The 57671-nt window shown below is 56.7% G+C and carries 40 protein-coding genes (2 of these 40 cut by a window edge); 20 read left to right on the top strand and 20 right to left on the bottom strand.

Annotated features, from left to right (window positions below; translation table 11 throughout):
- A protein-coding gene (locus tag MRBLMR1_RS25155; RefSeq protein WP_500066905.1) for an O-antigen ligase family protein crosses the window boundary here: on the top strand, window positions 1-1143 show its 3' portion. It extends 144 nt beyond the left edge of the window; 1143 of the gene's 1287 nt are visible here — the last part of the coding sequence; its start codon lies beyond the left edge, outside the window; the stop codon is at window positions 1141-1143.
- A 29-nt stretch (window positions 1144-1172) separates the two neighbouring features.
- Here MRBLMR1_RS25155 and MRBLMR1_RS25150 read toward each other — a convergent pair whose 3' ends face one another.
- Together MRBLMR1_RS25150 and MRBLMR1_RS25145 are read right to left on the bottom strand one after the other, a co-directional pair.
- The gene (locus MRBLMR1_RS25150) at window positions 1173-2459 is read right to left on the bottom strand and encodes a flippase (RefSeq protein ID WP_500066904.1); all 1287 of its coding nucleotides are present in this window, start codon (window positions 2457-2459) and stop codon (window positions 1173-1175) included.
- A 16-nt stretch (window positions 2460-2475) separates the two neighbouring features.
- Window positions 2476-3453 (bottom strand): glycosyltransferase family 2 protein, encoded by a 978-nt coding sequence (locus tag MRBLMR1_RS25145; RefSeq protein WP_500066903.1) that lies wholly within the window; start codon window positions 3451-3453, stop codon window positions 2476-2478.
- A 400-nt stretch (window positions 3454-3853) separates the two neighbouring features.
- Between MRBLMR1_RS25145 and glf the strand changes: the two genes are divergently transcribed.
- A complete protein-coding gene (gene glf / locus MRBLMR1_RS25140) occupies window positions 3854-4972 on the top strand; it encodes a UDP-galactopyranose mutase (RefSeq protein ID WP_500066923.1) in 1119 nt (372 codons plus the stop codon).
- Window positions 4973-5181: 209 nt separating this feature from the next.
- On the opposite strand, the gene rfbA is transcribed toward glf, so the two are convergent.
- From rfbA to MRBLMR1_RS25110, 6 genes are all read right to left on the bottom strand, one after another.
- Window positions 5182-6051, bottom strand: coding sequence for a glucose-1-phosphate thymidylyltransferase RfbA (rfbA, locus tag MRBLMR1_RS25135; RefSeq protein WP_500066902.1), 870 nt, complete (start codon window positions 6049-6051; stop codon window positions 5182-5184).
- An 18-nt stretch (window positions 6052-6069) separates the two neighbouring features.
- Window positions 6070-6966, bottom strand: a complete 897-nt coding sequence (gene rfbD, locus MRBLMR1_RS25130; protein ID WP_500066901.1) for a dTDP-4-dehydrorhamnose reductase — start codon at window positions 6964-6966, stop codon at window positions 6070-6072.
- A complete protein-coding gene (gene rfbB, locus MRBLMR1_RS25125; protein ID WP_500066900.1) occupies window positions 6963-8045 on the bottom strand; it encodes a dTDP-glucose 4,6-dehydratase in 1083 nt (360 codons plus the stop codon). Before rfbB ends, rfbD begins: the two co-directional genes overlap by 4 nt.
- Before the next feature lie 101 nt (window positions 8046-8146).
- Window positions 8147-8704 (bottom strand): dTDP-4-dehydrorhamnose 3,5-epimerase, encoded by a 558-nt coding sequence (gene rfbC / locus MRBLMR1_RS25120; protein WP_500066899.1) that lies wholly within the window; start codon window positions 8702-8704, stop codon window positions 8147-8149.
- 160 nt (window positions 8705-8864) lie between these two features.
- On the bottom strand, window positions 8865-9353 hold the full coding sequence (locus MRBLMR1_RS25115; RefSeq protein ID WP_500066898.1) for a glycosyltransferase: 489 nt from the start codon (window positions 9351-9353) through the stop codon (window positions 8865-8867).
- Window positions 9350-9727 (bottom strand): glucuronosyltransferase, encoded by a 378-nt coding sequence (locus tag MRBLMR1_RS25110; protein WP_500066897.1) that lies wholly within the window; start codon window positions 9725-9727, stop codon window positions 9350-9352. Before MRBLMR1_RS25110 ends, MRBLMR1_RS25115 begins: the two co-directional genes overlap by 4 nt.
- A gap of 389 nt (window positions 9728-10116) precedes the next feature.
- Here MRBLMR1_RS25110 and MRBLMR1_RS25105 point away from each other — a divergent pair, with 389 nt between their 5' ends.
- The 3 genes from MRBLMR1_RS25105 (at window position 10117) to MRBLMR1_RS25095 (ending at window position 14447) form a co-directional block, all read left to right on the top strand.
- Complete coding sequence (locus tag MRBLMR1_RS25105; protein ID WP_500066896.1) at window positions 10117-11823, top strand: type I secretion system permease/ATPase; 1707 nt, start codon at window positions 10117-10119, stop codon at window positions 11821-11823.
- Window positions 11820-13133, top strand: a complete 1314-nt coding sequence (locus MRBLMR1_RS25100; RefSeq protein ID WP_500066895.1) for an HlyD family type I secretion periplasmic adaptor subunit — start codon at window positions 11820-11822, stop codon at window positions 13131-13133. The genes MRBLMR1_RS25105 and MRBLMR1_RS25100 overlap by 4 nt, the downstream gene beginning before the upstream one ends.
- A gap of 177 nt (window positions 13134-13310) precedes the next feature.
- Complete coding sequence (locus MRBLMR1_RS25095) at window positions 13311-14447, top strand: glycosyltransferase family 4 protein (RefSeq protein WP_500066894.1); 1137 nt, start codon at window positions 13311-13313, stop codon at window positions 14445-14447.
- A 94-nt stretch (window positions 14448-14541) separates the two neighbouring features.
- Here MRBLMR1_RS25095 and MRBLMR1_RS25090 read toward each other — a convergent pair whose 3' ends face one another.
- On the bottom strand, window positions 14542-15564 hold the full coding sequence (locus MRBLMR1_RS25090) for a glycosyltransferase family 2 protein (protein WP_500066893.1): 1023 nt from the start codon (window positions 15562-15564) through the stop codon (window positions 14542-14544).
- 238 nt (window positions 15565-15802) lie between these two features.
- On the opposite strand from MRBLMR1_RS25090, the gene MRBLMR1_RS25085 reads away from it, so the two are divergent.
- The 7 genes from MRBLMR1_RS25085 (at window position 15803) to MRBLMR1_RS25055 (ending at window position 27337) form a co-directional block, all read left to right on the top strand.
- A complete protein-coding gene (locus tag MRBLMR1_RS25085) occupies window positions 15803-17617 on the top strand; it encodes a glycoside hydrolase family 5 protein (protein ID WP_500066922.1) in 1815 nt (604 codons plus the stop codon).
- A 119-nt stretch (window positions 17618-17736) separates the two neighbouring features.
- Entirely contained in the window at window positions 17737-18792 is a 1056-nt protein-coding gene (locus MRBLMR1_RS25080; RefSeq protein ID WP_500066892.1) for an acyltransferase family protein, read from the top strand.
- A 232-nt stretch (window positions 18793-19024) separates the two neighbouring features.
- Entirely contained in the window at window positions 19025-22087 is a 3063-nt protein-coding gene (locus MRBLMR1_RS25075; RefSeq protein ID WP_500066891.1) for a glycoside hydrolase family 5 protein, read from the top strand.
- 333 nt (window positions 22088-22420) lie between these two features.
- Window positions 22421-23548, top strand: a complete 1128-nt coding sequence (locus MRBLMR1_RS25070; RefSeq protein WP_500066890.1) for a glycosyltransferase family 4 protein — start codon at window positions 22421-22423, stop codon at window positions 23546-23548.
- A 140-nt stretch (window positions 23549-23688) separates the two neighbouring features.
- A complete protein-coding gene (locus MRBLMR1_RS25065; RefSeq protein ID WP_500066889.1) occupies window positions 23689-24789 on the top strand; it encodes an SGNH/GDSL hydrolase family protein in 1101 nt (366 codons plus the stop codon).
- A gap of 158 nt (window positions 24790-24947) precedes the next feature.
- Window positions 24948-26198 carry an MBOAT family O-acyltransferase gene (locus tag MRBLMR1_RS25060; protein ID WP_500066888.1) on the top strand — a complete coding sequence of 417 codons (1251 nt, stop codon included), beginning with the start codon at window positions 24948-24950 and terminating at the stop codon, window positions 26196-26198.
- A gap of 548 nt (window positions 26199-26746) precedes the next feature.
- Window positions 26747-27337 (top strand): transglutaminase-like cysteine peptidase, encoded by a 591-nt coding sequence (locus tag MRBLMR1_RS25055; RefSeq protein ID WP_500066887.1) that lies wholly within the window; start codon window positions 26747-26749, stop codon window positions 27335-27337.
- 149 nt (window positions 27338-27486) lie between these two features.
- Here MRBLMR1_RS25055 and MRBLMR1_RS25050 read toward each other — a convergent pair whose 3' ends face one another.
- The 5 genes from MRBLMR1_RS25050 to MRBLMR1_RS25030 all read right to left on the bottom strand — a co-directional run bounded on the left by MRBLMR1_RS25050 (window position 27487) and on the right by MRBLMR1_RS25030 (window position 34275).
- A complete protein-coding gene (locus MRBLMR1_RS25050; protein ID WP_500066886.1) occupies window positions 27487-28047 on the bottom strand; it encodes a hypothetical protein in 561 nt (186 codons plus the stop codon).
- A 122-nt stretch (window positions 28048-28169) separates the two neighbouring features.
- Window positions 28170-30383: a polysaccharide biosynthesis tyrosine autokinase gene (locus MRBLMR1_RS25045; protein WP_500066921.1), complete on the bottom strand. Its 2214-nt coding sequence runs from the start codon at window positions 30381-30383 to the stop codon at window positions 28170-28172.
- A gap of 99 nt (window positions 30384-30482) precedes the next feature.
- A complete protein-coding gene (locus MRBLMR1_RS25040) occupies window positions 30483-31166 on the bottom strand; it encodes a hypothetical protein (RefSeq protein WP_500066885.1) in 684 nt (227 codons plus the stop codon).
- A gap of 109 nt (window positions 31167-31275) precedes the next feature.
- Window positions 31276-32481, bottom strand: a complete 1206-nt coding sequence (locus tag MRBLMR1_RS25035) for a polysaccharide biosynthesis/export family protein (RefSeq protein WP_500066884.1) — start codon at window positions 32479-32481, stop codon at window positions 31276-31278.
- A gap of 360 nt (window positions 32482-32841) precedes the next feature.
- Window positions 32842-34275, bottom strand: a complete 1434-nt coding sequence (locus MRBLMR1_RS25030) for an O-antigen ligase family protein (RefSeq protein ID WP_500066883.1) — start codon at window positions 34273-34275, stop codon at window positions 32842-32844.
- A gap of 1075 nt (window positions 34276-35350) precedes the next feature.
- Between MRBLMR1_RS25030 and MRBLMR1_RS25025 the strand changes: the two genes are divergently transcribed.
- The 5 genes from MRBLMR1_RS25025 (at window position 35351) to MRBLMR1_RS25005 (ending at window position 40811) form a co-directional block, all read left to right on the top strand.
- Window positions 35351-35986, top strand: a complete 636-nt coding sequence (locus tag MRBLMR1_RS25025; protein WP_500066920.1) for a sugar transferase — start codon at window positions 35351-35353, stop codon at window positions 35984-35986.
- Window positions 35987-36201: 215 nt separating this feature from the next.
- A complete protein-coding gene (locus MRBLMR1_RS25020; protein WP_500066882.1) occupies window positions 36202-37626 on the top strand; it encodes a phosphomannomutase in 1425 nt (474 codons plus the stop codon).
- Between the two features lie 46 nt (window positions 37627-37672).
- Complete coding sequence (locus MRBLMR1_RS25015) at window positions 37673-39100, top strand: mannose-1-phosphate guanylyltransferase/mannose-6-phosphate isomerase (RefSeq protein WP_500066881.1); 1428 nt, start codon at window positions 37673-37675, stop codon at window positions 39098-39100.
- Between the two features lie 115 nt (window positions 39101-39215).
- Window positions 39216-40523 (top strand): UDP-glucose dehydrogenase family protein, encoded by a 1308-nt coding sequence (locus tag MRBLMR1_RS25010; RefSeq protein ID WP_500066880.1) that lies wholly within the window; start codon window positions 39216-39218, stop codon window positions 40521-40523.
- Between the two features lie 144 nt (window positions 40524-40667).
- Window positions 40668-40811: a hypothetical protein gene (locus MRBLMR1_RS25005; protein ID WP_183685031.1), complete on the top strand. Its 144-nt coding sequence runs from the start codon at window positions 40668-40670 to the stop codon at window positions 40809-40811.
- A gap of 81 nt (window positions 40812-40892) precedes the next feature.
- Here the strand turns inward: MRBLMR1_RS25005 and katG are convergent, their stop codons facing one another.
- Entirely contained in the window at window positions 40893-43082 is a 2190-nt protein-coding gene (gene katG, locus MRBLMR1_RS25000; RefSeq protein WP_500066879.1) for a catalase/peroxidase HPI, read from the bottom strand.
- Window positions 43083-43489: 407 nt separating this feature from the next.
- On the opposite strand from katG, the gene MRBLMR1_RS24995 reads away from it, so the two are divergent.
- Complete coding sequence (locus tag MRBLMR1_RS24995) at window positions 43490-44251, top strand: DUF6030 family protein (protein ID WP_404945267.1); 762 nt, start codon at window positions 43490-43492, stop codon at window positions 44249-44251.
- A gap of 100 nt (window positions 44252-44351) precedes the next feature.
- Window positions 44352-45137 (top strand): metallophosphoesterase, encoded by a 786-nt coding sequence (locus MRBLMR1_RS24990; protein WP_500066878.1) that lies wholly within the window; start codon window positions 44352-44354, stop codon window positions 45135-45137.
- An 18-nt stretch (window positions 45138-45155) separates the two neighbouring features.
- On the opposite strand, the gene MRBLMR1_RS24985 is transcribed toward MRBLMR1_RS24990, so the two are convergent.
- The 4 genes from MRBLMR1_RS24985 to MRBLMR1_RS24970 all read right to left on the bottom strand — a co-directional run bounded on the left by MRBLMR1_RS24985 (window position 45156) and on the right by MRBLMR1_RS24970 (window position 56168).
- Window positions 45156-45941 (bottom strand): SDR family oxidoreductase, encoded by a 786-nt coding sequence (locus MRBLMR1_RS24985; protein ID WP_500066877.1) that lies wholly within the window; start codon window positions 45939-45941, stop codon window positions 45156-45158.
- Window positions 45942-45957: 16 nt separating this feature from the next.
- Window positions 45958-47313, bottom strand: coding sequence for an aminotransferase class I/II-fold pyridoxal phosphate-dependent enzyme (locus MRBLMR1_RS24980; RefSeq protein WP_500066919.1), 1356 nt, complete (start codon window positions 47311-47313; stop codon window positions 45958-45960).
- 68 nt (window positions 47314-47381) lie between these two features.
- Window positions 47382-54812 carry a beta-ketoacyl synthase N-terminal-like domain-containing protein gene (locus tag MRBLMR1_RS24975; protein ID WP_500066876.1) on the bottom strand — a complete coding sequence of 2477 codons (7431 nt, stop codon included), beginning with the start codon at window positions 54810-54812 and terminating at the stop codon, window positions 47382-47384.
- Between the two features lie 177 nt (window positions 54813-54989).
- On the bottom strand, window positions 54990-56168 hold the full coding sequence (locus MRBLMR1_RS24970) for a polysaccharide biosynthesis/export family protein (RefSeq protein WP_183827499.1): 1179 nt from the start codon (window positions 56166-56168) through the stop codon (window positions 54990-54992).
- Window positions 56169-56530: 362 nt separating this feature from the next.
- Between MRBLMR1_RS24970 and MRBLMR1_RS24965 the strand changes: the two genes are divergently transcribed.
- The gene (locus MRBLMR1_RS24965) at window positions 56531-57379 is read left to right on the top strand and encodes a DUF6030 family protein (RefSeq protein ID WP_500066875.1); all 849 of its coding nucleotides are present in this window, start codon (window positions 56531-56533) and stop codon (window positions 57377-57379) included.
- Here the strand turns inward: MRBLMR1_RS24965 and MRBLMR1_RS24960 are convergent.
- Window positions 57356-57671: the 3' portion of an AAA family ATPase gene (locus MRBLMR1_RS24960; protein ID WP_500066874.1), read on the bottom strand. Its footprint extends 3137 nt past the window's final position; the window shows 316 of its 3453 coding nt (coding positions 3138-3453); its start codon lies beyond the right edge, outside the window; the stop codon is at window positions 57356-57358. The two genes, MRBLMR1_RS24965 and MRBLMR1_RS24960, sit on opposite strands and share 24 nt — an antisense overlap.

The following is a 57671-nucleotide window of genomic DNA, read 5'->3' as shown; positions in this document are numbered from 1 at the left end:
CTTCTGGGGTGCGCGACCTCGATTATCGCCTTCTACGTAGTCTACGCTATGATTCGCGGGCGATTTGCGATGCCGATCGCCTGCTCGTGTTATATCGCCCTTGTAATGAACCAGCTCTCCGTGTTTGCAGGCAAACTCTGGATCCCGATCAACGTCAACGCCTTCTTCCAATATATCTGGATGCTGTCTTTCGTGCCGTTCGTGGGGCTATGCCTTTCCGGCGGCCGTGCCTATCTCCTGCGGTGCGTTGCCTTTTACGGAACCATCTATTGCAGTATCTACGCCATCGCGTCGGCAATGCAGATCGCCGGCGTGCTACCAGGAAAATTGCTGGAAGCACTGGTTTCCTCGCATGATTCGCGCGGTGCACGGATTTTCATGTATTTCGGCCTGGGATGCTTTTCCTATTTTTACTGGCTGGTTCAGATCCGGACCAAGGCGACCCATATCGCGGTTGCCGGCTTTGCGATTTGTGCCCTGGCCTCGATCCTCTCGCTGTCACGCGTGTATCTGCTCCTTGTGACGGTGATGACACTGCTGTTCCTGTTTCAGCCACGCCCGGCAATAATCCGGCGAATGTCCATCTGCATCCTGATCTGCGGCGGTACTTTCGTTCTTTCCGGGATGGTCTTCCACGCGTTCAACCCGTTCAATCTCTTTGCCGCCGACACGTCGGGCGCCTATCGCGCGCTGGAATATACGGTTGTCAGGCAAAGACTTTGGATGGATCCGATCTGGGGGTTCGGGCTCTCGTCGGATATAGACCTGACCAAACCATTCCTCGGCTCATACCTGATCTTCTCTGCCGATCTGGGCCCTCTCGGGATCTGGTTCGATTTCGGAATTATCGGGCTGGCGATGTATTTCGTGGCGCTGGTGCTGTGCTGCAGGCCGCCGAAGGCGATACCTTATGAGTATGGCTGGCCGCTTTTCCTGACCGGTTGCATCATGACGGCTTACGGATGCATGTCGCCCGTTGCCACCTCGCCCGGTGGCGCGATGATGACAGGGCTAATCCTTGCAACCGGCCTCACCGCCAACGGCTTAGCGCGACGCAAGTCTTCGGGAAGCGTCCCGGGCAAAGTCTCTCATGCCCGATCCCGTATTCCGGCGTTGCCTGCAGAATTCGATTTCCCTCGCTGAGCCGGTTTGCTCAAGCGGAGATCGAAAGTTCAGATCTCCACCTCCGGGCGGGATATGCCCAACCGGCGCCTCAGAGGCAGAAACAACCGCGGATTATCGCGGATCGCGAAATATGCCATCAATACAAGGACATAGATTTCGGTAAGGACGGTCGCCATCGCAGCACCGATCGGACCTAATACGTGCACGAGCGAAAAAACCAGGGCAAGGCTGATCGGGACAGCAGACATGATGATGCGGCTGAACAGTCGCTGCTTTCCCGTCTGAAGCAGTACCTGCAGCCCGAAGAGATTGCTGAGACCGATGATAACAGGAAGCCAGGCCAGCCAATGCAATATTGGCACCGCGCCGATGTAATCCGGCCCCAGAATGATCTGGACGGCGAGAGGCGCGAGCCAGAAAAGCACAAGCGAGACAACCAAGGTGACCAATCCCTGGATAAGAAAAAGCCAGTCGAGAAAGCGGAACGCCTTTGCTGGCTCCTCGGCCATGAGGCGGGCCACGCGGGGGTAAACGGCATTGCCGACCGGCGATATCACCCCTTGGGCGGCCGTCTTTATTCTGTCTGCGCCAGAATAATTGCCTACGCCAGTATTGTCGCTGAGCGAACCAAGGATGACGATATTAGTTGTGGTGTAGAAATTCACCGCAGCGGTTGAGAGGAAGACATCCCCACCATGCAACAACTGGGCATAGGCGCCCTTAAGAGTCATGGTCGGCGCCTTGATATAGTTCGTCCTGGCAAGAAGGTAGACCGAAAGGACACCACTGAAAAAGTAACAGCCTGCCTGAATGACGATGGAAACAGTAGCGTCTTCCGGTGTATGCACCAGCAACAGCGTGAGCGGTATCGTCAGCGCCCTCCCGAGGAGCGATCCGACGGCAAAGAAATCCAGCCGCTCCAATCCCTGGAGACACCAATTCACGGTGATCGCATTCGCTATGACCGAGATCGCTGCCGCCCAGACCAGATAGCGTATCGCGTACAAGGAAGGGATGATCATCGTGGCGGCAAAAAGCACGATCAAAGACAAGGCCGCGAGCAGACATTTCGCAGCCAGGGTCTCCCAGAAGATCCTGTTGACGGCTTCCGGATAATGGGTGTTGGTTGATATGAGGCGGGTGGCGGAAAGCCCAAAACCCCATTCGGTGACGAGCGTGAAATATGCAACGATCGCATAGGCAAAAGCCACATCGCCGAATGTGCCGACGCCCAACACTCTGGAAAGATAGGGCAGCGTGACGAGCGGAATGATGTAATTTCCACCTTGCCACAGAAGCATGGAGATCAGATTGCGGACCAATAATCTGTCCATGAGATCACATCACCGCCTATATTTTCCACCGCTTCGGACGCTCATTGTCGAACCTGCCCAAAAGTCCGTCGATTAGGGCGGAATTGTAGAAGCTGATCCGGCTGATCTTGCGATCATCGTATAGCACAGTGGTGATCAGCACCCTCATATGATGCAGGAGCAGCGTGATCATGGTCGTTGGAACAGTTTTAGTGCGAATAAGGGAGGCTTGATTTCGATATCCGAAATAGGTCGACCACATTCTCTCGAAGCGGATACGCAGCTTGGGACCGAGAATCGTTTTCCTGATTTCGGTGCGATCGATTGTCGCCACTTGCTTGTGCTTGATGATTGCCTTGGGGACCAGCAGTAGCCGTCGATATTGGCCAAGCCTGAGCGTGAACTCGATGTCATCGAAATGAATAAAGAACTCCTTGCGCGGCAAGCCGACCTGCCGGACCGCCTTGGCCGATATGAAAGGACCAACAAAAGAGCAGACGTGAATTTCGGCCGTCTCACCACGCGCCGCCTCTTCCTCCGAAATGGATCTAGCCAGGCAGTCGACCTTCGCATGTTCGGGTCCGAGCAAAATTCCCCGGTGCATCGACGTGTAGTCAGGCTTGCCGTCGGCATCACCGAGATTAGGCGCGACCAGCGCATTGTCATTGGTCAGGAATGCAGAGCAAATCTCGTAAGCGTCGAGCTGCGGCTCTGCATCGTCATCCATGAGCCAGACCCAGTCATATCCGGCCTCGACCGCCTGCCGTAACCCTGCCTCAAAACCGCCGGCTCCGCCGACATTGCTTTCGAGCACGCGAATCTCGATCGACGGATTCTCGAAATAACCCAGCTCATCAAGGAGTTCGGCGGTGCCGTCGGTACTCTTGTTGTCGATGATGATGATCTTGTCCAAAGGGCGGCTCTGCCTGAGCAACGCGTCTATGCATTCAACAAGCAGGTTCTTTCGATTGAAGCTGACAACAACCGCCGCAACCTTGGGTATATCTATTTCCAATCGAGCCTCCTGGCGGACAAAACGAAATATCGATTATATTCAGAGCTTGGCGATGCTTGGCATCACCACCGGAACCAGAACTCGCAAAAAGTTCAGGAGTTTATTTGAGAGATCCTATTCAAGAAGACCGCTCAAGAGCGATCCTGAAATTTAGTTTACGGTCGAGGTTATTAAACGATGTATACGCAAGCGCACAACTGTCAAATCGCAGCTTCCGAGACCAACCCCCAAATTAACTACACACATGCTAAATATACGAAGTGAAGATATATTAATTGCACCGTCTAAATTCTCACTTTAATGGACTTTATCAACTACGTGAAATTCCAGATCACAATAGTTTAAGCCATTGATGATTTAACTTTGTCCGGAGACAAGATCTTTGTTTAAGCGCGTATTGATGGTTGGTGCTGGCCTCTCCGGCGCCGTGATCGGCAGGGCTTTGGCCGAGGCTGGACATTCAGTCCAGGTCATGGACGAGCGACCTCATATTGCGGGAAACTGCTATACAGAGCGCGACAGCGACACCGGCGTCATGGTCCACATCTACGGACCGCACATTTTCCATACCGACGACGAAGCCGTCTGGGATTACGTCAATAGATTTGCGCATTTCATGCCCTTCGTTAACCGGGTCAAGACAACCAGCAAGGGGCGCGTCTATCAGCTGCCGGTGAACCTTCACACGATCAACCAGTTCTTCGGAAGCGCGTTGCGGCCCGAAGAAGCTCGCGAGTTCATTCAATCGATGGCCGACAATACGATCAGCGATCCTCAGACGTTTGAAGAACAGGCCTTGAAGTTCGTCGGCCGCGACCTCTACGAGGCATTCTTCAAGGGCTACACGATCAAGCAATGGGGATGTTTGCCGACCGATCTTCCCGCCAGTATTCTCAAGCGTCTGCCTGTTCGCTTCAACTACGACGACAATTACTTTTTTCATCGTTTCCAAGGCATGCCGGAAAACGGTTATACCGAGTTGGTGCAAAACATACTCAACCATGAGCGGATTGAAGTGCGGCTCAAAAGCCGCTTTTCAAGAGACGACAAAAATGCATTCGATCATGTATTCTATTCCGGACCGCTTGATGGATATTTCGACAACAGCCTGGGCCGCCTTGGCTACCGCACTCTCGATTTCGAGCGCTTCTACCATGATGGCGACTATCAGGGCTGCGCCGTCATGAACTATGGTGACGAGGACGTTCCGTTCACCCGCATCACGGAACACAAGCATTTCTCTCCGTGGGAGAGCCACCAGAAAAGCATCTGCTATCGCGAATATTCACGCCAGTGCGGCGAAGGTGATATTCCCTATTATCCTATTAGGATGGTCAAAGAGATGGCCCTACTGAACAAGTATACAGAAATGGCATCTCGCGAAGAAGGCGTAACCTTCGTCGGTCGCTTGGCGACCTATCGCTATCTCGATATGGATGTGACGATACGCGAATCTCTGGATCTCGCCGATGCATTTCTGAAAAGCCTGAACGGGGCGCCATATCCGGTAGCGACGTAAGGCATTCCCTGCGTTTCTGGGCTAATGACAAAAGTGTGGCCAGGCCACCTTGTCGGACCAAACTGAGGCGACCATGCCCCGGAAGCATTACCCATCAGGCTGACAGGAATGGATTGCTTTCCTACATCGAGAGCATCGCAAAGCAAGACGCCCAGCCGGTTGGGCACTCCGGTGTCGGCGGTCATGACGGGACCTCCGACACCGAAATTTCAGCCCACAGACACCTTTTCCCGCAAATACTTGCCATAATCACTCTTGCCATAGGCTTCAGCCAGCTTGGCAAGGCCTGCCGCGTCGATGAAGCCCATGCGGAAGGCGATTTCTTCCGGGCAGCAGATCTTGAAGCCCTGGCGACGTTCCAGCGTCGCGACAAATTCGGAGGCTTCCAGCAGGCTGTCCGGGGTTCCGGTGTCGAGCCAGGCATAACCACGGCCCATCTGTTCGACATTGAGAGCGCCACGTTCCAGATAGGCGCGATTGACGTCGGTGATCTCGAGTTCGCCGCGCGGCGAAGGCTTCAAGTTGGCGGCGATCTCGACCACGTCCTTGTCGTAGAAATAAAGACCGGTCACAGCCCAGCTGGACCGCGGTGCTGTCGGCTTTTCCTCGATCGAGACGGCCCGCATCGACGTGTCGAATTCGACGACGCCGTAACGCTCCGGATCATTGACATGATAGGCGAAGACGGTTGCCCCGTCCGACCGCTTCATCGCATTGGTCAGCAGATCGGTGATGCCGTGGCCGTAGAAGATGTTGTCGCCGAGGATGAGGCAGGACGGGCTGTCACCGATGAAGTCGGCGCCGATGATATAGGCCTGTGCCAGACCATCCGGCGACGGCTGGACGGCGTAGCTGAGCGAGATGCCCCATTGCGAGCCGTCACCCAGAAGACGCTCGAACAGCGGCATGTCGGCCGGCGTCGATATGATCAGGATCTCGCGGATGCCGGCCAGCATCAGCGTCGACAGCGGATAAAAGATCATCGGCTTGTCATAGATCGGCATGAGCTGCTTCGAGACGACCCTGGTCATCGGGTGAAGTCGCGTGCCGCTGCCGCCGGCGAGAATAATGCCCTTCATATGTATCGCCCCTGATGCTTAAGCTCGAGCCAGTCGCTCGACGATGATGGAAGTGGACTGTTTCCAGTCGGGAAGGTTCACGCCATGGCGCGCCTCAAGCAGGCTGCAGTCGAGCCTTGAGTTGGCAGGCCTTTTTGCCGGCGTCGGATAGGCGCTCGACGGGATGCGTCCGACCTCGGCGGTCGGGCCGCCGGCATCGGCAGACCTTGCGAAAATCTCAATGGCGAAATCCGCCCAGCTCGCCTCGCCCGTTCCGGTCATGTGGAAGGTGCCACGCAGGGCCGGATCGTCGCTGCCGAGAAGATTGGCGGCGACGGTGAGGACCACATCGGCGATATCGAGTGCCGAGGTCGGGTTGCCGATCTGGTCGTCGACCACATTCAGGCTGTCGCGCGTCTCGGCAAGCTTCAGCATGGTTTTCAGGAAATTCCTGCCGAACGGGCTATAGACCCAGGCGGTGCGCAGGATGGCATGGTTCGGCGTTGCCGCGGCAACCGCCTGCTCACCGGCCAGCTTGGAACGACCGTAAGCGCCGATCGGCGCGACCGGATCGGTTTCGGCATAGGCTGCAGTCTTCGAGCCATCGAACACATAGTCGGTTGAGAGGTGAATGACCGGTACGCCGAGTGCGGCCGCGACTTCCGCGATCTTGCCGGCCGCGATACCGTTGATGACGGTTGCCGCCTCTTCGTCGCTTTCGGCCTGATCGACGGCGGTATAGGCGGCAGCCGAGACGATCACGTCCGGCCGCGCTTCTTTCAGTGCGGCCTCGATCGTATCCGGTGCGGAAAGATCAAGCTCCGGGCGGCCGAGCGCAATTACCTCGAAAAGATCGTCCTTTGCGCCACGCTCCAGGAGTGACAGGACAACCTGCCCTTCCCGACCGGTGACGACCATGCGCTTGCGGGCACTCATGCCGTGGTTTCCTTGGCGGAAGCCTTCTTGTCGGCGTCGAGCAGGCCGAGGCGGCCACCTTCATAACCCTTGCGAAGCGGTGCCCACCACCACTCGTTTTCCAGATACCAGCGCACGGTCTTTTCAATGCCGGTGTCGAAATTCTCTTGCGCCTTCCAGCCGAGTTCGGTCTCGAGCTTGGTCGCGTCGATCGCGTAACGGGCGTCATGGCCAGGGCGGTCCGTCACATAGGTGATCAGGCGGGAATGCGGGCCCTGCTGCGGACGAAGCTGATCCATCAGTTCGCAGATACGGGTGACGACATCGATATTGCGACGCTCGTTGCGGCCGCCGACATTATAGGTCTCGCCGATCCTGCCGCGTTCGGCAATGATATCGAGCGCGCGGGCGTGATCCTCGACATAAAGCCAGTCGCGGATATTGGCGCCATTGCCGTAGACCGGCAGCGGCTTTCCATCGAGTGCGTTGAGGATGATCAGCGGGATCAGCTTTTCCGGGAAATGATACGGGCCGTAATTGTTGGAGCAGTTCGACACCACGACCGGGAAGCCGTAGGTGCGCGCCCAGGCCTTTGCCAGATGATCGGATGCGGCCTTGGAAGCGGAATAAGGCGAGCTCGGATCATAGGGCGTTTCTTCGGTGAACAGCCCATCATCACCGAGCGAACCATAGACCTCGTCGGTCGAGACATGCAGGAATCGGAATGCCTGCTTTTCGGCGGCATCGAGCGTCAGCCAATACTGGCGCGCGCATTCGAGCATGGTGAAGGTGCCGATGATATTGGTGTCGATGAAATCCTTGGCGCCGGTGATCGACCGGTCGACATGGCTTTCGGCCGCCAGATGCATGATCCGGTCGGGGCGGAAGCTGGTGATCGCCTGCTCGATCGCGGCACGGTCGCAGATATCGGCCTGCAGGAACCGGTAGCCAGGGCGGTTACCGATAGCCTTCACCGAGGTTTCCGTGCCGGCATAGGTCAGCTTGTCGATGTTCAGGACCTCATAGCCCTTGTCGAGCACGAGGTGCCTGACCACTGCCGATCCGATAAAACCTGCTCCGCCTGTCACCACTACGCGCATCTGAAGAATTCTCCGTATATCATTGCGGATCATGGCCGCGGCAGGAAAGTCTAGGGAGGCAACCTTGTGGCCGCCTCCCAGGCAAGATCAAGCGAAACGCCTCAATAGGTGAAAACGGTGCCCAGGTCGGCCAGCGACGGCTGCTTCCTGTCCTTGTCGGAAAGGGCTGCCTTGTCCGCATCGACCGGCCAGTCGATCCCGAGCGCCGGATCGTTCCACAACAGGCCGCGATCGTGTTCGGCGCTGTAATAGTTCGTCACCTTGTAGCTGATCTCTGTATTGGGGGCGAGCGTGCAGAAACCATGTGCAAAACCGGGCGGTACCCACAGCTGCCTGCCATTCTCGGCCGTCAGTTCGACCGCGACATGCTTGCCATAGGTAGGAGAGCCGGTGCGGATGTCTACTGCGACATCCAGCAGTGCGCCTGCGATGCAACGTACCAGCTTGCCCTGAGCCATGGGATCCAATTGGAAATGTAGCCCGCGCACCGTGCCGACTTCGGCTGAAAGCGACTGGTTGTCCTGCACAAAATCGAAGTCACCGACATGTTCGGCAAACAGGGAGTGGCGGAACGTCTCCATGAAATAGCCGCGGCTATCGCCAAATTTCTTCGGCTCGATCAAAACAACGCCAGGGATATCCAATTTTTCGAAATTCATATCGTTCAACGACCCTTAAAATCGAGAGGGCTTCAATTCCGCGATGCCCTCAAACGAGAAACGGATCCCAGATGCGAAAGCCGTTTCTGTCCATCGCCACCACAGATGGTTTCCCACGGTTTCTATTGCTGCCCTTCGCGGCGACAATCAATGCCGTTCGTTATTTATCCGGGTCGATCCGGCGGATATAATCCGCAATCCCGCGACCAAGCTTCGATCCGGCTCCAGACAACGTGGGTTCTGCAGCAGCGGGAGCAGCATCACCATTCAACAGTGCCCGCAGCTCCGTTTCATCATAGGCCACGGACAGGCCCGGCGCGCCATTCAACTGCTGGCAGGTTGCGAGCTGATGTTCGTTGCGGTGCTCACCCAAGGACGCCCTGCGCGGAAAAAGGATGATCGGCTTGCCGTAACGACGCGCGGTCAACACGCTTCCCGTGCCGGCATGGGAGACGACGCGGCTGGCATTGCCGAACTTCTCGGCAAGTTCTTCCGGTAGTGCCATGCGGCAATATTCGAAATTGCGCGGAACATATTCACCCTGACCGATCTGGGCGAATATCTTTTCGGAAAGCTGCGGCGCGATCGCATCCATGATCTGCACCAAACGATCGAAGGGCAGTTGTGTGCCGACTGTCAACAAGATCAAAGGATACTACCCCAATAAAGGGGTCCTTTCGGACGGGAGAGATGTTGCCATTGTGTCAGCCACAGGTCAGCGAACTTACCGGCAATGCGACCACTCATGGACAGTTCAATGGAGTTTGCGACACTCTCGACCCATATGGACCTGCAGCGGAACATCTTTCCTATCACGATCGCAATGAGCCCCGGTGCGGCACCTGTCGAGATGATGAGATCCGGCCTCTCCTTGCGAATCAGCAGAAAAATATCGCGGGCGCACCTGACCACCGACATCGGCGTGTCCCGGTTACAATCCTCAATAATATAGCATTTTTCCAATCCGGCACTTTCTGCCAAGCCCGGAAAAGTGTTCGCATAGATCATTTCGACGCCGGCCAAGTCCTCCCGCAAGACCATCATCTCGTCCCAATGCCCCCCGCCAGAGGTTATTGCGAGTACCCTAGTCAAAATTGAACGCCCCTATATTCGCATCAATTCTTAAAATAACGACACGGGACATTATTTGCCATCGAAGTATGTCTACAGCAACGCAATTGAAACTGTTTCACGCGCTTTTTTAATTTATTATTAACGCTGATCACGTGGTCTTTTGCTGCCGCGGTGCCCCTCAGCAATGCTTTTGACACGCTCCGGCGAGGCCGCGAACTGAAGAACCAGCTTCAGCGTTCCAGCAAATCCAATGGCTTCGGCTTTATTCATCAAATGTGAACCCGGCATCTCGTAACCTTACGGCTCACCCTTGGTATCTGGCGTTCATGAGGCAGTGCTTGGCTACGAAAAACGGGCATCCCTCGATCCGATCGGCCCTTTCGGCGACACGGCAGGCGTTCATCGGCGTGGCCATCTTGAGCGCGGTCAGCAATATATTGATGCTGGTCAGTCCGCTGTTCATGATGCAGGTCTATGACCGGGTTCTGTCAAGCCACAGCATCCCGACACTCGCGGCACTTTCGCTTCTTGCGGCCGGCATCTATGCCGTGCTGGCGATCATCGAAATCCTTCGCTCAAAGATCCTGCTGCAAATCGGGCGCCGGCTCGACGAGCAGTTGAGCGAACCTTCGATCGTGGCGACACTCGCCGTTCCTGCTGCCGGGCAGGATGGTGCCGCATCGGCGCCGCTCAGGGATCTCGATCAGATCCGGCAATTCATGAGCGGTCCCGGTCCGATCGCAATCGCCGATCTGCCCTGGATACCGGTCTTCATCTTTTTGCTCTACCTGTTCCATCCCCTGTTCGGCCTTGCCGTCGTCGGAGGTGCTATCGTTCTTTTGAGCCTGACGCTGTGCAGCGAATTCATGCTGAGAAAACCAAGCAAACAGGCGGCGCAACTGCTGGCCAGCCGTTGGGAGCTTTCGGAAGCCGGCCGCCGCAATGCCGACAGCCTGCGCGCCATGGGCATGCTGGGCGCATTTGCGAAGCGGATAGAAACCGCCCACGACAAATATACCGCAGAGAACCTTCGCAGCAGCAACCTGACGGCAACCTTCGCAGCCATTGCCAAGATCTTCCGGCTCGCACTTCAATCCGGCATGCTGGCGCTCGGCGCGCTCCTCGTCATCGACCAGCTCGCTTCAGCCGGCGCGATCATCGCCGCATCGGTGCTGACTTCGAAGGCGCTGGCCCCGATCGAGATGGCGACGGGACAGTGGCGCAATTTCATCTCGGCGCGGCAGTCGGCACGGCGGCTGCAGGAAACATTCGACCGCATCAGGCCGGAAGCGGCAGAAATGCAATTGCCGGTGCCCAGCCGCTCGCTTTCCGTCGCCGGTCTTTCGGTGGCCTCACCCGGCAGCAGCAAGGCACTCGTGCAGAACGTTTCCATCAGCCTGTTTGCCGGCCAGGGTGTCGGGATCATCGGGCCAAGCGGCAGCGGAAAATCCAGCCTTGGCCGTGCGCTGATCGGTGCCTGGCCGGCCCTCAAGGGCACGATCCGGCTGGATGGCGCCGAGTTTACCCAGTGGCACAGCGACCGGCTCGGTCCTTCGATCGGGTATATGGCACAGAATGTCGAGCTTTTTGCCGGCACCGTTGCCGACAATATCAGCCGTTTTTCTTCATCGGCCACACCGGAAAAGATCATGGAGGCGGCCAAACTCGCCAATGTCCACGACCTGATCCTTTCACTGCCGAACGGCTATGACACGCAGGTCGGAGCCGGCGGCGGCACCCTCTCCGGTGGACAGCGCCAGCGCATCGGACTGGCACGCGCCCTCTACGGCAACCCTTTCCTGATCGTTCTCGACGAACCGAATTCCAATCTCGACGCCGAGGGTGAAGAAGCACTCACATCCGCCATCATGAGCGCACGCCAGAAAGGTGCGATCGTCGTCGTGATCGCCCACCGCGCCAACATGCTCAAGGTCGTCGACCATGTGCTCGTCGTTACCAACGGCACGATGTCGGCATTCGGACCGCGCGACGAGATACTCAACAAACTCAAGGCCAGACCTGACGAGGCCCGGAGGATCGCATGACGAAAGCTGCATCTGAGAGCGCGGCCAACAGGGCAATCAGGCGCTATATGCTGCTTGCCGGCGTGACCCTTGGCGGTCTGGTGATCGGTGCCGGCGGCTGGGCGGCGACGATGAACATCAGCTCCGCGGTGATCGGCAGCGGGGTCGTCGGTGTCGAAGGCAACACGAAGAAAATCCAGCACGGACAGGGCGGTATCGTGCGGGATATACGCGTCAACAACGGCACGCTGGTGCATGCCGGCGACATCGTCGTGCGCCTTGATGGCGTCGAGGCATCCACCAATCTGGCGGCGACGTTGAAGGAAATCAACCAGCTGGACGTAAAGCGCCTGCGACTGATTGCCGAGCGTGACGGCGCCCGGGAACTTATCGATCCGCTGCAACAGGTATCGCGACTGGACGACAAGCAGTTCATCGATGGCCTGAAGTCCGAGACTTCGCTGTTTGAAGCCCGGCGGGAGCAGATCGAAAGCAAGACGGCCCAACTCACGGAACAGATCGCCCAGATAGACCAGCAGAGGGACGGTACACGGCAGCGTCTGCTCGCCAATGCGGAAGAATCGTCCTGGAGCGAGCAGCAGGCCCAGAAAATCGAAAACCTTGCCAAGGAAGGGCTGGTACAGTTCTCGCGACTGGCAGATTCCAAGCGCACGGTCGCACAGTTGAGCGGCGAACGCAGCCAGCTGCTTTCGGACGAGGCCACGGCGGGCAAACGGATCACCGAGATAGAGCTGCAGATCGCCCAGCTTCAAAAGGATCGTCGCGCCGAAGTCCTCACCGATCTTCTCGATACGCAAGGCAAGCTCGCCAAGCTTGAAGAGCAGAGACTGGCGCTTGAGGATCAGATCGCCCATCTCGATATCCGCGCGCCGGTCGACGGCATCGTTCACCAGCTGGCAACACATACGATCGGCGGGCTTCTGAGCCCCGGCGAAACCGCGATGAATATCGTTCCGACCCGCGACATGCTGACCGTCGACATGCGGATCAAGCCGAACGACGTCGATCAGGTTTCCATCGGACAGGTCGCACGGTTGCGCTTCTCGGCTTTCAACCAGAGAACCACCTCGGAGATAGAAGGGCGGGTCGAAAGCCTCTCACCCGATGTCAGCATCAACGAGCAGACCGGCGAGACCTGGTATTCCGCCCGGATCGCGATCTCTGCGCAGGAACGCGCGAAGCTCGGTGATCTGGCTCTCATTCCGGGCATGCCGGTGGAGGCCTATATCAAGTCGGAGCCGCGAACGGCGCTGGCCTATCTGATGAAGCCGATCAGCGACCAGATGGAACGGGCAATGCGGGAAAACTGAGGCCAGCGGTTCTACTGGTGCTTGAGGCTTTCCGCGTTAACTGAGAATAGTCGTTTCTGCCGCGCGAAGAATAATGGACTTCCTGCTGAAACGAACCAATAGTATATCCCCATTCATAATCATCCCTTCCACTTCCCGGCCCGTGCCGGGATCCTATTCATTTCGGGGCTTCGAGATATGAAGTATCAAGGGACGCTCGAAGCATCGCTTCCAGACGCCGATATTACTCGCGCGGGACGATCACCCCGCGGCGTGGTGATCGTCTCGACGGGTGGCGTGAAGGGCGGCGGCGGCATCGGCTCCGTCACGCGCATGATGACCCGGTGGATAAGGGACAATCGCCGGGATATCCATATCGAGCCGATAGATCCGCGTGGCGAGGGTTCGATTGCCTGGTCACCGCTCTATATCGCTGCCGGGCTCGCCAAGATCCTTGCGCTGAGGGTCTCCGGGCGGGCAGACATTCTCCATTTGCAGGTCTCTGAACGCATGAGTTTCCCGCGCAAGGGGATCTTTCAGTTGTTTGGCCGGCTGATCGGCATGCGGGTGGTGCTGCATCATCACGGGGCCGAACTGGTGCCCTTCTATCGCGAAGCCTCGCCGCGGATGAAATCCCTCGTACGCCGGATGGTTCACAGTGCCGACATCAACATCGTGCTTGGAGAATTATGGCGGAAGCTTCTTACGGACGAGATGGACCTTGACCCGAAGAAGGTGGTCGTTCGTTTCAACGCAGCGGAAAATGTTGGGGCCGGAGCAGATACCGTCGATCCATGGCATTTTCTGATCGTGGCCAATCTCTCTCCCCGCAAGGGCGTTGGCGAACTGCTACAGGCCATTGCCAGACTGAAGAACGAGGGTGCTCCAATCAGGCTCACGCTTGCGGGCGGCGGGCAGATAGATCGGTACAAGGCCGAGGCCGAGGAATTGGGTATCGGCGAGCGTGTCGACTTCACCGGTTGGGTATCCGGCAAGGACGTTCATGGCCTGTTGCGCTCGCGCAGTGCGCTTGTTCTACCCAGCTATCAGGAAGGGTTTCCGATGGCGATCATCGAATCCCTGAGCGCCGGACTTCCTGTGATTGCGACGCCGGTCGGCTCGATCGGCGAGATGATGAATAACGGACAAGACTGCCTACTTGTCCACCCTGGCGATGTCGGCGGGCTTACGGCCGCCCTCAAAAATATGGCGACAGATACCGCGCTGCGTGACCGTCTCAGAAAAAGCGGCAAGAAGCTCTATGAGCGACATTTCGATATCGACGGCTATATGCAACGCATGATCACGCTTTACAGCAAACTGCTTTCGAGTTGACGTTTCCGCCTGTTTTCACGGCCGACGATCGCCTCCGATTACAGACGAAGCAAGAGCCGGACGTGGATGTTGCCCAACTGCAGGTCGGAAGCTGTCAAGCCCTCAGCCTAACGTAAGGCCGGCTCAGAAGCGCACGTGTCAGATTAACGGCACGGGCGGGCTTGCCGGCCCGCAGATATCGCAGGGCGGATCGCGCAATGTTGAAAACGACGAAGGGCAGAGATATTTTAGAGTATTGCCAGCAAAACCATATCTGGTTGCGGTGCATATAATAATCGGACAGCGGTGACGATTCACCTTCGTCCTTCGTGCCGATACTGGCGCCCACTTTGTGATAGACAACGGATTTTGGTGCGTAGCCCAACCGAAAGCGTCCCCTTGCACGCATGGACCATTCGATTTCCTCCCAATAAAGAAAATACTCTTCCTTCATCAAGCCGACCTGGGTCAGGAAATCCCGGCTGACGAACATGGAGGCGCCGTTGACAAAGCTTATTTCCGTTTCGATCGCATCGGCGTCGATCGGATCTTTGTGCAGCGTGAATCCTCCCAAGGCGTAACTTCTCCCCTTCATCGGCAAGAATTTTGCACCTCCCAACGCCTGAATCCTATCCCGTTGACCGGCATAGACCAGAGTTGAGCCGCAAATGCCGATATCCGGATTTTCAACGATGCGCCGATGCAACCAGGTCAGGGCATCGGGTTCGACCTCGGTGTCGTTGTTGATGATCCAAAAATACTCGCAGTCGTCATTCAGGGCGAGACGCATTCCGACATTGTTACCGAAGGCATATCCACCATTGCGACCGGTCTGCAGCAGGGTCAGGCTGTTGGTGCCAAGCACTGGCGGCAGTTTGCCCTCCCCGCCTGCCGGTGTGAGATCGAACAGATCGCGGACCGTGAATTCGCTGCCGCCAGCCTCCCGGCGCAGATTGTTGACCTGCGCGATATCGTTTTCGACCCAAGCCCGGATCCGGTCAATAGATTCGTCTGACGAGGCGTTGTCGCAGACGTAGACATGCAAATCTTCATTCTCCAGCTTCAGCAGACTTTCCAGACACGGATTTGTGTCGCGCCAGCCATTCCAGTTCAAAACAATTATCGCAATTTTCGCCATCGATTTTCCGATTACTTATTGATCTGTCGATAACAGAATACAAAAATCTGCCTCGACTAAATTTTCCAGATCGTTAACATGACTTTATTTTCGCAATCGAGGCATATTTACACCAAGGACCAAATATTTGCCGGATCTTACGCGTCGAAAATTACATGCGATATCACTCGGACTACTCTTTTCCTCGACAACCGTATCTGTTGCACGCACCGCCACCAAGGCAAACCTTCCATTCCTGATGGGGGTGAATTTCACGGGCCTCAGTGATGAAGCCTGGAGCCAGCCACCTCCAAAGGGCGCGGTCAATTATTACATCAGGCAGAAAAAGATGAATGTGGTGAGACTGAATTTTCCCTGGGAATTCATCCAGCCACAATTGTTCGGCCCTCTCTACGAGAAAAACAAGCTTATCCTGCAGGAACAGATCGACAGGATTACCGGCGCCGGCGCCTATGTTATTCTCGAGTTCCACAACTACAACCGGCGAAAGATCAACGGCGTCGAACGGATCATCGGGGAACATCCGAACCTGACGTCGGAACATTTCGCTGACGCTTGGTCGAAGATGGCCTACGAATGGCGCGACAACGGGCAAGTGATCTTCGAACTCATGAACGAGCCACATGACTGCAGGACCGACATTCTGGTTCAGGTCAGCAATGCTGCCATCGCCGCAATCCGCGCGACGGGCGCCGAAAACCTGATCATGCTTTGCGGCAACGACTGGAACAGCATGGGATGGCAGGAAAATTCGGAAAACCAGGCACAGATGCTGAATATCGTCGATCCGTTTGACCACTTCTGCTTCGATGTTCATCATTATTTCGACGACTGGAGCAGCGGCAAATCGCATAACGTCCGTGAAGAGCCGATTGCCTCCATCAAGGCGTTTACATCATGGGCGCAAAAACATGGAAAAAAAGGCTTCTGCGGCGAGTTCGGATGCTCGGTGAACAAGCGCGGAATGGATGCCTGCCGCCAGTTGCTGGCACATGTAACCGAAAATCGCGATGTCTATATCGGCTGGGCATGGTGGGGTGCGGGCGGACCGTGGCAGCCGGATTACGAATTCTTGCTTGATCCATTTGCATCCCATACATCGCCGACCAATCCCGACCCTGCCGGATCAAGGACATGGATAAATCCGGTCGATCGTCCACAGATGAAAGTGCTGCAGGACTTCCTTCCCAAGGATGCCACCCCGTTCAATGCCTGGCTCGTCGAAGATGCACTTACCGACGAGATCGAGGCACTCTTCCGTCATGGCGATTTTTCCCACCCCCAGGGAAATCTCGGAGATGCCCTCTATCTCTACTGGTGCAGTCTCTGGCTTCGGCTCGACATGCAATTCGGGTCGTTGCTGCCATTCTCGTTGCAGTCGTCACCGCCGGCCACATCCCATGCGTGGATCGACAGCGGGCCGAAAGGTCTGGATGCCTATGTACGCATCGCTGGCCTTCCTCTGGCCAAACGACAACTACATGCGGATTACCAGGGCGGCGTGGAATTCGTGCAGAATGGCGAGTTCCTGACCTTGTCCGCTTCGCTTGACGGCAAAAATATCTACGCGCTGGTCTCTGCGGATCCGACTGGCATGAAACAGTCATCAACGATTGCAGCGGTCGGCAACGCGGAAGGAGGCACCCTTTATCGGATATCGCTATCTGCAGCGGATCTCTACGCAGCATCAGCCAAGGCCGGAACAGCACGAACGAAGGTTTCCGATCGCGCCAAACCCAAGATTCTCGTCTCCGCTCACTCCACAAAACAGAATCCAAGCAATATTACGCGGTGGTCATTAAGTATCGATACAGTAGAATTGAAGGAAACCGATGTCCAACAGACAGAAGATGATCTTTTCGTAATCGGCGCAGCAAACCTCGACGGCGACGATTCATTCTGCAATAAGATTTACGACTTGGCTATTATCAACAATTCGATCTCGAAAGATGACAACGCGAGAATAGAAGGTAGACTTCACTGGGATCTCGGCATAGCGCATCGCCTGCCCGAGAACCATCCATACAGGAAAAGGCCTCCCTCGCGAGGCTGATTTTTAGTCTTGATGGCCAATGGCCGCGTTATTTGCCACAAGGAGAGCCCGGCTCCTCTATTTTTATATTCGACCCCTGCGCATGGCAGTCGGCGTCTACATTTTATTTGGAGTGTGCCATGCTTGTTTCCGTTCAATATGCGCGTGCACTTGCTGCCCTGCTTGTCGTGTTGGCGCATCTTTCCGGCTTCTCCGCTTTCCAGCCGCTGACGACATCTTCCTTTGGCAGTTTCGGCGTCGACATGTTCTTCGTTATCAGCGGCTTCATCATGTGGGAGACAACGAAAGATCAGCGGCCGATGGATTTCATGTGCCGCCGGATAGCACGCATAGTCCCGCCATACTGGTTCTATACGACCTTACTGGTGCTGCTCGCAGTGATGTCACCGCGTCTTGCGCCCAATATCCAGCTTAGTTGGGAAGCGACACTCGGCAGCTATTTCTTCATCCCGTACACGGATCACCGAGGGATTAGGAACCCTATCCTGCTCCAGGGATGGACACTTAATTTCGAAATGTACTTCTACATTATCTTCGCCGCCAGCCTGATCCTCGCGCACCGCGCCACCCGGTTCTTCGCCATTATCGGCCTGCTTTTGATATCCGCACTGATTGGCCTTTCTTTGGACAAGCCGCCGGCGATCGTGTCAATGATCACAAGTACGGTGCTTCTAGAATTTGCGTTGGGGATGGTCTTGTCGATCGCATGGCGACGCCGGAAGCCTGGCATGGCGGCAGCACTGCCGATCATCGTCATCGGGTTCGGATGCCTCATTCTGGCTGAACTCCGGCAGCCACCTGACGATCTCAGGCTACTCTTCTTCGGCATTCCTTCGGCGCTCTTCTTGTTCGGGTTGCTCGGGACAGAAGACTTTCTATCCCGCAAACCGTTACGGCCTTTCGTGGCTGCAGGCGATGCGTCCTATTCGCTTTATCTCGCGCATCCTTTCGTGCTGAGCGCCGTCCACATCATCGTTAATGGGCCGATCAGAACCATGCTGAACATCGACGGAATCGCCTTAGCGCTGCTTTATGGTGCACTGGCAATTTCAGCATGCCTGATCTTCAGCCATGCGTCGTTTCTTTTTCTCGAAAAGGCATCGGCTCGGTTCGTGCTCAAGTGCCTTACCGGTGGCAAGAAAGATATCGCCAGAGTACGCGTCACGGCTACGTGAACAGCTTACCGGATACATCCCCTTCACTCCCGATTGGAATGACTAAGCCAATTTCCGAACCACATTCGACCACGGAAGTAATATCCCCTTTACTAATTTGCGAAAAACCGAGTTTTCCGCCCGGACATCGAAAACATCGCACTCATTTTCGTAAACTTTCTCAAATTATATTCACCCCAAAAGTGAATTATTACCATTTAATCTCTCAATACTTTCAAGAGGGAATGCGTGAATGGATTTGGGAATCAACCTTTGGGGTGCCGACTGGTTCAATAACGGTGAGCGAATGCTACCGACAGCCGCCCAGATCGATTATTTTGCCGCGAAGGGCTTTACGAACATCCGCCTTCCCTTTGAGTGGGAGTCGATCCAGCCGACGCTGGGCGGTCCGCTTGACGCGGACTTCGTCGATCAGGTCAGAGAGATCGTCCAATATGCAGCGTCTCAGGGAATCTACGTGATCCTAGACGTGCACAGTTATGGAAAATTCGGCGAAGAACTGATCGGCAGCGACCACGTAAACGTCTCCGATTTTTCGAATCTCTGGGGCAAGATTGCCACGGCCTTCGCAAATAACGACAATGTCCGTTTCGGACTGATGAACGAACCGCAGCTGGAAAGCGCTTCGGATTGGCTCGGCGCGGTCAATGCCGCGATCTCCGCCATCCGTGAAGCGGGCGCTAGTCAACAGGTGCTGGTGCCGGGCATCAACTGGACAGGTGCATGGAGCTGGACCGGCAGCGACAATGCGCAGGTCATCGGCGCGGAAGGCGCGATCATCGATCCAGCCGACAATTACGCTTTCGAAGTTCATCAATATCTTGACGACACTTCGGGCCAGCATGAATGGGTGGTTTCGGAAACTATCGGTGTCGAACGCCTGAAGGCCATTACCGACTGGGCACGCGAGAACGATGCCTCGCTCTATCTCGGCGAATTCGGTGTGGCGGACAATCCCCAGGCGCTTGCCGCGCTCAAGAACATGCTGACTTTCCTTTCGGATAATTCCGACGTCTGGGTCTCCGCGTCCTATTGGGTCGCCGGGGAAGCGAATCCGACCTACGTGTATTCTGTCCAACCCGAACTTGCGGTGTTCGACGTCCCTCAGATGGACATTCTGGAAAACTATACCGGGGCCGTATATACCGAAACCAAGCTTGCAGACGGCACAATTCGTCAGGACGTTCATGCCTGTAAAAACGGCGCCATAAGGCTGACGGACATCCTGACGCCCGATGGCGAATTGCTATCGCGCAGCATCAACGACGCCGAGGGAAATCTGCGCACCAAGGCCGTGATCGGCAAAGATGGTTCGATTACGGTTACACTCTATGACCAACCGGGGACGAATTATCCCTATACGGCAACTGTCTACAACCCAGAACGCGAGCGAATAGAGATTAGCATTGCCGATGAAAACGGGGCGCTGACCGTCAAGTCCTATCAGCCGGACGCCCACGATCACTATCAGGAAACATCCTATAATGACGACGGCAGCCTGCGCAGCATTGCCAGGCATGTCGACGGACAGCATACAAGCGAAAGCTACAACGACGGCATCATCACCCAGATCGAGATCTATAACGCATCCTGGCAACTGATCAGCCGTGACAGCTTCGATGCATCCGGAAATCTTGCCCAGAGACAGGTCGACAACAAAGACGGCAGCCACGACATCTCGACGTTCGATGCGAAGACCGGCCTCGTTCTGTCAGAGGCCGAGTATTCGACCTCCTGGAAACTGACGGCATCGATCAGCTATGACGGTCTCGGCCATCCAACCCAGCGGATCGACTACCATTCGGATGGCAGCAAGGTCGTGGTATCCTACGCGCCCGGCAGCGATGAGCCTGCGCACTCCGACCACTTCACAAATATCGGCAAGCTGCAATCCTCGACGGTATACAGCGATACGCTGGAGACCACCCGGACCTACGCGGCACCGGATTACACGAGACTCGTGTCAACAGTTGTCGTGCAGAATGGCGCAGTTGTCTCGACCACGAATTACGATGCCAGCGGGCGTATTGCCAGCATCGACAGAACCGATGCCGACGGTCGTCATTCGGTGGAGAATTACGATGCCAAACATCAGGATCATCCGGCATCGCTGAGCCTTTATGACGCATCGTGGAAGCTTGTCAGCATCACCTATTTCGATGAGGACGGGAAAATACGGCTGGTCAATTCGACCGGAGAAAACGGCCTCAATACGCTGACCAGCTATGTTCCTGGCACCGACGACATCACCAGGGTCGAAGTCTATGTCGATTGGAAGCTGCAATCGCGAACCAGCTATGGTGAAGACGGAAAGATCACCAATATCCAGATAGATCACGCCAACGGCACGCATGAGATGCGAAACTACGACGACAATCAGCAGCATTCGGACTCGGTAAGCCTCTATGACGCATCGTGGAAGCTTGTCAGCATCACCTATTTCGATGAGAACGGGCAAATACGGCTGGTCAATTCCGCCGGAGAAAACGGCCTCAATACGCTGACCAGCTATGTTCCTGGCACCGACGACATCACCAAGGTCGAAGTCTATGTCGATGGGAAGCTGCAGTCGAGAACCAGCTATGGCGAAGAGGGGGAGATTACGAATATCCAGACGGATCACGCCGACGGCACGCATGAGATGCGAAACTACGACGACAATCAGCGGCATTCGGACTCGGTAAGCCTCTATGACGCATCGTGGAAGCTTGTCAGCATCACCTATTTCGATGAGAACGGGCAAATACGGCTGGTCAATTCCGCCGGAGAAAACGGCCTCAATACGCTGACCAGCTATGTTCCTGGCACCGACGACATCACCAGGGTCGAAGTCTATGTCGATTGGAAGCTGCAATCGCGAACCAGCTATGGTGAAAATGGAAAGATCAGCGATATCCAGATAGATCACGCCGACAGCACGCATGAAATCCGGATGTTTGGCGACAATCAGCACCACCCAGCGACCGTAAGCCTCTACGACTCCTCATGGAAGCTGATCGCGACACAGCGTTTTGCCGAAACTCATGAGGCAACGGCTATGACTAAAATGTCGAATTTCAGCTTCCTTGTGACGGATACCATGATTAAAGCCGAATATCACGACGGCGACACGGGGAGCGAGAACAACAGTCACTATTCGATCGATCCGTCACTGCACGACTTTGTTGGTGACAGCAGCTTGTATTTGAACAGCGGCGAAAACAACATCAACTTTGTCGACCACGTCGCCGATAACCATTTCCTCACTGAATCCGACGATAGACTTGTTACAACTCCACAATATGATCTAGCTTGATTACAAGAGCTACACAGGCGACACCTGCCGAATAGAAAGTTTCATGTGTTTTGCTTGTGACCTACTATAATTGGCATATGAACACGGAGATGGGCAGCTATGAGGGGCAGGCATACGGTTTAGAGGTTGAGCACTTTGCCAGCTTCTTTCGATGAAATACGCGGTCGCATAATCCGAAGCTAGAATCCTCGCGTCAAATGCTTTTGCGAAAGTAAAAGCCGTCCCGGCAGGAATAACGGATTGCCGGACGGACCACTCTCACACGACTTTCAATCGGCTCTCACCAAATTTGCCAGTCCGCGATCAGGAAATAATATGCCCGAAATTTGTTTAATGACGAAATCCTGGAGATCCGGTAGCGCATGGGTTGCCCAGATGCTTGCCCAAGCGATAGCCCAGCAAGGCGCACGTATTGCCTTCATCGCGCCGCTCGCCGATCCGGAAGAGAGAGAGCCATCACATCCGAATCTCGTCCGCATGAAGCCCCCCCGCGAACTGATTGGCGCACAACCGAAATTCAAGAGGATCATTGTTTCTCTCTCGCGGATAGGAACAAGCCTGTTCCAGACGCTCAAGTTGAGAGCGACGACGAGAAACTTCATCTTCTCGATACCCGAGCCTCTGGTCTTCACATTACCACTTTTCGCGCTGCTGCGCCTGACCGGCGGCCGCGTCATCTTCATCGTCCACGACTCGCAGCCGCATGCCTGGAGCCTCCCGGCGTCGATGCGACGAATCGAACGTGGCGGCCATACCTTGTCCTATCGCCTCGCCAGCAGCCTCGTTGCGCTCACACCGACGGTCAAGGATGCTCTGGTCAGGGATTTCGCGATATCGCCCGAAAAGGTCCATGTCATTCCGCACGGTCCGTTCTCGCTCGATGAGGCAAGCCCGATACCAGGAAGCGGCCGGCTTTTGATCTTTGGTTCTCTGCGGCGCAACAAGAGCGTGCTTGAGGTGATCGAGGGGGTTAAACTTGCACGGAGACGAGGCGCAGAGACGATGCTCGTTCTCGCCGGTGAGCCGCTCAAGCAGGAAGCCGGCTATTGGGACGAATGCCTCAAGGCAATTTCGGAGGATCCAGAAGGTTTCGATGTGAAAGAAGGGTTTCTGCCTGACGAGGCATTGCCCAAACTGATCGGAACCGTCGATGCGTTCGTGCTCGCCTATCAAAACTTCAATTCGCAGAGCGGCGTCGGCGTTCTTGCGGCGCTCGCGGGGCGCCCGGTCATCGGCACACGTTCCGGCGGCATCGACGAGCTGTTCGCATGCGGACTTTCCGGCAGGATCATTGAGGGCGACGTAACCGCGGAGAGCGTCGCCACCGCCATGCTTGCATTCAAGGCCCGGGATATCGAGGAGTGGCGCGGAGAAGCATCCGAAGGCGTTCTGAAAATCGCACAGACCCTGCGCTGGGACAAGATTGCCGACGCCTACATTGCATTGTGCCGTGAAACATAAAATCCCTGACCTCCAATCGCGGCCGGATGTCCGCGGAAGATCAGTGAGTTTGAGGAAATGTTGAGTTTAACAGACACCATGTTCAATTTCGTGTTCAAGCCATGACCTATAGGCATGTGGCAACAGGCGGGAGAAAAGCCATGCCCCGCGCGAGACTTTTGAGCGGAGACGTCATTGGCAACAGCGCGTCCGTAAGCCGCCCCGCATGCGTGTCCCGAGCCATAGCAACCGTTCTCCTGTGTTGGCTCATTTTCCTCTGCGGCGAACTTGCCGTTCAGGGAATGTATTACTGGCACAACAGGCAGGGTATTTTCGCCATTCTCCAGGGCAAGGAGCGCTATCAGTTCCTGCCCGGCAATCTGAAACTGCTCAATCCGCGTGCAAGCCGTCCAGACTTTCGCATCAATGCTCTGGGACTTCGCGATGACGAAGTCGCCATGCCCAAACCGACAGGCCACCTGCGCATTGCGATTGTGGGCGGTTCCAGTGTCATGGGGGAAAAAGCGAGGATCAACGAGTCCCGCTTTTCCGATATAATGCGGCAAGATCTCGTTACGAGATATGACGAAAAGATCGATGTCTTGAATGTCGGTGTCTCGGGGGCGAGCTTGCACGACCTTGGCGCGCTTGTTTCCTATATCACAACACATGCAGCGCCGGATATCATCGTGCTTTATCCCGGCGGCAATGATATCAGCCAGGCCTGCGTTACAACTCCCAAAGCACAGCACATACGCGCGCCACAACCGTCGCTACCGGCTTGGTGGCTTTCGACTTCGAAGCTGCGGGACAAGACAATGCAGTTTCGCGCTGGGGCACGGACAAATCTCACCGGATCGCCGGCTTCCAAGTTGGACTTGGCCGACTATACAGGTCGCCTCACGGCGGTCGTCAATGGTGCGAAGGCGGCCGGACAAAAAGTCTATTTGATGACAAATGCACGCGCATTCGGCAGAGACCAGTCATCAGATACGCTTGAGCGTGCCTCTGCCTCATTCAGGAATTTTGCCTCGTGCTTCTCCCCAGGCGAACTGGCGGACGAATTCGACGCGGCAAACGAGCAGATCAGGCTAGTGGCCCAAAACACCAGCGTCCAGTTAATCGATACTGGCCGGATCATTCCGCATGACGAAAAGCTGTTTGCCGATTCCGTCCATTTTTCGGAACTGGGCGAACACAGGGTGGCCGAAATTCTTGAGAGCGCCCTTTCTGCAGAATTCAAGGATCTGACGCGACCATGACTTTTCAGACTTTTGGTTTCGTGATCAGCGCTTCCATCCTATGGCTTTTCATCACAATGATCCAACCGGGGCGTACAACCCGGAACTTGCTGCTACTGGTATTCAGCTACTATTTTTATGCGACCTGGAACTTGCTATTCCTGCCGGTCATCCTTGGAATGACCATTTACAACTATATCATGGGCTATCTTGTTCACGCGGCGCGAAGCGATGCGGCCCGCCGCAGTTGGACACTGGTCGCCGCGGGAGGGTCGCTCGGCGTCCTCTGTTACTTCAAGTATAACGCTTTTTTCTACGAGCATCTCGACGCCGCACTTCACTCCTCAGGGCTGCTTCCGGCATCCTACTCGACGGGTTTTCTCCTGCCGATCGGCTTGTCATTTTATACGTTTCAGTCTCTGTCCTACGTTCTTGACTGCTACCGCAAACAGACAAAACCGGTATCATCGTTCGCCGAATATGCCCTTTTTGTCGCATTCTTTCCGACGCTTCTTTCAGGTCCGATCAGTCGCGCCTCCAAGCTTCTGCCACAGATCCAAAATCTGAGGCTTGCCACCGGAGACGAATGTCTCGAAGGGGTAACGCTGATTGTCAGGGGGCTGATCAAAAAGATGATCTTCGCCGACAATATTGCGCTGCTTGTCGTCGACCCTGCCTTCGCAAGCAGTAGCGATTTTTCAGGACCTTTCCTACTTTTCGTGACATTTGCCTATAGCGCGCAAATATACATGGATCTGTCAGGATACACCGACATGGCGCGCGGGATTGCAAAGCTTTTCGGTTTCTCGCTGATGGAGAATTTCAATCGCCCGTATGCGGCGCGCACGATCTCCGAATTCTGGCAGCGCTGGCACATATCCATGTCGGGTTTTTTCAGGGACTATCTGTATTTCTTCATAGGAGGATCGAAACACGGGAATGTATACCTGAACCTGATGATAACTTTCGTCGTCATCGGTATCTGGCATGGAGCTGGTTGGAATTTTGTCTTCTACGGCTTGATCCACGGCAGTTTCGTGTGCTTCGATCGGTGGCGTCGCACGCGGCTGGGGTTTGATCCTGCATCCCGCAGTTCAGGCTTCCGCGTGCTTGCAAGCATAGCAATCACCCTGACCATCGTCTCGCTTTCCCGGATACTGTTCCGCGCCGATGGATTGAATGCAGCGATCAGCTTTGCGCAATCGATGCTGACGTGGAAGGCTGGCAGTGGAGAAGTATCGATTGCCGGCACCATACTGGTCGTCACAGCCTATCTTTTACACTATCTGCCCGGCAACGTCTGGGAGCGCACGGCAGATTGTTTTCGCAGGCTGCCGTCATTCATCGCCGCGCCAGTACTTGTGCTGATAACCTATACGATTATCGCGCTGTCACCCGGATCGAGCGGCTTTATTTATTTCGATTTCTGAGTCTTCGGGCTCGCAGCGAGTGATCCCGCGCCTGCGGCGCACTGGGATCGGTCCAAGGTCATTCAAAATCTATCAACTTATTCAACGTAAATGAAATCCGTATATTATACTCCTCTAATTAAACGAATTTGGAGGATGTCATGACGCTTCTGCAGCTTTCCCGGAAACCGCGGGTGAAGGGATATGAGCATCTGATGTCCAGATGCGCTGATCTGGCCAAAAGGCCGCTCTGTGCCGTGACGTTGCCCCTAATCCTTCTTTGGATAATGCTGAGGCCCGGGACGTTCGAAGAGGATGACTAAGGACGGTGTCCGACGAATGCAGGATGACTCCGATCTTGAAAACCGTGCCGGGCGTTCGAGAAGCGAAGGCGCTTACGCCGTTCCGTTCCGTTTCGCTTCCTTCCCTAAAATCAACAACAAGCACCTAAAATGCTTATTCGATAAAATTCGCATTTTTCGTTTAAATCCCACGAAAACCGGCGGTGATAAATCAAGGAGCAGATTGTTCGAATAGCTATACGGGATAGTTCCCTGGAGGGCGTAGTAGTGGTCAAGAAAAGGTGGATTGCTCTCTTTGTCTCATCGGCTTTGGGTGTCACATTTGCCACAAACGCATATGCTGGCCCGGCAGCCGGATTTGCACGCCCCCTGCGTTTGGCGCCCCCGAACCAATTCATCACCACGACCACGTATACCTTGGCGCCATTTGCTTTCGTGCGTTTCTGCAAAGATAATAGGAGCAACTGCGATGTCGGCCGCGGCGATGCTGAGGTCACGTTGACGCCCACACTGCGAGCTGAACTACTGCGCATCAATTCCACGGTCAACCGGACAATCGTCCCCAAAAATGACGATGACGACGTCTGGGCGCAGGATGTCACCGCAGGTGATTGCGAGGATTTTGCGCTCACGAAGCGACATCAGCTTATCAAGGCTGGTTGGCCAACGAGGAGTCTGCGCATCGCGGTCGCCAAGACCCGGGCCGGCGAAGGTCATGCCGTGCTTGTCGTTCGGACGTCCGAGGGCGATCTGGTCCTAGACAACCGGACCTCCGCAGTCCGGACCTGGAACCAGACAGATCTCAACTGGATCAAGATACAGTCTGGCGATAATCCCCGTCTCTGGTACGAGATCTAGCGCCGCACCCGCGTTTACCTGAAACGCGGGTGCGGCGGTGTCGATTTTCCCGCATACGGGCCAAAGACCGGTGCGGCCCTTTCCGCAAATACGACGGATTACCTATTGCAATCGCCCTTGTCGTTTAGTCAACATCCGCGGGCCTGATATTAGACAGGCCTTGAGGGAATGGCACATTGAGGATTGATATCGTCGATAATGCGACGAACCGCCGGAGAGGGAGTTGTTAGATCTCGGCGTATTTCATTGCCTCGTCTCGAGCAAATGGCTCGGATATCCTTGCCTATCGTGTCGTGCAGCAATTTCAGACTAGCGTCCGAAAGATGGCTATAGAAAGCATAGCGCCCGGCAACGACCTTCGGTTCCGCCGGCGCGTAGAGCTGTGAATTGGCCAGCAGCCGGAAAATCTCATCCGGCTGTTCGCCCGTCGCCTGGTGCAACCTTGCCAGTTTCAACCAGAAGTCTCCGTTCGTGGGCAGACAACCAAGTGCATGATGGCCAAAGGATTCCGCGCGCTGCATTGCGGCCTTCCAGGCATCATATCCGGCATCCTGGTTTTCGATATCCAACGCAGCTAGGAGAATGGTGAAACCGCTCTTGACGAATACACCCTGGCAAATACCTCCATCACGCACACCTTCGGCCAGCGGAACAATATCCCGGATGGACTGAACGGCAGTCGGAACTCCACTTTGCAGGCGGTAGGCCATCGAGGGAAGCGCACCAAAATGGGCGAAACGCGAAATCTGCGTCGCCGAGAGCCACAGCACAAAGATCGACAACACGACAATAATGCCGACAAGCGCTGGGCTTGTTCCACGAGACATCGAGCTTAACTAGACTCGTGATAATAGCGCGAGTAGCGGGAATAATAATAATCGTTGGAGCCGTAATCGTGGTACAATTTCAGCCGTTCCTGATCGACTTTGTTGAGAACGACGCCGACGCACTTTTCGCGGACCTGCGGATTTGATTCGAGCACTTCCATGGCGACGCGACGGGCAGTCGCCCCCCATTCGGCGACGAAGATGAACCCGTCGATAAGATCCGCAATTGCACGCGCGTCGACGACCGGGCCGAGCGGCGGCAGATCAACGACCACATAATCATATTGTTCGCTGACGCTCTTCAGCAATTTCCGCATTCCTGCCGAAGCCAGCAGCTCGGAAGAATGCGGCGTCCTCTGACGGACGACAGCGGGCAATACGGAGAGCTGCGTGGCCTCATCGGCAAGAAGTATGCGATCAATGTCCCGACCGTCCAGCAGCGCTTCTAGCAGTCCTGCGTCAGCATGACGGGCGATGGCTCGGGTCGTACCCGGATTGCGAAGGTCGGCATCGATCAGCAGCGTTCTACTGCCTTGGCGAGCAAGCAATCCGGCAAAATTGATTGAGATCGCCGACTTTCCCTCTGCCGGCAGTGAAGAAACGACGCCGATAACCTTGCAGGCCTTGTCCGAAAAGCGAAGGTCGGCCGCGATCTTGGCGCTTCTCAAGGTTTCAGCGAATGGCGACAATGGGTGATCGACCACATAGTTCACCAGCGGACTTGTCTTCTGGATAAAGCCCGGCCTTTGCTGACGGGCGTCATTCGCGCGATCACCAGCATTGGGAACAAGCGGCGTCATGCCAAGGAATTCGAGACCGAGATAGTCCTGCACCTGCTTGCCGGTGCGGAAGAAACGGTCACGATATTCTCTCCAACCACCGACACCTACGCCCGCTGCCGCCCCAAGCAGTAAGAAAAGCGCGAGAACCAAGGGCTTCTTAGGATGGCTGGGGCCGAGCGGCGGAACCGCATTCGAAATAATGCGCGCTTCCGTTACCGGGAAGGACTGCTGCTGGATCGCTTCCTGATAACGCTGCAGGAACGTCTGGTAGAGGTTCTTGTAGGTCTCGGCCTCACGCTCCAGCTCACGCAGTTGAACCTGGGTCATGTTTGCGGTGGCGCTCACGCCTGTCGCCTGACTGACCGATTCAGTCAGGTTCTTCTCGCGCGCCATCGCGACATCGAGATCGCTTTTATAGCTTTCGGAAATGCGGTTGAGTTCGGCGAACATCTGTCTCTGATATTCGGCCATCTCGCTTCTCAACCGAACGGCCTGGATGTGGTTCGAGCCGAGCCGGTCGGAAATTTCGGTTTCTCGCTTGGACGCAGCGAGATATTTCTGCCGCAACTCGTTGGCGACCGGATTGTCGAGGAGGTCAGTAACCATCGCGTCGGACTGGCCGGAAGTGACGATGCTTTGGATGCGTTCAAGACGAGCTCTCGCCTTGGATGTATCCGATTGGGCGACGATCAATGCGCTATTCAATTCCGACAATTGCTGGTCGGACATCAGGACGGCGCCGGCAGAGACAAGGCCATGCTCGCCTCGGAATCTCTGAACTGCAAGATCAGAATCCAAAGCCTTCTGGCGCAGTTCCGCGATGCGATCCTGCAACCAGTCGCTAGCGCGGCGCGTTGCGTCATATTTCGAATTCAGTTTATCGACAAGATAAGCGTCACCAATCGCGTTGGCAACGCGCGCCGCCATTTCGGCCGAAGGAGAGCGATAACTCACTTCGAGCACATAGGTACGATCAACCCGTATAACATCCATGTTGGCCAGCACTATATCGGCGGCGATACGGCGCTTTTCTTCGTTCGTCACCGTTACGGGCAATTCCGAGCCAAGCCAGCCGGTCACCGTTACCAGCGACCGAACAGCACCCAGCACGGTCTGTATCAGAGACGGCTTAGCAGCCATGAAGGTCGGATTATTAGGCAGGTCGAGCTTGTCCACCACAGTCAGCGCCACGGTATCGGACATCAGCAATTCAACTTGGCTGAGCACGGTCGGCTCGTCATCGGTCACGCCGCCGACGGTCGAAAGTTGCTGCATCACCTCGCCGTTGCTGCGATCGATGAGTATCTTTGCGCTCGCCGTATAAAGAGGGACAGCGGTGATAATGTTGACCACACCAAGGGCAAGAGCAATGGCGATGCAAATTACAACCACCAGCCATTGCCGGCGGACGATGGCAAAAATCGCTTCGAAGTCTATGCCGCCGACCGAGCTATCGCCGTCCGTGTCGTTGACCCGCCAGTTTCTCTGAAAGTCCCGGTTATGCAGCTGCAAGTGACGACCTCGATGTAGAATAGCTTAGCAGTTAGGATTGGAGCAGCTGATCTCGCGGATAATGGTAGTCGTGGAAGAACCATTCGAGAAATAAGAGCTGCTGCTACGCGTGCTGAACGTCTGCACGCTCGTGGCAGTGGAAGACGAACCGTCGCCTGCCGTGCCGGCACCACCGTCAGATGCCCCTCCTCCACCGATCGCGGACGCGCCGCCACCGGCGGCTGCGGCACCACCACCAGCGCCGAGCGCAGCCGTCTGCGTTTCGTTCAGACCGGATGTGAAGGCCGTTTCAAGACCGGCCACCTCTACATCTGCAATCTGGGCCTGGATCTGGGCAACATATTCGGGGTCGATAGCAACGCAGGAACGAGCAACGCGTGCGAGACCGGCGCCGATCGCGGCGGCCTGCGATGAGCTGGCCTGCTTGGCAAGCGCCATCAGCGGTGCGAGCGTGTCTGCACTGGAGCCCGCAAGCGAGCGCACCTGGCTCGAAAGCGTAAGGCCACCGGACGGGAACTGGGTCAGCAGGGCTTCCGGAGCATCAAGGAAGGACTGGATATCCGTATTCGGCATCTTGGCAGGCTCGACGAAACAACCTGCGGCAGGAGCAGTTGTCTGACCGCTTGCACTTGCAACTCCAAATACTACTGAAATTATCGCACCTGCGGCGGCGATCTTAGTGATGTTTTCGATATAACAAGCACGCATTATACTTCTCCACCTAGTGCACTTTGACTGCAGCTTTTGCATGGATACATGCGGCAATCAAGCTAAAGGTTAAGCCAAAGTTAACGCCGATGGACGTCCAATATTTACGTCAATGTAGGTCTTGAATAGCGTCACGCGTCGATACTGCGTCGGAACTTACGCCCGAGGCAGTCGAGGTTACGGCATTCAGGATCTCAAGGAACTTCAGGACTTCCACAGAGTCGGAATTCGAAACGTAGATGACGTCCTTGTCCTGCATCGCGAACTTCTGCACTGCGAAGAAGGCGCCAGGATCGCGAAGATTTGCGCGGAAGATGACCGGCACAGTATCACCCGTAAATTTGGACGTATCGACGCCCAGTTTCGCGAGGAAGCCCTTCTCGACGGTGCGATAAAGCATCAGCTGAGCCGGATTGGCCCGGGCATCGAGAAGACCGCCGGCCTTACCGAGAGCTTCACCCAGGGTAAGATTCGATTCTTCGAAGTCGAAACGGCCATTCAGGCCGGATGCACCGAAGGCCAGATAGGTACGACGCTCGCGATCGACGAGAATCGTATCGCCGGGCGCGACATAGATGTTTTCGGACGGCGTCGCCACGAGGTGATCATACTGGACGGTCGCGGACTTTCCGCGGCGCTGCAGCGTCACATATGTTTCCACGCCGGGCGCGCTCAAGCCGCCGGCTTCCGACAGGACGTCGAGAACGCGTTCGCCGGCTTCGGTCAATTCGATCTTCGACGGCGTGCGAACATCGCCGAGAACGGCAACCTTGGCAGAACGGCTTTCAACCTTGGTGATGACGACCTGGGGTTCGATCGCACGGTTGGCGAGAACGTCCTCGATATCACGCTGAACGTCCTCGACCGCCCGACCGGCGGCACGTACACGGCCGGCATAGGGGACGCTCAACGTTCCCTCGCGATCGATCGTCTGCTGCGGAAGCGTCACATAGTTACCGGGACGGCTGCCTGCATCGTTTGGAATGAACAGACCACCGGACTGCGATTCAAAGATCGACACCTGCACGATGTCGCCGACACCGAGCGGCAGGGTCGGCGCGCCACCGCGCCCACCACCGAAACCGCCGACGAGCGACGTCGTGGTCGCGGACTGAACAAAATTCAAAACAGTCTTGTTGAGATCGACCAAAGCATAATCGATACCCACAGCCTGGGGCTTCTTCGCGGACGTTACCTTGGCCGTCGCCTGAGCCTCGACATCCTTGGCTGCCGGGCCTGAGCTCGGCAAGGATGTGCAGCTCGTCAATGCCGTCGTCGACATAATGAAGAAAGTAGCGGCGGCTTTGATTTTCACTTTTTATCCCCTGAAACCCGTCGCCAATATGCATGAACCAGTCGCTCTGGCCAGACCGGTCTAGCTGACCAAACTGAAACAAGTAGTTCTTGTCGACGAGCTGTTGCACCCCCGCAACATATTATGAATACACGAATAACGAATGGTTAGACGCAAGTTAATCCCTGCAGATGATTGAAGGGATAAATGTTCAAACAGTTAGTTAACGGCCACATCCGGCTATCGCGAAGTGATCAGAAACTGATCTCAACACAATAAATCACCCGGAAAAACCAGCATTGGAAAGGAGTATCAGCTCCGACCAAGAAGAAGAAAGAAAATCATGAGTTGTCATTCAATATTTCGTCACAACCACACTCATCACCCGGCCGAAGACGATTTTCCCGGCGGGTTAAGGCTGATCGTCACAAGCGGCGCCAGCAAGGCTGCGACGATGACAGCCATTCCCGATATCTGAAGAGAGAAATCGAAAGCGGAATGGAATGCGACAAGAGAAAGGGCTGAAAGGCCGATTTCCGGTGCGAACCTCAGCCCCCGTCGCTGGCGCAAACCGATCACGAAAAAACGGACCAACATCAGCAATGCCACCGCCGTCATGAGCACGAATATCAGCCCGAGAGTAAAGACGCCCTCGAGATAGACGTTATGTGCCCTGTTCCACATGCCGAAAAGGCCGCATGCCGGATCGCGATAGCCGGGAAAAACGTCCTCGAAACTCGCAAGGCCGGAACCCCATGGAAAATGATTGACGATTGCCGACAATATTCCGGGCATGACGCAGTAACGGCTATCGCCGAGGCCCTGGGTTTCAGCCCGCAGCAAAGTTCTGCCGCCAAGCATCTGGAGCACGAAGAGCAGGATCAGCACGACGGCTGCGAGCTGAAGGCTGCGCTTCAGCCAGGGAGCGATCCGTGGCTTTGTGAAAGGCTGCCCCATCCGCCGTCCTCTGGATCGACGAAAGAGCCGGAGAACAAGAAGGCAGGTTATGGCGATGACGCTCGACAGAAGGCCGGCGCGCGACTTCGTCAGCATGAGCGCAATCAGCGAAGCCGATAACCAGAAAGCATAACCGAGCGCCGGCAACTTGCGTTCGCGATACCACCAGCGCCGCAGATCGGCCAGGCCGACACCCGGATCGCCGAGCGCGCGAAGCAAAAACGCGAGGTTCAGCAGGACGATCAGGCCGAAATAGGTAGCGGCGGTGTTCCGGTTGACGAAAAAGCCGGTGAGACTGTCGGCATATGCAATCTTGGACCAGAAGAGCAAAGTGTCAGGCGCGATTTCGAACTGCAGGATCGACAGTATCGAGACGATGCCCCCGGATACAGCCAGAACCCTGACCGCTCCGACGGCTCGATCATCAGTATCAAATAACAGAAGCGAGAGCATAAAGACGCCGAACGGCAATGCGACCCGCAAAACGGAAGGCCAATCGTCACCCGGTGTCAGGGACATGCCGGCAGCACCATGGACAGACATGCCGGCAACATCCTGCCAGGCGGGTTGCGCAAGCAGGCCGGATGGCAAGGGGGTCACCTGCAACGCTACCCAGCAAAAGGTCATGACAAGCAGAACAACAGCCGAAACCATTGCCGGCCTGGTGCTCTCCGATATACCGCCTATGATCGATACGGCGACAATCATCGTGAAGACCGGAACGATCATCAGCACCACGGCCTGGATTTCGACGGCACCGTAGTTCAACAACCCGATCAGAATCGGCAGCCAAAAGAGCAAAACGAGCGTCCCGCGCAGCATCCTGCGCCCGGCACCTTCCCTCGGAAGCTCCGCCATCATCCCCTCTTGCATCCCGTCCTCACCTGCCCGTCCCCACCTGCCCGTCTATCGTCCGGCCCGCGTCGTGCCACCCGGAAGGCACTCCGCATCCAGCCTGGAAAAACCGAATTGCGATCGCGGCATCAGACCGGGAACAAAGTTCACAAGCGTGAGCTTGTAAACAAGATGCCGGCGCAGCGGAAGCATAGACAACAATATAGCCGAGCATTTTTTGACCATAGACTTTGAGCCATGTTGAATGTATCACTTCGACCAAAAGCAGCCCGAAAGACGACCTTGGCGTTCGCAATCAAAATACCATGCGGCCTCGCCTAGTCTTGTGCATCTCGCGGCGGTTCGCGCCTGATGACTGTCGCCGTAACCGTGTCTCCGCAGACGCCTCCCTCGGCCATCACTACCCCGGCATTGCAAACGATGTTCGTCAGCGGGCGTTCGAAAGCACTATTCACAGGCAAGTCGTCCTGTTTCAACGCAGTTTCCCGAAACGGGCCGAATCAGACACAGTGCCATTAACGAAATGTCAGCCATAAATCTTGGCTGGGTTTTAACCATCAGCGCAGCCGAGGCATGATCAGAATCATGACAAGGCGTTTTAAAAATTATCTTTTGGTTTTCGGTGTTTCCCTGGCGATCTGGGCACTCGCCATCGGGCTCGTACTCTATCTGCTGTAACAGCATCCCGGGCCGCGAATGCTCAAGCCTGCCGCCCGCAGCCCCACATTTACACAGATCCGCATACAATCCTTACAAACCAAGGCGTATAACGGGCACCATCGCACGCAAGCCGTGCATTTCCGGTGAACATCAGCGGGCCTTTATCCACTATAAATAGATGGATATCGCCGGGTATTACTTAGGCATATTGATTTCCAGGAGGCCCGTATGCGCGCGATATACATTGCGCCTGACATCATATTTAACCTTTTTTTAATTTCTTCGCTGACAGCGAGAAACTTGTGCGCTATTAGGTCACCATAAAGTTGATCCATAATATAATTGTGTGGTGAATCCGGTGAATACCCTACAACTGGACGGACCTGAAACATTATCACCCAATAGCGATGCGTCGCATATGGGCTTGAACCAGCTGCGCGCCCGGATTTACTGGCATTTCGCGGCCAAAAGGCTCATCGACATCATCGTTTCGGCCAGTGCGCTGGTAATTCTCGCTCCTGTGCTGCTGACGGTGTGCCTTCTCATCAAGCTCGAAAGTAGAGGGCCAGTATCCTTTCGCCAGAATCGCTGGGGTCAGGACTGCCGGATCATCAAGATCTACAAGTTCCGCTCGATGTATGTCGATCAATGCGATCAGTCAGGCGTGGCGCAGACGGTGCGGGATGATCCGCGCATCACCAGAGTGGGTCGCGTCATACGGCGCCTGAATATTGATGAATTGCCGCAGCTGCTGAACGTGCTGAAGGGCGACATGTCGCTTGTCGGGCCGCGTTGCCACGCCGTCGGCATGCTCGCTGCAGGCATTCTTTATGAAGAGCTCGTGCCGGATTACCATGATCGGCATGCGATGCGCCCCGGCATGACCGGGCTTGCCCAGATGCGCGGTCTCCGCGGCCCGACGGACCGGGCTTCCAAGGCGAGAGCACGCATAGCCTGCGACCTCCACTATGTGCAGAACTTCTCTCTGTGGATGGACATTTCGATCATGGCCGGCACCGTCTATTCCGAACTCAAAGGCGGCAACGGATTTTGAGTGTGCCGGCATCGCTCGATGCCGGACCATGCGCAACGTTCAAGCACATCATCAGCGACCGTGTGGTGCCAGATTCAGTTTGGCCACGCTCTCTTTGCGCGCATTTTGTTGCTGACCATCATAAATTTTAGACGTTAAATATGTTTTCTGAAAAGCAGGCAGAACACGAGAGTATCGACTAAGTAGACTGAGGCTTTAAATATAGTGGATTGGCAATGAAATTCGGCACGAGCGGACTGAGAGGCCTGGTTACCGATCTCGAAGGTCGTGCATCAGCACTTTATGCGCAGGCATTCGCGACCCATCTGATCAGAAGCGGGCTTGCGAAGACCGGAGATCATATTCTGGTTGGACGTGACTTCCGCCCTTCCAGTCCGTCCATCGCCGCAACCTGCATAGGTGCGCTGGAGCGCGCGGGACTAGTCCCACTCGATTGCGGAGCGCTGCCGACACCGGCACTTGCCCTTTACGGACTTGAGATTGGCGCCGCTTCGCTGATGATCACCGGTTCCCATATTCCGGCCGATCGTAACGGCATCAAGTTCTATCGCGCCGACGGCGAAATCGACAAACAGGACGAATTGCAGATCTCGGCGATCGCCGCCGAACTGGGTGATGCCGAGATCGATGCAACGCCCGGCACGGCAGCCGACAGAAGCGAAGCTGCGAATGCGATGTTTGCCAAGCGTGTCTTATCCATCCTGCCGGCCGGCGCGCTCACCGGACTGAAAATCGGCGTCTATCAGCATTCGACCGTCGCACGCGACCTGCTGATCGAAGCGATCCGGCACTACGGAGCCGAGGTTGTCGAACTCGGGTTTTCGGAGGATTTCATTCCGGTCGATACCGAGGCGGTTTCACCTGAGACGATCGCGTCGCTACGCCAATGGGTTCGGGAACATGGTCTGGACGCGATCGTTTCAGCCGATGGCGACGGAGACCGCCCTCTCCTGTCCGATGAAACCGGCGAGCCGGTGCGCGGCGACCTACTCGGACTGATCTCCTCCCTCTTCCTCGGCGCAGACGTTGTCGTGACACCGGTCACGTCCAATTCCGCCATCGAGGCGAACGGCAGCTTCCGCGTGGTTCGCACGCGGGTGGGCTCTCCCTTCGTCATTGCCGGCATGAGCGAGGCACTGGCAGCGGGGCATGAGAAGGTCATGGGGTTCGAGGCCAATGGCGGCCTGCTGACCGCCTCCACCTTCTCCCTGTCGAGCGGATCCATCCGCCCACTGCCGACACGCGACAGCTTTCTTCCCATATTGGCGCCTCTCTGGCTTGCCGCGCAAAAGAAACTGCGCCTTTCGCAACTGGCAGAGGATTTCCGGATGCCGGTTGCCATGGCGGACCGGCTGGAAAATTTTCCGATCGAGACGAGTTCCGCACTGATGGAATATCTCAGGCAATCGGACAAAAACCTCGAGACTTTCCTGTCGTCGCTCGGCAAAGTTTCAAAGCAAAGCGATATCGACGGTTTGAGGGTCACCCTTGAGGACGGCCGCATCATCCATCTGCGTCCATCGGGCAATGCACCCGAAATGCGTTGCTATGTCGAGGCGCGGACGGAAGAGGCTGCTGCGGCGCTGCTTGAAGATGGCCTGGCGCTGATCCGGCGCTTTGCGACCGAACGCAAGATTTAAAGACAATTCCGGCACTGAACACAGAACGGCACAAGGCGGGGCAAGCATGACTGACAAGATCATTCCGGTAATCATGGCGGGTGGCAAGGGAACACGTCTTTGGCCGCTTTCGCGTGCGAGCGCGCCAAAACAGTTCATCCAGTTCACCGATGATCTCAGCCTGTTCCAGAAGACGTTGGAGCGCATTTCCGACAGCAGCCACTACGAGGCGCCTGTCGTCATCACCAACGAGGATTTCCGCTTTCTCGTCGCCGAGCAGGCCCGCGAACTGGACATCAAGCTCTCCGGCGTGCTGCTGGAGCCGACTGCGCGCAATACGGCACCGGCCGTCGCTGCTGCCGCCGCCTTCGTGATGAAGAAATTCGGAGATGACGCCATCATCCAGGTTCTTGCTTCCGATCATGAGATCGTCTCCGGCGAAAGCTATCAGGAAGCGATCGACATCGCATTCAAGACTGCCAAGGCCGACAAGCTCGTCACCTTCGGCATCATGCCGACCGAGCCGGCAACCGGTTACGGTTATATCGAAGTCGGCAAGGATCTTGGCGATGGCGCCAAGGCTGTGAAACGCTTCGTCGAGAAGCCGGATGCAGACAAGGCCGCCGCCATGCTCTCCGCCGGCGGCTTCCTGTGGAACTCGGGCATCTTTATGTTCGGTGCCGCACAGGTTCTCTCCGAAATGCAGAAATATGCACCGGCTGTGGCCGATGCGGCGACTGCATCCGTTGCCAAGGCGCAGAACGATCTCGACTTCGTGCGGCTCGATGCCGAAGCCTTTGGCAAGGCGACCGACATTTCCATCGACTACGCAATCATGGAAAAGACGGCCAATGCTGCGGTCGTCCCCTCCTCCTTCTCCTGGTCCGACATGGGAAGCTGGGATGCGGTATGGAAGCTCGGTAAGCAGGATACCGACGGCAACGTCGCGCTCGGCAATGCCACGGTGGTCAACACCCGCAATTCGCTCGTGATGTCGCGCACCAGCCATCTCGCAGTTCAGGGATTGGATGGCGTTGCCGTTATCGCCAGCGAGGACGCCGTCTATGTCGGCAAGCTGGACGAGAGCCAGAGTGTCGGCTCGCTGGTCAAGCTTCTGGGATCGACCAAGGGCACCGCAGCACTGACCCAGACCCATCCGACCTCCTATCGCCCCTGGGGTGGATATACATCGATCCTCAACGGTGACCGGTTCCAAGTGAAGCGGCTGTTCGTCACACCGGGCAAGAAGCTGTCGCTGCAGAAGCATCATCACCGGTCCGAACACTGGATCTGCGTCAAGGGTACGGCGGAGGTCACGGTCGGCGACGAGATCAAGATCGTGCGCGAAAACGAGTCGGTCTACATTCCGCAGGGTGAAGTCCACCGCCTCGCCAATCCCGGCAAGATCATGCTCGAAATGATCGAGGTGCAGACCGGTTCCTATCTCGGGGAAGACGACATCATCCGCATTGTCGATGAGTTCGGGCGCGGGTAATAGCTGCTCTAAAAAGAAGCCTAGCCGGTACTTATGTTGCCGGCTGCGGTGTCATCGATCTGTCGGCGAAAAGTCTTATCGATCGATTGGCATGATTTGATAGGAAGGCAGCTCTATGCGCATCGTCATGGTTGGCTCGGGTTATGTCGGGCTTGTGTCTGGGGCATGTTTTGCCGATTTCGGTCACAAGGTGATCTGCGTCGACAAGGCAGAAGAGAAGATCGAGGCGCTGAGGCAAGGCATCATCCCGATTTTCGAGCCGGGCCTCGATGCGCTGGTCGAAACCAACGTCAAGGCAGGTCGCCTCTCCTTCACGACCGAGCTTGCGCCGGCTGTTGCCGAAGCTGATGTCGTGTTCATCGCTGTCGGCACTCCTTCCCGTCGTGGCGACGGCCATGCCGATCTTGGTTATGTCTATGCCGCTTCGAAGGAAATCGCCGAGGCGATGAAAGGCTTTACGGTTGTCGTCACCAAATCGACCGTACCGGTCGGCACCGGCGACGAGGTTGAGCGGATCATTCGCGAGAGCAATCCAGAGGCCGATTTTGCTGTCGTCTCCAATCCGGAATTCCTGCGCGAAGGTGCAGCAATCGAAGACTTCAAGCGGCCGGACCGTATCGTCGTCGGTATTTCCGACGAGCGTGCCCGTCCGGTGATGAACGAAGTCTATCGGCCGCTTTACCTTAACCAGGCGCCGATCCTTTACACCAGCCGCCGCACGTCCGAACTGATCAAGTATGCAGCCAATGCCTTCCTCGCGATGAAGATCACCTTCATCAACGAGATTGCGGATCTGTGCGAGCGGGTTGGTGCGGATGTACAGGACGTCTCGCGCGGCATTGGTCTCGATGGCCGCATCGGTTCGAAATTCCTGCATGCGGGTCCCGGCTACGGCGGCTCCTGCTTTCCGAAGGATACGCTTGCTCTTGCCAAGACCGCGCAGGATTATGAAAGCCCGGTTCGCCTGATCGAGACGACGATTGCGATCAACGACAACCGCAAACGGGCCATGGGCCGCAAGGTGATTGCAGCCGCAGGCGGCGATGTGCGCGGCAAGAAGGTTGCGATCTTCGGCCTGACCTTCAAGCCAAATACAGACGACATGCGCGACAGTCCGGCGATTGCGATTGTCCAGACGCTGAAGGATGCCGGCGCGATCGTTGCCGGCTACGATCCGGAGGGCATGGACAACGCACGTCAGATGATGGAGATCGATTTCGCCACCGATCCTTACGAGGCGGCCGAAGGCGCGGATGTCGCGGTTCTGGTGACTGAATGGAACGAGTTCCGGGCGCTCGATCTTGACCGGCTGAAAACGATCATGGCGACACCGGTGTTCGTCGACCTGCGCAATGTCTATCGCGCTCATGAGGTCGAGCCGCATGGGTTTACCTATCACAGCATAGGCAAGAATAGCGGCTGAGAAGGCCCATATCGGCCGAAATTATAACGGACAGAATGCGGTTTCCTGAAATTGTCGGCATTTTCGTTGGCGATTGCTAACCATTTCGGTTCACGTCGCGCAAACTTTCAAATGGCACATTGAGCCTTCATTCAAGAGGTTCAGATGTCATCTCGTCTTCGCAATATGATCGTGGTGTTCGCCGTCTCGATTCTGATGTGGGCGGGCATGCTGCATGGAACTCTGGCGCTTTATGCCGGCCTGACCGGCGCGTCGACTGATGGCATGACGACCGCGAGCGTCCGCTAGGAGTTCTCAGCCTAAAAACCTTGGGCGCTCGGGCGAGCGAAAACACCGGGCGAGAAATCCCGCCCGGCGCTAATCTTATGATCAAACCAGATCGAAACGGTCTGCGTTCATGACCTTGACCCAAGCGGTCACGAAGTCTCTGACGAACTTCTCCTTTGCGTCCGACTGGGCGTAGACTTCCGCGATAGCGCGGAGCTGCGAATGCGAGCCGAAGATGAGATCGACGCGCGTGCCGGTCCATTTCAGTTCGTTCGAATGACGATCGCGCCCTTCGTAAACGCCGGTCTCGCCAGCCTTGGGTGTCCAAACCGTCCCCATATCCAAAAGATTGACGAAGAAATCATTCGTCAGTGCTTCCGGCTTGTCGGTCAAGACCCCGTGGCTTGGTGCACCGGCATTCAATACGCGCAGACCACCGAGCAGAACGGTCATCTGCGGCGCTGTCAGGGTCAGCAACTGCGCCCGGTCGACGAGAGCTTCTTCAGCCTTGAGGAACTGAGTGCGCCCGGTGTTGACGTAGTTGCGGAACGCGTCAGCACGCGGCTCCAATGCGGCAAAGGACGCAACGTCGGTCTGCTCCTGCGAGGCATCCGCGCGACCAGGCGTGACCGGAACGACGATGCTGTGGCCTGCTGCCTTGGCGGCCTTTTCCACACCGGCGGCACCAGCCAGCACGATCAGGTCAGCCATCGAGATCTTCTTGCCCGCCGTATTGGCGGCATTGAAGCTCTGCTGGATGCCTTCGAGCACGCCAAGCACCTTGGCGAGCTGTGCCGGCTGGTTGGCTTCCCAGTTCCTCTGCGGCTCCAGACGGATACGGGCACCATTGGCACCACCACGCTTGTCCGAGCCGCGGAAGCTCGAGGCAGAGGCCCAGGCGGTCGAGACCAGTTCCTGGACGGAAAGGCCGGTCTCCAGGACCTTTTCCTTCAGGCTGGCGATATCGGCATCATCGACCAGCGGATGGTCGATCACCGGAATGACATCCTGCCAGATCAGGTCTTCGGCTGGAACCTCAGGGCCGAGATAGCGAACCTTCGGGCCCATGTCGCGATGGGTCAGCTTGAACCAGGCGCGGGCAAAAGCGTCAGCGAACTCGGCCGGATTTTCGAGAAAACGGCGCGAGATCTTTTCGTAGATCGGGTCGAAGCGCAGCGCGAGGTCAGAGGTCAGCATGGTCGGGCGATGCTTCTTTGCGCCGTCGAATGCATCCGGCACGGAGGCATCCGCATCCTTGGCCACCCACTGATGGGCGCCGGCCGGGCTCTTGGTCAGCTCCCATTCGAAACCAAAGAGGTTTTCGAAGAAGTAGTTGCTCCATTGCGTCGGGGTCTGCGACCAGGTGACTTCCAGGCCGCTGCCGATCGTATCCGTGCCAACACCGCTGTTGAACTTGCTGGACCAGCCCAACCCTTGCGCTTCCAGTTCGCCGCCTTCCGGATCGATCCCGACGAAGGACGCATCACCTGCGCCATGAGTCTTGCCGAATGTGTGGCCGCCGGCGATCAGGGCTACCGTTTCTTCGTCATTCATCGCCATGCGGGCGAAGGTATCGCGGATGTCGCGGGCAGAGGCGAGCGGATCGGGATTGCCGTTCGGGCCTTCCGGATTGACATAGATAAGGCCCATCTGCACTGCACCGAGCGGTTCGGCAAGCTCACGTTCGCCGCTATAACGCTCGTCGCCCAACCAGGTGCCTTCAGGCCCCCAATAAAGCTCTTCCGGCTCCCAAACGTCTGCACGGCCGCCGGCAAAACCGAAGGTCTTGAAGCCCATCGATTCCAGCGCGACATTGCCGGTCAGGATCATCAGGTCGGCCCAAGATATGCTGTTGCCGTATTTCTGCTTGATCGGCCACAGGAGGCGGCGAGCCTTGTCGAGGTTGACGTTATCGGGCCAGCTGTTGAGCGGTGCAAAACGCTGCTGCCCCATGCCGGCGCCACCTCGGCCATCGGTGATGCGATAGGTGCCGGCCGAGTGCCAAGCCATGCGAATGAACAGGCCGCCGTAGTGACCAAAGTCGGCCGGCCACCAGTCCTGGCTATCGGTCATCAGCGCGTGGAGATCCTGTTTCAGCGCGACAAGATCAAGTTTCTTGAACTCTTCGGCATAATCGAAGGACTTGCCCATCGGATCGGAAAGCGGGGAATGGGTGTGAAGGATCTGTACGTTCAGATGGCTGGGCCACCAGTCACGGTTCGAACGTCCACGCGGCGTGCCGCCGTGGGCGACGGGACACTTACCACTGTTTTCGCTAGACTTGGCATCCATGACGATCTCCTTCCGGTCATTGTTATATCTTGGCGAAGGACGGGATCGAGTGAGATCGCCCTCGCGCTCCATTGTGTTGCATGAGGTTAAGCTGGTGCAGATCCTCTCTTCGGCAAATCAAATAAACGGATTTACCGATAGTTTTAAGTTGGATTTAAATATAATATCGATAGGAAAAAGATATCGAAATAAAGGATTGCCGATATGCGAGAGGGATGCGTGGCGCACTTTGAACTTACTGAAATTCAATGATATAAGTATGGCGAGGAGATTTTCGTGGCAAACGTCTCAGCCGCGTCGGATCCGAACCCGCAAATTCACCCCGAGCCATGGATCCAATGGCCCCTCGTCCTTACTCCCGGATGGCCGCTTCACCACCTAGACCGGCGAAACGCTGGCCCCTGATCGTGTTGATTCTTGCGGTTATCGGCGGGGTTGCCGCAACCGTGTTGTTTGCCAACGATCAACGAAACCTCAAGACGCTTTCTCTGTTTCTCGGCATTCCCCTTCCGGTACCGGCAACAAGCGTAGCGACGGTATCAACCTCGAGTGAGGTGGCGAGGATTTCGAAACCCATCTCCCGGTGGCCTTGGCCCGGGTTCACCATCGCGCCCGGCCTTATCGAGGCCAACCCTACCCCGGCGGATATGTGCAGCAGACAGGCGGCAGGCGCGCAGGAAATACCGGCTTTTGCCGAATCGGAGCAACGCGGCTGGGAGTGTTCGATGCTGCGGGATGGTCTCGGAGCGAACCGCTCTGCCTCACTTTTCCTGCAGGCCCGTGGCCTTATTCATGAACCAGCAGATAATATCCGCGTGAAGTTCAATCTCGCCAGTGGCGAACTGGATGGCGAGCTTGCGACGCAGGCTCTCGCCTTTTTCCATCTGGCTGCCGCCATGCCGCGCGACCCGGCTCTTTCCGAAACACTGACGAAAATGCTCACGACCCAGGCGGACTTCTACTTCTACGCAGGCTATCAAGGTCTGACGTTTCGACAGGAACTCGGCAACCCTGGTCGATATAATCTGATCGGCACAGACCGGACATCGAAAATCCCGGCGGATCATCCAAGACTTTGGCCGACAAAACAAGAAACGGGCATGCCCAAACAGGCAACGAAGACGGCAAGGGTCCCGCGTCTCTTAACCCTGCCTGCAGTAAACGATTGAAGACAGCCTGATTTGCGAATATCGACAGTATGTTAACCCTCCTTTAGGGGCGGGTTCCCATTGTCTATGGGACTTACCTGTCTGTGATTGGCGGCACTAAATGCGCAAACTTATTGGCTGGATGAAGGGGCGCCCGATGGGCCAGCCTTCTCCGCCTTCCCGACGCCGGATAGATCTGGGTGACGAACCCGCAAGCTATCCGATCTACGCGATCGGCGATGTGCATGGCTGTCTGAAAGAACTCCAGGAAGCCGAAGCCCGCATCGCAGCAGACATAGCCAGAACGGGCCGTCCCGGCCTGATCGTATTGCTTGGTGACTATGTGGACCGTGGACCAAGCTCCTATCAGGTGATCGAACATCTACAGAAACCCAGTGATCTGGGCCTGCGCAGGCTTGCGCTCTGCGGCAATCACGATGACATTTTCAGCAAGTTCATCGAAGAACCCGAGCTTTATACCGACTGGCTCAGCCTTGGCGGCGAACAGACTTTAATCTCCTACGGTATCGATATCCATCACCTTACCGCCAGAAGAAAAGGGCGATTGGCCGATCTTAAAGGGGTACTTGCCGAGGCCATTCCGGCAAACCACAGACAGTTCCTGGCCAACCTGCCCATTTGCCTGAAGATTGGCAATATCGTTTTCGTCCATGCGGGTCTGCGGCCAAGAGTGGCAATGGACAAACAGAGTGACGAAGACCTGATGTGGATCCGGGAACCGTTTCTGAGCCAAGGCCCGGGTCAGCCGTTGCTGATCGTTCACGGACACACGCCGCAACCGACGCCGGATATCGGCATGGGCCGCATCGGCATCGACACGGGCGCCTATTACTCGGGCAAACTGACCGTGCTCAAAATCGATGGCAGCCAAAAGGCTTTCGTCTGAGGGTGACGGCTCTTTGTCCTATCTGCCCAATCTCAGCCGATACCAGATCTCGACAAATGGTTTTGCGAGAGGACCAAACAGGGCAAGCGCTGAGATCGACGCCGTGAAATAAACATGAGCACTGCGTCGGTCGATGCCGGAAACGAGTCTTTCCGCAATCTCTTGCGCTTGTCTCGGCTTGATACGACCCATCAGCAACTCAGCCTCCTTCGGCCGGCTTTCAAGCTCACGGGAAAGCTGAGGCGTGTCGGTATCGGGAGGGAAACAGACGCCGACCGTTATACCCTTTGGCATTGCTTCCAGTCTGAGGGAATCCGCAAACCCCACCAGGGCTGATTTTGAGCTGCAATAGGCGGCGTAGGCAGGGATGCCGATAAAGGCAGCAGCTGAGGAAACGATCATAATGCGCCCTGCCCCGCGGCTTCTCATGCCCGCATAAACGGCCCTCACGGCGTTGACCACCCCCACGAAGTTGGTCTGCCATTGGCTCTCGAACAGTTCAGGCGCCTGCTCGTGGAACCAGCCCGGCTCCACCACGCCGGCCGAGGCGACAAGAATATCGCATGGCCCATTGGCTGCCTCGCAGGCCATGATTGCAGACGACATCTCAGTGCAGACAGCTGCGTCGCCGGCCGCGAAAAAGACCTTTGCCCTTCCCCCGGAAGATTTCTCTATCTCGCTGCGAGCCGTTTCCAGGCGATCGAGGTTGCGGGCGATCAATGAAACGGACGCACCACGCCGGGCGTATACCTTCGCAACTTCAAGTCCGATGCCGCTCGATCCCCCGGTTACGACGACATGCATGGCCGTGCCCCCGAAGTCAGCTGTTGGGCGATTGAAGCAGTGGTGAAAGCTGCATCATCTGCTCCATGTTCAGCGATGCCAGACCGAAATTACGTTCCTGCAAGGCCTTCAGCCGACGCGCAGTTGCTTCAACGGCGTGTCTAATCTGATCGTCAGTGTGGTTGCAGGTAATGAAGAAACGCAGGCGCGCCTGCCCCTCCGGTACAGCCGGATGGATGATTGGCAGTGCGTTGACGCCATCTTCCAGAAGCTCGTTAGACAACTGCACTGCCCTAAGCGAGTCGCCCACGAGAACCGGAACAACCGAAAATCCGACGCTGAGACCTGTGTCGAGGCCAGCCTTCCTGGCTTCTTGCAGAAACAGCGCGCCGTTGCGGTGAAGCTTTTCAGTCCGTTCCGGCTCGCTGCGCAGAATGTCGAGACCAGCCTTTGCTGCTGCTGCCAGGACAGGTGCGAGCCCGACGCTGTAGACGAATCCGCCTGCCTCGGCCTTGAGGATATCCGCAAGTGCCTGCGAGCCGGCAATATAGCCGCCGCAGCTGGACGTCGTCTTGGACAGCGTTCCCATCCAGATATCGACTTCCTGCGGATCGACGTCGAAATGCTCGAACGTGCCCCTGCCCGTCTTGCCCAGAACGCCTAGCGCATGGGCCTCGTCGACCATCAGCCAGAAACCGTAACGACTGCGCAATTCCAACAGTCTAGGCAGGTCGGCAATATCGCCGTCCATCGAATAGACGCCCTCGACGATGACGAGGACCCGGCGGAACTCCGACGACAGCGTCTTCAGCACGGTTTCGAGATTATCGACATCGTTGTGACGGAAGAGCCGGCGCGTCGCGCCCGACTGCTTGATCCCTGCAAGCGCACTATTATGGATGAACTCATCATGGACGACGAGATCCTGCGGGCCAACGATGCAGCTGATGGCTGCAACATTGGTCAGATAGCCGCTGACGAAGCAAACTGCCGCCTCGACGCCATAAACCTCGGCCAGGGTTGCCTCAAGTTCTGTGTGGACGGGACGCTCGCCGGCCACGAGACGGCTGGCGGAAGCGGAAATGCCGTAACGATCGATCGCTTCCTTGGCTCGGCTTGTAACCTTCGGATCCGTATTCGTCCCGAGATAGTCGTAAGAGGCGAAGTTGGCAAAGTTCCTGCCAGCCATGACGGTGGTGGCACCAGCCGCCACGTCGTGGGAGCGATAGAACGGGTTGTCCACCCCGATCACTTCTCCGACCTTCCGTTGGGTCAATACCCGCTGGTATTCGGGAAGCTGATCGAATTTCAGGTTCTGGCGAAGCGGAGCCTGTGGTTGACGGTTCAGGCGCGCTTCGCGATTGCGGCCGGACACTTCACTGGTCTGCCGCATTTTTTCCAGAAAACCAAGCTTCGCGCCCCCCACGGGAGGCACTGTCGTTTCCGGCTTGTCTTTCTCTGTCACTGAGCAGCTGCTTTCTGGCTTTGGGTCGAGTGGCTCTTGACCAGACGGTCGAGCACCTCGTCCTGCGGAGCCTCCTCCTCCCCGCCACTACGTTTCGAAACCCTTTCGCGAAGGCGCGTGACCACGTCACTCACCGTCGTATCCTCACCAACACCGCTCAAGGGAATATCAAATCCGGTCTTCTGCTGGAAGCTCATACCGAGTTCCATCGCCATCAGGCTGTCGAGGCCGACATCCTTGAGGACCTTTTCCGGCGTGATACTGTCTTCGGTGACACGAAGGATCGCGGCGATCTCGGCAGCCACGATCTTGTGCAGGATAGACTGAGCCTCATCGGCGGACTTGCCGTAGATCAGCGCTTCGAGATCTATCTGATCGCCATCGGCAGATGATTGCGCATTGCCAGCGGCCCGCATTGCGGTCTCGAACACGCTTGCCGTCGCGATCGGCAGCATGCGGACTGCGTTCCAGTCCACTTCGGCGATCATTACCGCCGCACCATCGATGCTCCCAGTCTCGCTCACCAGATAGTTCTCGACCTGCTCGAGCGCATCGCGCGCCTTCATTGCGGTCTTGCCTATCCTCTTCGAAAGAAGCTCGTTGACCTCGGCGTTGCGAGCGAGGAAACCCGTATCGGCAATCGCACCGAAACCGACGGCCAGAGCCGGACGGCCGGCCGCGCGGCGCATGCGTGCAAGCCCTTCGAGGTAGCCGTTGGCGATAACATAGTTGGCCTGTCCGGGGTTACCGAGCATGGTCGTGGCAGACGAGAACAACAGGAAAAGCTCAAGATCATCGTCACGGGTCAGCTTGTCCAGCAGTTCAGCACCGCGAACCTTGACGTCCACAACCGGTCGATTGCGGTCATCGGTCAGGTTCGACAGCAAGGCATCGTCCAGCACCATGGCGGCGTGGATGATACCCTTGATCGGAGCCGCGGCGCGCAATTCGGACAGAAGAGCGGAGAGAGCCTGCTCGTTGGTGATGTCGCAGGCATGCAGCGTTGCGACGACGCCGAGGGCAGCCCACTTCTCAATCGCCTTGATCGTCGCCTCATCGGCGATACCACGGCGGGAGCAGAGCGCAATGCGGCGCGCGCCCCTGTTGACGAGCCAGTCGGCTGCAACGAGGCCGAAACCACCGATGCCACCAGCAACGAGAAAGCCACCCTCGCCACTGAAGCGCAATGTCCGGTCGCTGGCGACAACCACCCGATCCTTGCCACGAACTGGCGGACGAATGACGATCTTGCCGATCTGGCCGGCATTCTGCATCAGCCGGAAGGCACTGCCGATCTCGTCGTAACCGAAGGCACGATAAGGCAGAGGCACAAGTTCGCCGCTCTGGAACAGTTCACCGATCTCGGCGAAGATCCGCTTGGTGATCTTCGGCAGATTGACCAAAAGCTGATCGGCGTCGATGCCGAAATAACTTATGTTGCGGCGGAACGGACGCAGGCCGATCTTGCGGTCGGAATAATAATCGCGCTTGCCGAGTTCAAGGAAGCGGCCGAAGGGTTTTACCAGCTCGAGGCTTCGCTCCATCGCTTCGGAGAAGAGCGAGTTCAAGACTAGATCGACACCTTCGCCATTTGTGACCGCACGAACGCGAGATACGAAATCCAGCGAGCGGCTGTCGAAGATATGATCTGCGCCGAGCGCTTCAAGAAAGCGGCGTTTTTCGACCGTACCGGCCGTGGCGATGACCTTTGCACCTTTCAGCTTAGCGATCTGCAGAGCGGCAAGACCGACACCGCCAGCGGCACCGTGAATGAGGATCGTCTCGCCCGGTTCGATATGGCCGAGCTGAACCATGGCATAATAGGCTGTCAGGAACGCGACCGGTACAGTTGCGGCGGCGGCAAAATCGAGCCTATCCGGGAATTTCGTAACCCCATCGCGGCGGACACGAACATGGGTCGAGAAAGCGGCCGGGCCGATGCCCATTACGCGATCGCCAGGCTTCAAGTCCGCGACGGCTGAGCCGACGCGCTCGACGCGACCGGCCATTTCCATCCCGATCGTCGCTCCGGCAAAACCGTCTTCAAGCGCTTCTTCAGGCAACAGACCCATGGACCACATGACATCTCGGAAGTTGAGACCAGCAGCCTCAACAGCGATGATGACCCCGTCCGCACCGGGTTCCTGAAGCGCACAGCTTTGCCAGATGATGCTATCGACGCGACCGCTGGTGAGCTGGTGGATGGTCGCAGCCTCGAAATCGGACGTGGTTCCATCGCGGCCAGCGGACGGGCCGGAGGCCGCGCGGATTTCCAGGAGGCCATGTTCGCCCAGAAGCCACTCGCGATTGGCGCTTGTGAGCGTGGCGATCCGATCAACAAGGGCAACCGCTTCATCGCCTTCGGCATCGATCATGTGAATGTCGACGGCATCATACTCGTTCTGCAGAACACGGGCGAATGTCCACAAACCGGCGTTAGCCGCATCACTGTTTTCTCCCGCAAGCGGAGAGCCACCCGGTGCCAGCACGATAAGCCGTGGCCTGCCCGTCGAACCATTTGCCTGCCGCGTCATCCCCTCGGCAAGAGCCTTGAAGCGCGACAGTCTTGCAATCTCAAGTGCCGAAACGGCCTGTTCGATGCCGCGATCGGCAAGATAAACGATGCAAACGGGTGATTTCGAGTCTTCCGGCACCAGTTCCAGCGCACGTTCAGCCTCGGTCGCCTGAACGATAGCGGCATCGACAAAGGAAGACGCCAGCATCTGTTCGGATGCCTGTTCGGCAACAACGATCAGCCTGCCCCTATCCGCTTCCGTCAGCACAGCCTCGGTTTTGGCGCGGGATTGGGCAATGGCGAGCACAAGAGCCCCCTCGTCCAGCTGCATATCCTTCACCGACGCAGCCTCAAAGCCGAGATCAGACAGAAGTGTCTCGACCTGCGCTGCGGTGGCAAGTTGACCAACGGGGAAATCCGCAGACTGACTTGCCGCGAACCATCCGTCCGACAACCCGAATGCGAAGTCGTTGAACGCCGAGGGAGCGCGATCGGCGAAAACGATCGCTGCTCCTTTTGCTGCAGCGGAACGAAGAGCCTGGCGAACATCTTCGTCACCGGTCAGCATAAGCTGGCTGGACAAGCCGCCTGCAACGATCAGATCAACACGCTCGAGGCTGGCAAGAGCCCGGGGTTCAACAACGGAAACATGCACATTCCGCTCGAACGCCAGTTCCAGCATGCGACGCGCATTTTCCTTCGGCTCCGCGATCACCAGCGTCGCGCCGATGGATGCCGCCAGACCGGCAAGCCGTGTGCAGGCAGACTGGCTGGTTGTGCCGAGTTCTACGATAAAACGGATTTCTCCGGAGTTTTCGTCACAGAAACGTTGCGTCAGATCGAAGCCGGTTTCGGCACGGCGGTGACCTAGCGGAGAGTGAACGAGAACATGGTCCAGCGTTGCTTCGCTGACATTGTGCGCATTTTCGTCTTCAGCATCGACTGATTTTCCGGACAGGGAAAGACGTTCGAGCGCATCACGGTAGACGTCGTTGACCAGAACGACCTCAGCGACACGCGAAGAGTCCTCCCGGTAGATTTCCTGGATCAGTTCTTCGATGCTCGGGAAAGAGAACTCCCTGGGCACCGTCCAGCCTTCTCCGGAGGAGACCGCGATACCCGCATCCTCCAATGTGAACAGGCAGGATGTCAGGAATGCACGGAAATCCGTGTCTCCCGGCAAAGTGGCAGAAAGGAGCGTCCCATTGTCACCAGCGAGCGACAAGGCAATCTCGTGGCATGCCCGATAGATGGCTGCATCGATCATCAACGATGCATTGTCCTTCGCATCCGAGGATGCAAAATCGGTCAGGGCCGGCAATTTTGTAGCTGGCGGTTCGGATATTGCAAGAAGCGCACTCGGGACGGCGTCGAAGTGGAAAGCCACCGTATCCAAAGTATGATGGCGACGCAGAGACGTGCGGCGGAAACGGCAATCCGAGAGGATGGCAATCTGTTGACCGGCAGCATCGAACAAGCGGAAATTCACCTTGATCGAGAAGCTGCTGAACCGTTCGATCTCTATCCTTGCCCTGGCAATCGCTCGCCCCTTGCCCGTGACCCGGATCGAGCCGAAGCGAACCGGAATATAGGGAGAGCCAGTCTCCGTGCCGGAAAGCCGGTCAAACAGTGCAACAAGACCATGGAAGGCAGCATCGACAGAGAACGGATTGAGGTTGTAGCCGATATATGGATGCGCAGGTTCCGCTGCTTCTCTGAGTTCAACGTCGACAACGTTATCGCCCAAAGCCACAGCTCTCGACAGAAGCTGGAAGCGAGGCCCATATTGCAGGCCGAAGCGTTCGGCTGTTTCATAAACCTGAACAGACGAGAGGCTATCACCGCCTTCGGCAGATGTCGCGATTTCAACCTGATGGATTTCTTCATCCACCGGCCGCCGACAACGGCCGACGGCATGAATGGTCCAGTCATCACTGCTCAACCGTTCGCGGGAGCGGATCTCGATATTGCCGGTTTCCGGAGAAAGAAGCGTCGAAAGCTCCAGCATCCGATCTGGGCGTAGCTCCAATGGCCGAACGATTTCCATATTGGAAACCTCGACCTCGTCGGTGCCGAAATGGGCTTGGGCAGCGGTGACCGCAATCTCCAGGAACCCGGCCCCCGGAAGGATCGCGCGGCCATCGACCACATGTTCCGCCAGATCCGGGAAGAGCAAGGCGTCGACATGGTTCTTCCAATGCGAACCGTTCGGATCATTCCGCCAGCCGAGCAGCGTGTAGCTGTTCTTGAAATCCCGACCGAACATATCGATCTCATCCGTCGTGGCCGGCACTTTCAACTCGGTCGGTTCGAATGGCAACGGCGGCAGATCGATGACGGGGCTGCGTTTTCCCGAATGTCTGGATTGTGCAGGAACCGCGCCGTGGGCGATGGCGCGGGCGAACGCGCGAGCGATCGGATCCCTCCCCTCGACAAGCGTTTCGCGCTGAAGCGAACCGATTACCGTGGCTGGCTGAGCCTTGCTCTTGGCAATTTCCGAGACGTAGTTCGACAGGATCGTGCGCGGCGAAATCTCGATAAACAGATTGCAGCCAAGATCGAGCGCAGCTTCTGTCGCCGAGCGGAAAAGCACAGGCTCGCGCACGTTGTGCCACCAGTATTCAGCATCAAGGCTGCGCCCGTCAAAGATCCCGCCGGTCACGGTGGAAATGAATGTACAAGCAGCAGCCTGAGGCTCGATCGCCGGCAGTTCCGAAAGGAAACCGTCACGGGCGCTGTCGATGATCGGATGATGGAAGGGATAATTGATGTCGAGAATATGGACGACAGTCTGCGTCTTGCGAGCAGCATCCCGGAAAGCCTGTATTTCCGCAGCCGGCCCAGAAATCGTGACAGAATTCGGCGCGTTTACCGCCGCCACATGAATGTCGTCCAGCCCGTGATTTCTGGCGAAGACCACGGCAGCCTCTTCGCTCATTACGGCTGCAGCCATCTTGCCCTGCCCGGCAAACAGATGCTGTGAGTGCGAACGTTTGGAGACGATCGCAACGGCTTCGGCAGCGGTCAATGCCTTGGAAGCATAAGCTGCAGCAATCTCGCCGACGGAGTGACCGAACACAACATCGGGCCTGATGCCGTAGGCACTGAGGCTGTCCGAAAGCGAAGCCTGCACGGCAAACAGCAGCGGCTGCGCAATCGTCGCATCAGCCAAACGGGCCCCGAGATTGTCCGCGACGATGAGGTCCGTCAGCTTTTCACCGAGGTGGTATTCGAACAACGCGCTGAAGGATTGGAAATACTGGCGGAAATGAGGGTTTGCGCGGTAGGCTTCTACCCCCATCCCGGCCCATTGCGCACCATTTCCGGAAAACACGAAGGCTATTTTGCCAAGCAGGGACGGAGCTTCGCCACGTTCCCCATCGGAAGCATCGCCGGCAAGATGCGTCTTGATCGCATCGAGAACGCCGCGCTCGCCTCGAGTATCGACTGCAAACCGATATTTCAACGCATCACGGTTCGTCGTCGTCGCGGCGATGATGCGGCGTGCTTTTTCGGGCGTAGCGGCGGAAAGATGTGCTTGGTAATCCTTTAACAGGCTTTCGAGCGCACCTGCGCTGTGCGCGCTCGCCAAGAACAGGAGATTGTCGCCCTTGGCCGGTGAGTCCGCCTGTGTTGCCGGCTCTGGATCGCCGATAACGACGTGCGCATTGGTGCCGCCGAAACCGAAGGAGTTGATGCCCACAAGTCGCGCTTCTTTTGCCGGAAGCAATTTGATGGCAGATGTATTGACCCTTACGTTGAGTGCATCGAAATCGATGTCCTCATTCGCCGTTTCAATATGCAGCGTCGCAGGAAGATAATCGTTCTCCAGAGCCAGCATGGCCTTGAACAGACCAAACAAACCGGAAACCGGCTCGGTGTGACCGATATTGGACTTGATCGAGCCGATCGGAAGCGGAGCGCGGCGTTTCTGGCCGATGACATTACCGATTGCCCAGACTTCGGCGGGATCGCCGACGCGCGTTCCGGTTCCGTGACCTTCGATGAAGGCGACGCGGTTCACGTCAATGCCGTGGCCCTTGTAGATGGAACTGAGCAGGTCGGCCTGCGCCTCGCGCGACGGAAGACTGATGCCGTTGGTGCGGCCGGAAGAATTGACGCCGGTCGCGTGGATTCTGGCATAACTGCGATCATGCTGCTGACGCGCGACATCGCTGCGGCGAAGAACGACTACAGCGCCGCCCTCAGCACGCACATAACCCTGGCCGTTGGTGTCGTAAGCACGGCAGAGACCTTCCGGCGAAAGCATGCGCGCCTGAGCGAAGCCGACGAAGGAAAGCGGATGGACGAGAAGGTTGACGCCACCGACAATTGCAGTGTCGATATCGCCACGCTCCAGCGCACGCGTCGCCTGGTCCAACGCGACCAGTGAGGAGGAGCACGCCGTATCGATCGTCATGCTTGGGCCGTTCAAGCCAAAGACGTGAGAGATGCGGTTGGAGACAATCGAAAGCGTATTGCCCGTCATGAAATACGGGCTGCCTGAAGCCGGATCTTCGGCCGAAAGGTTACCGCTGTCGAGGCTTGAGGCCCCGATATAGACCCCAACCTTTTGCTTCGAGAGCGTGCTTACCGGCAGGTTGGCATCCTCAAGTGCCTTCCAAACAAGCGTCAGCAGGATGCGTTGCTGAGGATCCATCTGCATGGCCTCACGCTGCGAAAGACCGAAGACAGCGGGATCGAAATCATAGACCGCGTCGATGACACCGGCTGCAAAGGTATAGGTCTTCCCGGGTGTCCCTTGAGTAGGATGCCAGAAACGAGCCAGTTCCCACCGATCGGCTGGGATTTGCGTGACGGTGCAACGACCGGTTCGGAGAACTTGCTGCAACTCTTCGATGGAGCTGGCACCGGGCGCAACGCAGGCTCGGCCAATTACTTCTATCGTCATCGTCACTCTTACGTTAGTCATAGCTATAATAGCTACTGCAGATTAAGCCGACACCGACTTTAACAACATACTTACCCGCGCTTGTCACCAAAAAAGCAGAACAAACCACTACTTCTAGGTGACAACACAAAGTTAAGCACAATCAAAAATCCAGTGCGGATGCGGCAGATCGCACCGTCAATCACTCAAATTATTTGAGATCGAGGCACCCTGGACGGCGATCCCCACTGGCGCGCCAATAACGCGAAGGAATTTCGTCAGGTCGACGGCCGGATGTCGTGATGCGTAAATCACGTCACGGCTTTTGACAGGGAAGGTCTGGCCGACAAGCATGCTGTCCGGATGGCTCATATCGAACCTGTAGACGATCGGATAACGCCCTTCCTTATCAGCCTGCATTCCCTTATGGGTGAGTTCGTCGAAACGGCGCTTACCCAGGAGACCAACGACCACTTCCGGATCCTCGTAGCGGAAAAGGAAAAAGCCCTTTGCATTGACAGTTTCGTCATTACCGCCGCGGCCGAGTGCTACTGCTTCCAGAAGGTTCAGATCGTTCGCACCGAAATCAATGCGAGAATTGCTTTTGACGGCACCGAGGAGCGTAAAGGTTCGAGGATCCTTGGTAACGAAAATCTGGTCACCGGGCTGAACGTAGATGTTCTCTGACGGATTCTCTACAATCGACTTCAGAAGCGCCGTGCCGGTTCGCTTGCCGCGTACGAGCGTCACGTAGGATTCGTATGGCTGTGATGTCGGGCCGCCCGCCTTGGCGATTACGTCGGTGATCTGCTCACCGCTCAGATTAAGCGAGATCTGCGCCGAACGATTTACCGCGCCGGCGACTGTTACCGAGCGGGATGGTGTGTCTCCCATAGCAATGATGACGTCGGGTTCGACAGCCTTGCTCTTCAGAGATGACAGAATTTGCTGGCGCGCCTCTTCAAGAGTGCGGCCGGCAAATCGCACGGTACCCACATATGGTATCGCGGCTGTGCCATCGGGCTGCACAACGATTTCAATTGGAGTCTGCTTTTGCTCACTGGTCGAGAACAGTCCGTCGGCACCGGCTTCGAAGATGGTGACCTTCAACTGGTCACCGATTCCGATGACAGCCCTGCCCGGACCTCCTCCGATACCGAATCGGCGCTTCAACGCCGTCGAAACATAATCCGAAACCAGTCTTGCAGTGTGATTGTCGACATCAACGATATCGAACACCGCTGCGTTAACGCGCCCGATGTCGGCCGGAGAACGGCCGGCATCCTCGTTGATCGCGGAGGCAAGAGGACCTTCACCAGGCACCGCCTGACATCCGGCCAAGGCGGCACAAATCACGATCGCAGTCACTCGAACCAAATCTCGATACTCCAGGTCAGGATCGTACGCGGCACAGAACTGCTTCCGCCCAATCCAGAATTTGACGTCCTTGAAAGCACACCGGACGACGAACGACAAGCTGCATGGCTCGGGCTTCCCGGAAAATAAAATCCGGTGCGGTTTTAAAGCCATAGTCACCAGCGAACTGATATTCAAAAGCGAAACTAAAAAAGTTGACTTAAATGCTTACTAATTAATGTGGTTAACGGCGCTTCCGAATTTGCGTGACTGATGTGAGGATGGCGCTTCCCGCTCACCATTGTCGCGAATCATACTTGGACACGAACCCGTCCAATATGCCAAAGCTTGTCGGCATATCGACTTGAAACGGAGCTATTTCCTTGGCGGACAAGGCGGAACTCTTAACGCCTCTGATGCGCCTTCGAAGACGGCATCAAGCAGCAAAGGCATTCGGCGCCTTGCTGGCCGTCGGCCTTGCGCTGCTATTTGGTATCGTTCTTTCCGTCAATGACGGACGCAACTACCAACGACTGGTGACATGGCTTGGAATGGACAAATACCTCGCGCGGCCTTTTGCCGCTTCGCCGCCGCCTGCTTTGCGCGCGCGCCGCACGACGCTGCTCATCGATGCGCCGCCGCGACTCATCCGGCCCGTTGCCGGCCTGCACGACCGGCTGCGTATGCTCCCGCATCGGACAGCCCACGAGCGATGCGAGCGTCTGGGTGAGGATGGCTTGGCCTCCAGTTTCCAGGCAGCCGGAGGTGATTGGGAATGCCTGTTTTCGACGCAACGCGGCACAACGCCGGAGCCTTCGGTGCTATTCATCCAAGTCAAGGGAGCATCGTCCAGCACGTTCCGCACGTTTCGTCTCAAGCTCAGCCTACTCGACCCAGGAAAGGACGATGAAATGTTCAAGCTGGTGGCCCGATCAATCGATCGTTTCGGGATCGAAATGGCACCGGAGAACCTACATTACCTCTATGACCGGATCAGAACGGGTCTCAGCTTTTCGTCGCGATTCGACGGCTACCGTGTCAGCTACGAGCGCGAGAGGGACGATGATCGACGTTTCAACCTTTTGATCACGCAGTTGCCCGAGACCTCGACATGTGGCCAATCGGCAGTATCGTCGAATGGTGCCGCGATGCATTCCTCGATCGTGCGCTTTCCGATCGAATGCCTGCCTTTGCAGCAACGGACCTTGTCACGCCCGATCCAGCCTAACTAGATCAACATCATCGCCCAGTTCACGCCGCGCGGTATCCATCAAACTCGTCTGGTGGGTGAATAGGATCGACTGGAACGCGCCACTCGATTCTGCCAGCGTCCGAAGGCCAGCTGCCGTACGTTCATCATCGAATGTCTGGAAGATATCATCCAGCACGAGCGGCGCCGGTTCATTGCGAGCGCAATAGTCCTGAAGAAACGCAAGCCGAAGCGCCAAATACAGTTGATCGCCGGTTCCCTCACTCAATCCGGAAAGCGGCACCCGCTCGCCGGTCTTGCGCTCGACAGCCAGT

The sequence above is a fragment of the Neorhizobium sp. LMR1-1-1.1 genome (assembly GCF_040675795.1).
Lineage (GTDB): Bacteria > Pseudomonadota > Alphaproteobacteria > Rhizobiales > Rhizobiaceae > Neorhizobium > Neorhizobium cellulosilyticum.
Note: the sequence above shows the minus strand (reverse complement) of the source record. Positions and strands in the feature narration are given on the sequence as shown.

What these genes read in the sequence shown, in the direction of transcription:
- MRBLMR1_RS25150 (WP_500066904.1), bottom strand. Translation starts at nt 2,459, where the DNA reads ATGGACAGATTATTGGTCCGCAATCTGATCTCCATGCTTCTGTGGCAA.
- glf (WP_500066923.1), top strand. Translation starts at nt 3,854, where the DNA reads ATGGTTGGTGCTGGCCTCTCCGGCGCCGTGATCGGCAGGGCTTTGGCC.
- rfbA (WP_500066902.1), bottom strand. Translation starts at nt 6,051, where the DNA reads ATGAAGGGCATTATTCTCGCCGGCGGCAGCGGCACGCGACTTCACCCG.
- rfbD (WP_500066901.1), bottom strand. Translation starts at nt 6,966, where the DNA reads ATGAGTGCCCGCAAGCGCATGGTCGTCACCGGTCGGGAAGGGCAGGTT.
- rfbB (WP_500066900.1), bottom strand. Translation starts at nt 8,045, where the DNA reads ATGCGCGTAGTGGTGACAGGCGGAGCAGGTTTTATCGGATCGGCAGTG.
- rfbC (WP_500066899.1), bottom strand. Translation starts at nt 8,704, where the DNA reads ATGAATTTCGAAAAATTGGATATCCCTGGCGTTGTTTTGATCGAGCCG.
- MRBLMR1_RS25100 (WP_500066895.1), top strand. Translation starts at nt 11,820, where the DNA reads ATGACGAAAGCTGCATCTGAGAGCGCGGCCAACAGGGCAATCAGGCGC.
- MRBLMR1_RS25095 (WP_500066894.1), top strand. Translation starts at nt 13,311, where the DNA reads ATGAAGTATCAAGGGACGCTCGAAGCATCGCTTCCAGACGCCGATATT.
- MRBLMR1_RS25090 (WP_500066893.1), bottom strand. Translation starts at nt 15,564, where the DNA reads ATGGCGAAAATTGCGATAATTGTTTTGAACTGGAATGGCTGGCGCGAC.
- MRBLMR1_RS25085 (WP_500066922.1), top strand. Translation starts at nt 15,803, where the DNA reads ATGGGGGTGAATTTCACGGGCCTCAGTGATGAAGCCTGGAGCCAGCCA.
- MRBLMR1_RS25080 (WP_500066892.1), top strand. Translation starts at nt 17,737, where the DNA reads ATGCTTGTTTCCGTTCAATATGCGCGTGCACTTGCTGCCCTGCTTGTC.
- MRBLMR1_RS25075 (WP_500066891.1), top strand. Translation starts at nt 19,025, where the DNA reads ATGGATTTGGGAATCAACCTTTGGGGTGCCGACTGGTTCAATAACGGT.
- MRBLMR1_RS25070 (WP_500066890.1), top strand. Translation starts at nt 22,421, where the DNA reads ATGACGAAATCCTGGAGATCCGGTAGCGCATGGGTTGCCCAGATGCTT.
- MRBLMR1_RS25065 (WP_500066889.1), top strand. Translation starts at nt 23,689, where the DNA reads ATGCCCCGCGCGAGACTTTTGAGCGGAGACGTCATTGGCAACAGCGCG.
- MRBLMR1_RS25060 (WP_500066888.1), top strand. Translation starts at nt 24,948, where the DNA reads ATGACCATTTACAACTATATCATGGGCTATCTTGTTCACGCGGCGCGA.
- MRBLMR1_RS25050 (WP_500066886.1), bottom strand. Translation starts at nt 28,047, where the DNA reads ATGGCCTACCGCCTGCAAAGTGGAGTTCCGACTGCCGTTCAGTCCATC.
- MRBLMR1_RS25040 (WP_500066885.1), bottom strand. Translation starts at nt 31,166, where the DNA reads ATGCGTGCTTGTTATATCGAAAACATCACTAAGATCGCCGCCGCAGGT.
- MRBLMR1_RS25030 (WP_500066883.1), bottom strand. Translation starts at nt 34,275, where the DNA reads ATGGCGGAGCTTCCGAGGGAAGGTGCCGGGCGCAGGATGCTGCGCGGG.
- MRBLMR1_RS25025 (WP_500066920.1), top strand. Translation starts at nt 35,351, where the DNA reads ATGGGCTTGAACCAGCTGCGCGCCCGGATTTACTGGCATTTCGCGGCC.
- MRBLMR1_RS25020 (WP_500066882.1), top strand. Translation starts at nt 36,202, where the DNA reads ATGAAATTCGGCACGAGCGGACTGAGAGGCCTGGTTACCGATCTCGAA.
- MRBLMR1_RS25015 (WP_500066881.1), top strand. Translation starts at nt 37,673, where the DNA reads ATGACTGACAAGATCATTCCGGTAATCATGGCGGGTGGCAAGGGAACA.
- MRBLMR1_RS25010 (WP_500066880.1), top strand. Translation starts at nt 39,216, where the DNA reads ATGCGCATCGTCATGGTTGGCTCGGGTTATGTCGGGCTTGTGTCTGGG.
- MRBLMR1_RS25005 (WP_183685031.1), top strand. Translation starts at nt 40,668, where the DNA reads ATGTCATCTCGTCTTCGCAATATGATCGTGGTGTTCGCCGTCTCGATT.
- katG (WP_500066879.1), bottom strand. Translation starts at nt 43,082, where the DNA reads ATGGATGCCAAGTCTAGCGAAAACAGTGGTAAGTGTCCCGTCGCCCAC.
- MRBLMR1_RS24990 (WP_500066878.1), top strand. Translation starts at nt 44,352, where the DNA reads ATGCGCAAACTTATTGGCTGGATGAAGGGGCGCCCGATGGGCCAGCCT.
- MRBLMR1_RS24985 (WP_500066877.1), bottom strand. Translation starts at nt 45,941, where the DNA reads ATGCATGTCGTCGTAACCGGGGGATCGAGCGGCATCGGACTTGAAGTT.
- MRBLMR1_RS24980 (WP_500066919.1), bottom strand. Translation starts at nt 47,313, where the DNA reads ATGCGGCAGACCAGTGAAGTGTCCGGCCGCAATCGCGAAGCGCGCCTG.
- MRBLMR1_RS24975 (WP_500066876.1), bottom strand. Translation starts at nt 54,812, where the DNA reads ATGACGATAGAAGTAATTGGCCGAGCCTGCGTTGCGCCCGGTGCCAGC.